General features: G+C 52.2%; 52 protein-coding genes, 1 tRNA gene and 1 pseudogene. 31 read left to right on the forward strand and 23 right to left on the reverse strand.

Going from position 1 to position 57360, the window contains the following annotated elements:
- Both ACQ4M4_RS23615 and ACQ4M4_RS23620 read left to right on the forward strand, forming a co-directional pair.
- Positions 1-113 (forward strand): annotated as a pseudogene (locus ACQ4M4_RS23615) (IS982 family transposase); the annotation flags it as partial.
- A 374-nt stretch (positions 114-487) separates the two neighbouring features.
- Positions 488-913: a hypothetical protein gene (locus ACQ4M4_RS23620; protein ID WP_430686931.1), complete on the forward strand. Its 426-nt coding sequence runs from the start codon at positions 488-490 to the stop codon at positions 911-913.
- Between the two features lie 178 nt (positions 914-1091).
- On the opposite strand, the gene ACQ4M4_RS23625 is transcribed toward ACQ4M4_RS23620, so the two are convergent.
- The gene (locus tag ACQ4M4_RS23625) at positions 1092-1511 is read right to left on the reverse strand and encodes a DUF4359 domain-containing protein (RefSeq protein WP_430686932.1); all 420 of its coding nucleotides are present in this window, start codon (positions 1509-1511) and stop codon (positions 1092-1094) included.
- A 399-nt stretch (positions 1512-1910) separates the two neighbouring features.
- Here ACQ4M4_RS23625 and ACQ4M4_RS23630 point away from each other — a divergent pair.
- Positions 1911-1983, forward strand: a tRNA-His gene (locus ACQ4M4_RS23630).
- Between the two features lie 902 nt (positions 1984-2885).
- Positions 2886-4298 carry a glycosyltransferase gene (locus tag ACQ4M4_RS23635; RefSeq protein ID WP_430686933.1) on the forward strand — a complete coding sequence of 471 codons (1413 nt, stop codon included), beginning with the start codon at positions 2886-2888 and terminating at the stop codon, positions 4296-4298.
- Positions 4299-4485: 187 nt separating this feature from the next.
- Here the strand turns inward: ACQ4M4_RS23635 and ACQ4M4_RS23640 are convergent, their stop codons facing one another.
- On the reverse strand, positions 4486-5301 hold the full coding sequence (locus tag ACQ4M4_RS23640; protein WP_430686934.1) for a TIGR01548 family HAD-type hydrolase: 816 nt from the start codon (positions 5299-5301) through the stop codon (positions 4486-4488).
- A gap of 121 nt (positions 5302-5422) precedes the next feature.
- Here ACQ4M4_RS23640 and ACQ4M4_RS23645 point away from each other — a divergent pair, with 121 nt between their 5' ends.
- Positions 5423-5722, forward strand: a complete 300-nt coding sequence (locus ACQ4M4_RS23645) for a 30S ribosomal protein PSRP-3 (protein WP_430686935.1) — start codon at positions 5423-5425, stop codon at positions 5720-5722.
- A gap of 34 nt (positions 5723-5756) precedes the next feature.
- Entirely contained in the window at positions 5757-5879 is a 123-nt protein-coding gene (locus ACQ4M4_RS23650) for a hypothetical protein (protein ID WP_430686936.1), read from the forward strand.
- Positions 5880-6075: 196 nt separating this feature from the next.
- Here the strand turns inward: ACQ4M4_RS23650 and atpC are convergent, their stop codons facing one another.
- Positions 6076-6486 carry an ATP synthase F1 subunit epsilon gene (gene atpC, locus ACQ4M4_RS23655; protein WP_430686937.1) on the reverse strand — a complete coding sequence of 137 codons (411 nt, stop codon included), beginning with the start codon at positions 6484-6486 and terminating at the stop codon, positions 6076-6078.
- Between the two features lie 97 nt (positions 6487-6583).
- The gene (atpD, locus tag ACQ4M4_RS23660; RefSeq protein ID WP_430686938.1) at positions 6584-8041 is read right to left on the reverse strand and encodes a F0F1 ATP synthase subunit beta; all 1458 of its coding nucleotides are present in this window, start codon (positions 8039-8041) and stop codon (positions 6584-6586) included.
- 556 nt (positions 8042-8597) lie between these two features.
- Here atpD and miaB point away from each other — a divergent pair.
- Positions 8598-9971, forward strand: a complete 1374-nt coding sequence (miaB, locus tag ACQ4M4_RS23665; RefSeq protein ID WP_430686939.1) for a tRNA (N6-isopentenyl adenosine(37)-C2)-methylthiotransferase MiaB — start codon at positions 8598-8600, stop codon at positions 9969-9971.
- Positions 9971-10729: a 5-formyltetrahydrofolate cyclo-ligase gene (locus ACQ4M4_RS23670; protein WP_430686940.1), complete on the forward strand. Its 759-nt coding sequence runs from the start codon at positions 9971-9973 to the stop codon at positions 10727-10729. Before miaB ends, ACQ4M4_RS23670 begins: the two co-directional genes overlap by 1 nt.
- 5 nt (positions 10730-10734) lie before the next feature.
- Here the strand turns inward: ACQ4M4_RS23670 and ACQ4M4_RS23675 are convergent, their stop codons facing one another.
- The gene (locus ACQ4M4_RS23675; protein ID WP_430686941.1) at positions 10735-11046 is read right to left on the reverse strand and encodes a hypothetical protein; all 312 of its coding nucleotides are present in this window, start codon (positions 11044-11046) and stop codon (positions 10735-10737) included.
- A gap of 114 nt (positions 11047-11160) precedes the next feature.
- On the opposite strand from ACQ4M4_RS23675, the gene ACQ4M4_RS23680 reads away from it, so the two are divergent.
- Positions 11161-12285 (forward strand): D-alanine--D-alanine ligase family protein, encoded by a 1125-nt coding sequence (locus tag ACQ4M4_RS23680; protein WP_430686942.1) that lies wholly within the window; start codon positions 11161-11163, stop codon positions 12283-12285.
- Positions 12286-12418: 133 nt separating this feature from the next.
- Positions 12419-13198: a hypothetical protein gene (locus ACQ4M4_RS23685; RefSeq protein ID WP_430686943.1), complete on the forward strand. Its 780-nt coding sequence runs from the start codon at positions 12419-12421 to the stop codon at positions 13196-13198.
- A 154-nt stretch (positions 13199-13352) separates the two neighbouring features.
- Here the strand turns inward: ACQ4M4_RS23685 and ACQ4M4_RS23690 are convergent, their stop codons facing one another.
- Both ACQ4M4_RS23690 and ACQ4M4_RS23695 read right to left on the reverse strand, forming a co-directional pair.
- Positions 13353-13637, reverse strand: a complete 285-nt coding sequence (locus ACQ4M4_RS23690; RefSeq protein ID WP_430686944.1) for a hypothetical protein — start codon at positions 13635-13637, stop codon at positions 13353-13355.
- A gap of 778 nt (positions 13638-14415) precedes the next feature.
- Positions 14416-15015, reverse strand: a complete 600-nt coding sequence (locus ACQ4M4_RS23695; protein WP_430686945.1) for a peroxiredoxin — start codon at positions 15013-15015, stop codon at positions 14416-14418.
- A 557-nt stretch (positions 15016-15572) separates the two neighbouring features.
- On the opposite strand from ACQ4M4_RS23695, the gene ACQ4M4_RS23700 reads away from it, so the two are divergent.
- Entirely contained in the window at positions 15573-17630 is a 2058-nt protein-coding gene (locus tag ACQ4M4_RS23700; RefSeq protein ID WP_430686946.1) for an amylo-alpha-1,6-glucosidase, read from the forward strand.
- A gap of 16 nt (positions 17631-17646) precedes the next feature.
- Here ACQ4M4_RS23700 and ACQ4M4_RS23705 read toward each other — a convergent pair whose 3' ends face one another.
- Positions 17647-20370 carry an ATP-binding response regulator gene (locus tag ACQ4M4_RS23705; RefSeq protein ID WP_430686947.1) on the reverse strand — a complete coding sequence of 908 codons (2724 nt, stop codon included), beginning with the start codon at positions 20368-20370 and terminating at the stop codon, positions 17647-17649.
- A gap of 935 nt (positions 20371-21305) precedes the next feature.
- Here ACQ4M4_RS23705 and ACQ4M4_RS23710 point away from each other — a divergent pair.
- The 6 genes from ACQ4M4_RS23710 (at position 21306) to ACQ4M4_RS23735 (ending at position 26605) form a co-directional block, all read left to right on the forward strand.
- Positions 21306-22211, forward strand: coding sequence for a circadian clock protein KaiA (locus ACQ4M4_RS23710; RefSeq protein ID WP_430686948.1), 906 nt, complete (start codon positions 21306-21308; stop codon positions 22209-22211).
- A gap of 147 nt (positions 22212-22358) precedes the next feature.
- Positions 22359-22673, forward strand: coding sequence for a circadian clock protein KaiB (gene kaiB, locus ACQ4M4_RS23715; RefSeq protein ID WP_430686949.1), 315 nt, complete (start codon positions 22359-22361; stop codon positions 22671-22673).
- Between the two features lie 48 nt (positions 22674-22721).
- The gene (gene kaiC / locus ACQ4M4_RS23720; RefSeq protein ID WP_430686950.1) at positions 22722-24275 is read left to right on the forward strand and encodes a circadian clock protein KaiC; all 1554 of its coding nucleotides are present in this window, start codon (positions 22722-22724) and stop codon (positions 24273-24275) included.
- Positions 24276-24706: 431 nt separating this feature from the next.
- Positions 24707-24934 carry a hypothetical protein gene (locus ACQ4M4_RS23725; protein WP_430686951.1) on the forward strand — a complete coding sequence of 76 codons (228 nt, stop codon included), beginning with the start codon at positions 24707-24709 and terminating at the stop codon, positions 24932-24934.
- A 10-nt stretch (positions 24935-24944) separates the two neighbouring features.
- Positions 24945-25088 carry a hypothetical protein gene (locus ACQ4M4_RS23730; protein WP_430686952.1) on the forward strand — a complete coding sequence of 48 codons (144 nt, stop codon included), beginning with the start codon at positions 24945-24947 and terminating at the stop codon, positions 25086-25088.
- A gap of 347 nt (positions 25089-25435) precedes the next feature.
- Positions 25436-26605 (forward strand): pyridoxal phosphate-dependent aminotransferase, encoded by a 1170-nt coding sequence (locus tag ACQ4M4_RS23735; RefSeq protein ID WP_430686953.1) that lies wholly within the window; start codon positions 25436-25438, stop codon positions 26603-26605.
- A 250-nt stretch (positions 26606-26855) separates the two neighbouring features.
- On the opposite strand, the gene ACQ4M4_RS23740 is transcribed toward ACQ4M4_RS23735, so the two are convergent.
- Positions 26856-27332, reverse strand: coding sequence for a hypothetical protein (locus ACQ4M4_RS23740; RefSeq protein WP_430686954.1), 477 nt, complete (start codon positions 27330-27332; stop codon positions 26856-26858).
- 688 nt (positions 27333-28020) lie between these two features.
- Here ACQ4M4_RS23740 and ACQ4M4_RS23745 point away from each other — a divergent pair.
- The gene (locus ACQ4M4_RS23745; RefSeq protein ID WP_430686955.1) at positions 28021-28539 is read left to right on the forward strand and encodes a 2TM domain-containing protein; all 519 of its coding nucleotides are present in this window, start codon (positions 28021-28023) and stop codon (positions 28537-28539) included.
- Positions 28540-28597: 58 nt separating this feature from the next.
- Complete coding sequence (locus tag ACQ4M4_RS23750) at positions 28598-28951, forward strand: (2Fe-2S) ferredoxin domain-containing protein (RefSeq protein ID WP_430686956.1); 354 nt, start codon at positions 28598-28600, stop codon at positions 28949-28951.
- A 159-nt stretch (positions 28952-29110) separates the two neighbouring features.
- Here ACQ4M4_RS23750 and ACQ4M4_RS23755 read toward each other — a convergent pair whose 3' ends face one another.
- From ACQ4M4_RS23755 to pgl, 7 genes are all read right to left on the reverse strand, one after another.
- Positions 29111-29383, reverse strand: coding sequence for a DUF2470 domain-containing protein (locus tag ACQ4M4_RS23755; RefSeq protein WP_430686957.1), 273 nt, complete (start codon positions 29381-29383; stop codon positions 29111-29113).
- A gap of 257 nt (positions 29384-29640) precedes the next feature.
- On the reverse strand, positions 29641-30582 hold the full coding sequence (locus ACQ4M4_RS23760; RefSeq protein WP_430686958.1) for a histone deacetylase family protein: 942 nt from the start codon (positions 30580-30582) through the stop codon (positions 29641-29643).
- A gap of 102 nt (positions 30583-30684) precedes the next feature.
- A complete protein-coding gene (rsmI, locus tag ACQ4M4_RS23765; RefSeq protein ID WP_430686959.1) occupies positions 30685-31518 on the reverse strand; it encodes a 16S rRNA (cytidine(1402)-2'-O)-methyltransferase in 834 nt (277 codons plus the stop codon).
- Positions 31519-31617: 99 nt separating this feature from the next.
- Complete coding sequence (locus tag ACQ4M4_RS23770; protein WP_430686960.1) at positions 31618-32358, reverse strand: M50 family metallopeptidase; 741 nt, start codon at positions 32356-32358, stop codon at positions 31618-31620.
- 191 nt (positions 32359-32549) lie between these two features.
- A complete protein-coding gene (locus tag ACQ4M4_RS23775) occupies positions 32550-33989 on the reverse strand; it encodes a protein kinase domain-containing protein (RefSeq protein ID WP_430686961.1) in 1440 nt (479 codons plus the stop codon).
- A 213-nt stretch (positions 33990-34202) separates the two neighbouring features.
- Positions 34203-35003 (reverse strand): FHA domain-containing protein, encoded by an 801-nt coding sequence (locus ACQ4M4_RS23780; protein ID WP_430686962.1) that lies wholly within the window; start codon positions 35001-35003, stop codon positions 34203-34205.
- Between the two features lie 189 nt (positions 35004-35192).
- Positions 35193-35915: a 6-phosphogluconolactonase gene (gene pgl / locus ACQ4M4_RS23785; RefSeq protein WP_430686963.1), complete on the reverse strand. Its 723-nt coding sequence runs from the start codon at positions 35913-35915 to the stop codon at positions 35193-35195.
- A gap of 314 nt (positions 35916-36229) precedes the next feature.
- Between pgl and hpsJ-B the strand changes: the two genes are divergently transcribed.
- The 5 genes from hpsJ-B (at position 36230) to ACQ4M4_RS23810 (ending at position 42062) form a co-directional block, all read left to right on the forward strand.
- Positions 36230-37015, forward strand: coding sequence for a hormogonium polysaccharide biosynthesis protein HpsJ (gene hpsJ-B / locus ACQ4M4_RS23790; protein ID WP_430686964.1), 786 nt, complete (start codon positions 36230-36232; stop codon positions 37013-37015).
- A gap of 790 nt (positions 37016-37805) precedes the next feature.
- Complete coding sequence (locus ACQ4M4_RS23795) at positions 37806-38567, forward strand: DUF502 domain-containing protein (RefSeq protein ID WP_430686965.1); 762 nt, start codon at positions 37806-37808, stop codon at positions 38565-38567.
- A 162-nt stretch (positions 38568-38729) separates the two neighbouring features.
- The gene (gene nusB, locus ACQ4M4_RS23800; RefSeq protein ID WP_430686966.1) at positions 38730-39362 is read left to right on the forward strand and encodes a transcription antitermination factor NusB; all 633 of its coding nucleotides are present in this window, start codon (positions 38730-38732) and stop codon (positions 39360-39362) included.
- A 54-nt stretch (positions 39363-39416) separates the two neighbouring features.
- Complete coding sequence (gene ftsY / locus ACQ4M4_RS23805; protein WP_430686967.1) at positions 39417-41231, forward strand: signal recognition particle-docking protein FtsY; 1815 nt, start codon at positions 39417-39419, stop codon at positions 41229-41231.
- 36 nt (positions 41232-41267) lie between these two features.
- Positions 41268-42062 (forward strand): 16S rRNA (uracil(1498)-N(3))-methyltransferase, encoded by a 795-nt coding sequence (locus tag ACQ4M4_RS23810; protein WP_430686968.1) that lies wholly within the window; start codon positions 41268-41270, stop codon positions 42060-42062.
- On the opposite strand, the gene ACQ4M4_RS23815 is transcribed toward ACQ4M4_RS23810, so the two are convergent.
- Positions 42059-42547, reverse strand: coding sequence for a hypothetical protein (locus ACQ4M4_RS23815; protein ID WP_430686969.1), 489 nt, complete (start codon positions 42545-42547; stop codon positions 42059-42061). The two genes, ACQ4M4_RS23810 and ACQ4M4_RS23815, sit on opposite strands and share 4 nt — an antisense overlap.
- A gap of 295 nt (positions 42548-42842) precedes the next feature.
- Positions 42843-43880 carry a S1C family serine protease gene (locus tag ACQ4M4_RS23820; protein ID WP_430686970.1) on the reverse strand — a complete coding sequence of 346 codons (1038 nt, stop codon included), beginning with the start codon at positions 43878-43880 and terminating at the stop codon, positions 42843-42845.
- Between the two features lie 391 nt (positions 43881-44271).
- Between ACQ4M4_RS23820 and ACQ4M4_RS23825 the strand changes: the two genes are divergently transcribed.
- On the forward strand, positions 44272-44616 hold the full coding sequence (locus ACQ4M4_RS23825) for a cupin domain-containing protein (RefSeq protein WP_430686971.1): 345 nt from the start codon (positions 44272-44274) through the stop codon (positions 44614-44616).
- Positions 44617-44923: 307 nt separating this feature from the next.
- Here ACQ4M4_RS23825 and ACQ4M4_RS23830 read toward each other — a convergent pair whose 3' ends face one another.
- The gene (locus ACQ4M4_RS23830; protein ID WP_430686972.1) at positions 44924-47686 is read right to left on the reverse strand and encodes a cation-transporting P-type ATPase; all 2763 of its coding nucleotides are present in this window, start codon (positions 47684-47686) and stop codon (positions 44924-44926) included.
- Positions 47687-48141: 455 nt separating this feature from the next.
- Here ACQ4M4_RS23830 and ACQ4M4_RS23835 point away from each other — a divergent pair, with 455 nt between their 5' ends.
- From ACQ4M4_RS23835 to ACQ4M4_RS23850, 4 genes are all read left to right on the forward strand, one after another.
- A complete protein-coding gene (locus tag ACQ4M4_RS23835; RefSeq protein ID WP_430686973.1) occupies positions 48142-48351 on the forward strand; it encodes a hypothetical protein in 210 nt (69 codons plus the stop codon).
- A gap of 260 nt (positions 48352-48611) precedes the next feature.
- A complete protein-coding gene (locus tag ACQ4M4_RS23840) occupies positions 48612-48854 on the forward strand; it encodes a hypothetical protein (protein ID WP_430686974.1) in 243 nt (80 codons plus the stop codon).
- Positions 48855-49558: 704 nt separating this feature from the next.
- Positions 49559-50758 carry a sodium-dependent bicarbonate transport family permease gene (locus tag ACQ4M4_RS23845; RefSeq protein WP_430686975.1) on the forward strand — a complete coding sequence of 400 codons (1200 nt, stop codon included), beginning with the start codon at positions 49559-49561 and terminating at the stop codon, positions 50756-50758.
- A 97-nt stretch (positions 50759-50855) separates the two neighbouring features.
- Complete coding sequence (locus ACQ4M4_RS23850) at positions 50856-51188, forward strand: P-II family nitrogen regulator (protein WP_430686976.1); 333 nt, start codon at positions 50856-50858, stop codon at positions 51186-51188.
- Positions 51189-51414: 226 nt separating this feature from the next.
- On the opposite strand, the gene ACQ4M4_RS23855 is transcribed toward ACQ4M4_RS23850, so the two are convergent.
- Both ACQ4M4_RS23855 and ACQ4M4_RS23860 read right to left on the reverse strand, forming a co-directional pair.
- Positions 51415-52545, reverse strand: a complete 1131-nt coding sequence (locus tag ACQ4M4_RS23855; protein ID WP_430686977.1) for a TPM domain-containing protein — start codon at positions 52543-52545, stop codon at positions 51415-51417.
- Positions 52546-52946: 401 nt separating this feature from the next.
- Complete coding sequence (locus tag ACQ4M4_RS23860) at positions 52947-53306, reverse strand: hypothetical protein (RefSeq protein ID WP_430686978.1); 360 nt, start codon at positions 53304-53306, stop codon at positions 52947-52949.
- A 350-nt stretch (positions 53307-53656) separates the two neighbouring features.
- Here ACQ4M4_RS23860 and ACQ4M4_RS23865 point away from each other — a divergent pair, with 350 nt between their 5' ends.
- Positions 53657-54211, forward strand: a complete 555-nt coding sequence (locus ACQ4M4_RS23865) for a hypothetical protein (protein ID WP_430686979.1) — start codon at positions 53657-53659, stop codon at positions 54209-54211.
- A gap of 274 nt (positions 54212-54485) precedes the next feature.
- Here the strand turns inward: ACQ4M4_RS23865 and ACQ4M4_RS23870 are convergent, their stop codons facing one another.
- Positions 54486-55910, reverse strand: a complete 1425-nt coding sequence (locus ACQ4M4_RS23870) for an NCS2 family permease (protein WP_430686980.1) — start codon at positions 55908-55910, stop codon at positions 54486-54488.
- Between the two features lie 185 nt (positions 55911-56095).
- Here ACQ4M4_RS23870 and ACQ4M4_RS23875 point away from each other — a divergent pair, with 185 nt between their 5' ends.
- Positions 56096-56659: a hypothetical protein gene (locus ACQ4M4_RS23875; RefSeq protein WP_430686981.1), complete on the forward strand. Its 564-nt coding sequence runs from the start codon at positions 56096-56098 to the stop codon at positions 56657-56659.
- Here the strand turns inward: ACQ4M4_RS23875 and ruvC are convergent.
- Complete coding sequence (gene ruvC / locus ACQ4M4_RS23880; protein WP_430686982.1) at positions 56656-57150, reverse strand: crossover junction endodeoxyribonuclease RuvC; 495 nt, start codon at positions 57148-57150, stop codon at positions 56656-56658. The two genes, ACQ4M4_RS23875 and ruvC, sit on opposite strands and share 4 nt — an antisense overlap.
- Positions 57151-57360 lie beyond the last annotated feature (210 nt).

Genomic DNA, 57360 nt, shown 5'->3' on the forward strand with positions numbered 1-57360 from the left:
ACCGCAGTCCGGTCAATTGCTTCGCCAACATCCTGTGTGGGCTGATTGCCTATTGCCACCAGCCGAAGAAGCCTGCTCTGAGATTAGATTGGGCTTTGTCTCCTGCGGCTTAACCATAACTGAGGTTTCTAAAAGTTTAGGACTTACGCATTTCATTCGAAAACCAGGGGGTTGAATGATGTTTGGAACGGTTAGCGTTCCAAACATCATTCAACTGCGTAAGTCCTGAAGTTATTCACAGTTGGCATTTGGTTCACAAGGATGTTCAAACTATAGTCATGGGAACCGTACTAGCGATCGCCAGTAGCCATCAGCGCCCTGCAAGCGCTGATGGCTACTGGTATATTTTCGAAAACTTCTAACAAATGCTTCCGTAGTTTTACTGGTTGAGAAGACGCTAGATGAAGTGGCACAAAATCCTTCCCGAGGTGGAGTCCAAGATCTAGGATGCAAGTGTAGAGGTTTATCTGTCTCAGAGGAGTGGAGTATGAGACCGCTCAAGGGCTTTCGATTTCAATGGGCGGCTGTTCCGTTTTCACTGGCCATGGCACTAGCGGTTAGTGCTTCTGCATTGGCTCAAATTCAAACCCCGCTTCAGTCTGAAGTTGTGGTTCAAGGAAATTCTGGTGCAACACAATCTAGCTCGTGTGGTTTCATTCCTGCCAGCGCTAGCCAAACTGTGCGGGTCACCGAGTCCTTTACGGCGTTAAGATTTCGGGTGCAGGCAGGCAACTCAACGACACTGCTCATTACTGGCCCTGGTGGTCGCAGTAACTGTGCAATGGCTCACAGCCAGTCAAATGGACGAATTGAGGTATCGGGGCTTTGGGAACCGGGAGTTTACTCGGTGTTTGTGGGCGATCGCAACCAAGGCAGTAGCGCTCCCTTTACCCTATCGGTATTGCAAGAGTAACTCACCAGCTGCAAATCGCTTGAGTCAATCACTGCGAAATAATGTTGGGGCCTGTACAATCCAGCTTGTACAGGCCCCAATCAGTTTGTTGCGAGCGCACACGCACGCACAATTCATAAATCAGGCATGTCATAAACCAAGCATGAATAAGCAGTGGCTTTCGTACAACAAGCTCGTTCTATTGCTGCTGCTCCGCTCTGTAAATCCAAAAACGGTTGAACGCGCCTACCGTTTCTACTCGATACGCAGGCAGCGTTCCTGGTGGCAAAAATGCTTGAACATCACTCGGCAGCAAATCTTGGGGGCGCAAATCAGTTGTGTAAAGGCTAAGGAAGGTAAAATCACGCCGAAGTGTATTTTTGGTAATCAGGCTGCGAATTTGGGGTTGGTTGGTATTAACCAACTCAACACAGGCATTCGACAAATTGTTACCTAGCAAAGTCGGCAAATCGGTACAAACATTGTCTTGTAGATATACGCTTAGCCGCTGCGTAGCGAAGGTTTCGTACTCCGGTTCGTCAGGATTGGTTAGGGTCATTGCAAGCGCAACACCTATCAATGCTGCACTTGCCAATAGCGCCAATCGTTGACCTTTCATGCGATCGCCTCATTGTTCACCAAATCTTCCCGAATCAGCATATCAATAAGCTGCGGCAGATCGGTGCTCGATATTTCTGTAGATCAATGTTTGAAACCAAGAGTTCCTGCTCATACTCCAAAGAAGTCAGGGCTTACGCAAGCCCACTAAATCTGGTGTGTTGGTGTTATGGGTAGGGTGCGAAGCACCCTACCCATAACACCAATGCGTAAGTCCAGGAAGTAAAAAAATTAGGGAGGCGATAGCAGTCCTCAAACGGGAATGCTTGTGGAATGCTGTTGACTCGTGCAAGCAATGGGCAAGCTCCCCGAAATCACTCCCACCTGCTAACACCCAAAAATTAATGAGGTGAAACACTAGAAAAATGAAAATCTACCTGCTACAATGATTAATCGCATGGCGAGCGTAGCCAAGTGGTTAAGGCAGCGGATTGTGGTTCCGCCACTCGGGGGTTCGAGTCCCCTCGTTCGCCCTCTTAAACTGTTTTAGGCTGGATTCCTTTGAACCTGTCTAAGTTCTCAGGCTTTTTTCTGGAACGATTTAGCTCCATAGGTTTACCCTGTGGAGCTAATATTTTTTAGGTTGCAAGATGACTGCGTTCAACAATTTGGAATGCCCAAATGAGCAATAGCCTCAAATGTTGATGCTGAGATGTGTACAGTTTGACAATAGTTTTTTACTGACCGGAAAATCAACAGCTCGCATTTGCATACAGCCTCCAAACTATTAGGGCTGGCCAACTGTTTGCACAGACAGGCAGTGAACCCTATTGAAGCGATCGCCACATAGATACATAGCGAATCACATGAATGGCTGAATGCTCCATAGCCCGTTAGAAGAATCCATACACAATAACTAAAGCGAATCCATGCCATTAAACTAATGCCATTAAATTAAAGGCAATAAGACAGATTTAAACCTTTCATGCAACCGTATCAGCCCGAATTCCTTTCAATCACTGAGTATTCATCGCTGATTAACATTGATTGGTTTTCTGGAGAGCTTGGGTTTAACGTTGTTGTTTTTATTGGCTTCTAATTTGTATTGACTAAAACTCGCCGCATTGCAGCCATGTTTTGCACAATCCATCCTTAGCAATTTGTGTAGGACTTACGCGCTTCATCCGAAAAACCGGAGGGTTGAATGATGTTTGGAACGCTTAGCGTTCCAAACATCATTCAACTGCGTAAGTCCTATTGTGATAAATTCTGTGACTTGCTGCTGTTTTTACCGATAGTTTCTAGCAAGATTGCAAGTGAGTTTTCAATCTGTGCTTTGACCAATTACAAAAAAGATGGCTCAATAGGTAGATGTGTGGTTGCAAAGCTCGAACTACTTTAATCCATTAGGCGTGGCCTTTTATGAGGTGAATTTATGACCAATATGAGATCGCAACCATCACCCTCTAATCCCTCTGAAGTAGCTGCTTCGCAACAACGGTCAAACGTTCCCACTCGGCAGGCGATCGCCATCATTTCTGCAGATGCAGACCCAGCCATTGATACCGGAAAGCAAGAGGCTGGCGAACGCAATATTTACGTTCGGCGAATTGCCGAGGCCCTGTGCAAGCTAGGTTGGCAGGTGGATATTTTCACTCGTAAAAACCACCCCGATCAGCCCAAAATTGTTGAACATTCACCCTACTGCCGCACCATTCGTCTCAAAGCTGGCCCCGAAGCACTCATTCCTCGGGATCAGCGCTTTGAGATCATGCCTGAATTTTTAGAGGAATTCCTCAAAGTTCACAGCAAGGAACATTATCCCCTCGTGCACACCAGCTATTGGACATCGGGCTGGGTGGGGATGCAGCTTAAACAGCATCACAACTTGCAACATGTCCACACCTATCATTCGCTGGGAATTTTGAAGTATCCCATGGCGAACCGAACATCGGCGATCGCCCAAACCCGGATTGATGTGGAACGGCAGATTTTGGAAGCGGCAGATTGCATCGTTGCAACCAGCCCCCAAGAACAAGAAGCCCTGCAAATGATGGGCTCACCCAAGGGAATTTTTGAAGTGATTCCGGGTGGGGCCGATGTAGATGTCTTTCGGGCCATGCCCCAAGTAGATGCCCGCCTAAAGTTGGGATTTGACCTATCGGAGCATTTGGTTCTGTACGTTGGCCGTTTTGACCCTCGCAAGGGACTAAAAACTCTGGTTGAAAGCGTTGCTCGACTCATCCAGCAGCCGGGCGCTGCGCTCACAAAACCGGTGCGCCTGGTCATTGTTGGCGGCGAAGATCCTGCACAAGAAAGCCACGAAGAGCGCCAGTATATTGGCAACTTGGTAGAAGAACTCGGTTTGAGCGATCGCGTTCTCTTTGTAGGCCAAGTTGGGCACGATGTGCTGCCGTTGTACTATACCGCTGCGGATGTGTGCGCTGTACCTAGCCACTTTGAGCCGTTTGGCTTGGTTGCTCTAGAAGCAATGTCGTGTGGCACACCCGTTGTCGCATCGGATGTAGGCGGGCTTAAGTTTACCATCGTGCCAGAGGAGACAGGGCTACTCGTTCCTCCAGATGATGTGGATGCATTGGCAAACGCAATTGAACGCGTACTCACAGACCAGGTATGGGCACAAAAGTTGAAACGCCAAGCATCTGCCCGGGTTCAGCAAAATTTTAGCTGGACTGGTGTTGCAGCACGCCTCAGCGACTTATATCGTCGCTTATTAGCGCAGTCTATTACCCATGAGCTGCTGTGGGATGCCATTGAGCCAAGTTCAGCAAATGGCACGCAAACCTCATCTGTATTGGTTGAGCCAACTCAAGTTCGGGCCGGTTAATACGGTGTCGGGTCTACTGTTGGCCCACAAACCTCGTTCGAGGCCTCCCCGAACCATCCCCAGCCTGGGCGGGGCAAACATCTTTGGTGTGGGCGATGAAGCCCTCCTGGGCTGGAAGGTCGCCAGCGGGCACAAGATTACCACTGAACGACTCATGAAGGATCTGAGGCAAGGCCCCAAGGAATGCTTAAGGCTTGGCTGCTAGCAAGTTGGCGATCGCTTCAGCAGTCAGATGCTCGACATTTTCCAACACGATAGCCGCGCCAGCCTGAAGCAGCGTTTGGCGGTAGTCTTGGGCATACTCCGGCGAACTGTGCACATGCGGGGGCAAGATTCCCACACCTAGCCATGGCCGCTCTTGTGCCGATACAGGGGCGCTGGCCTGCACAGTCTGGGCTTTTTGAATGGTTTGCATATCGGCAACGGTATCGCCTGCGTACAAAATGGGGAGCGTAGCCGGAAGGTTGTATCGTATTTCGATCTGGCGAATGGTTTCAAACAGGCCCGTAGGGTCAGGTTTGCCGGGGGCATCTTCCATCGCAACTAGTATTGGGTTCTCCAACTCCAGCCGTTTTTGCAAAACAAAGGTGGCTGACCCCCGAGTTGCTCCGCTAAAAAAGCCCCAGGGGCATCCTGCCGCTGTCAGCTCATTGAGGTAGGTGGCGCTCGCTAACAAGGGCTCGTCGCAAATGTAGCCGGTCCAATTTTCGCCCCGATACTTGCTCTGAAAAAAGCGCACCAGTTCGTCGTAATCCAACTGCAGTTGCCCTCGCGACAAACCCTGTGCTTCAAAATACCGATAAACCAATTCCTGCGAGGCTTCCCAGTCATTGTTCCATCGGCCCTCTGCCTTGAGCTGGTCAATATCGGCTTGGCTAGGGCGAAAGGCCTGCTGAGTAAACTGTTCCACGGTATCGGCAAGGGCCCGACGGTAGGATTGCCCCACATCCCGGATGACCCCATCAATATCAAAAATCACAATGGCTTTTGGGGTTGCACTCACGCTGTTATGTCCTAAATGCACGTTGTTTCCAGAGAAGTCGTAGCGATTCTATCAAACCCTACGGTAATATGGAGGATTGTAGAGTGATTGGAAACAGCCTGCTGCTGTTCTGGAGGTACATTTGTCAAGGTTCATTCTGAAAGTTCTCTGGCTGGACAAAGATGTGGCGCTTGCGGTTGACCAGGTGGTTGGTAAAGGAACCAGCCCCCTCACCTCCTATTTCTTCTGGCCTCGGAATGATGCCTGGGAGCAAGTGAAGAAGGAGCTGGAGCAAAAAACTTGGATTACCGAAGCGGAGCGGGTGGCGTTGCTAAACCAAGCCACCGAGGTAATCAACTATTGGCAAGAAGAGGGCAAAAACAAATCTATGGCTGAAGCTCAGTCGAAGTTCCCTGAGGTGACTTTTACTGGGAGCGCCTGAGGTTTGCCCCCTACAAGTTTTGTTGCTTTCACTGGTGACCCCGAGAGGGGTCATTTTTATTGCAGATGGATTTGTTGCAGCTGATGTGCTGTGCATGAGGGCTTATGGCGATCGCCAAGTCGTTTCAGCCTTGCATAGCGATAGCCAGTTTGATTAAGACATTTTGGGGGATGGCTTCGCCATCCCCCAAAATGTCCTTGTCTCAACTAAGCTGGCGACAGCTATATTTTTGAAAAACTCGGGCTTAGCAAGAGAGGGCATCCCCAATCAAAAAGCCCAATGCTTTGCTCCCAAGGGAAAAGCATCGGGCTATTGAGCTGACGTTACAGCAAAAGCAATGGTCGGAAAGAAACCTAAGCAGCACCACCAGCAGCCTGAAAACGAGCGCGAGCCCGCTTGTAGGCTTGGTTGGCTGAGAACATCTCTTGGCGATCGCTACCGGATTGTGCCTTGTTCAACCGAGCTTCAGCTTCACGGAAAGCAGTCCGAGCATCTTCTAAGTTAATCGCATCGCCACGTTCAGCAGCGTTGACCAAAATGGTGACTTCGTTATTTTCGACTTCGGCAAATCCACCCAGCAGGGCGATTGCCACCCAGTCTTTTCCAGAACGCACCCGCATGACGCCAGTTTCTAGCGCCGTCAACAGCGGGGCGTGTCCTGTCAAAATGCCAAGCTGACCAGTGGTGCTTGGCAGAATGACCTCTTCAGAATCTGCATCCCAGACCGTTTTGTCGGGTGCAATGACGCGAACGGTTAGAGCCATAGTTTTGATGAAATTCCTGAAATAGGGCCACAGCCAAATCGGGAGGTGCCTGCGGTTGATACCAGCAATCTTCCAGTACCAACCGACAGGACAAAACCTACTTGTTCTCAGCTTTTAGCTTCTCGCCCTTGGCGATCGCTTCATCAATGCCACCGACCATGTAGAAGGCCTGTTCGGGCATATCATCCAGCTCACCGCTCAGGATCATCTTGAAGCCCTTAATGGTGTCATCCAGTTTGACATACTTGCCAGAAGCACCGGTGAACACTTCAGCCACAAAGAAGGGCTGAGATAGGAAGCGCTCAATCTTACGAGCACGAGCCACGGTCAAGCGGTCTTCTTCCGACAGTTCATCCAGACCCAAAATGGCGATAATGTCTTGCAGTTCCTTGTAGCGCTGCAGCGTAGACTGAACCGCACGAGCAGTGTCGTAGTGGTCGTCACCCACAATGCTGGGCTGCAACATCGTCGAGGTAGAACCCAGCGGATCCACCGCAGGATAAATCCCCTTAGAAGCCAAACCACGAGACAACACCGTGGTTCCATCCAAGTGAGCAAAAGTAGTTGCAGGAGCAGGGTCGGTCAAGTCGTCCGCAGGCACATACACAGCCTGAATCGACGTGATCGAACCCTCGGTAGTTGAGGTAATCCGCTCTTGCAGGTCACCCACGTCGGTACCCAGAGTGGGCTGATATCCCACAGCAGAAGGCATACGACCTAGCAGCGCAGATACTTCAGAACCAGCCTGCACAAAGCGGAAGATGTTGTCTACGAACAGCAGCACGTCCTGCTTGTTCACATCACGGAAGTACTCGGCCATGGTCAAACCCGACAGACCTACGCGCATGCGGGCTCCGGGGGGTTCATTCATCTGACCGTACACGAGCGCGATCTTGGACTCGTTCAGGTTATCGGGGTTAATCACGCCCGATTCAATCATTTCGTTGTAGAGGTCGTTTCCTTCACGAGTGCGCTCACCCACGCCCGCAAATACCGACACACCACCATGCTGAGTTGCAATGTTGTTGATCAACTCCATCATAATGACGGTCTTGCCCACGCCAGCACCGCCAAACAGACCAATCTTTCCACCCCGACGGTAGGGAGTGAGCAAGTCAACCACTTTAATTCCGGTTTCAAATACGGAAGGTTTGGTTTCCAACTCGGTCAGTTTAGGGGCTGCACGGTGGATGGGAAGTGTGTCCTCCATGGACACGTCACCCTTCTCGTCCACTGGTTCGCCCAGCACGTTGAAAATACGACCGAGAGTAACTTTACCCACGGGAACGCTGATGGGTGCGCCAGTATCTACGACTTCCATGCCGCGCACCAAGCCGTCTGTAGAACTCATTGCAACAGCACGGATTTGGCTATCGCCAAGCAGCTGTTGTACTTCACATGTAACAGAAACTTCTTGCCCGCTAGCATTAGTTCCTTTAACAGTCAATGCACTATAAATTCTTGGCATTTGACCACCGGGGAACTTCGCGTCGATGACGGGACCGATGACCTGGGTAATATAGCCGACGTTTGTTTTTTCTGCTGTGGTGACCATGCTTACGCCTATCGTCTAATCAGCTTTTTGAGGGGTTAGAGTGACAGTCTTAACATATGTAAAATTGCCACCTTTCAGATTATCACTAAATATCGCCTAAATTTTTGTGTCACCCTGGATCGCCCATAGCACAATGCCTAAGGAAGTTGGAATAGGTATTTATTACAGGGGGGAGTAGGGGATCGGGAGCAGGGGAGGGGCTAGGGGCTAGGGTTTAGGGGCTAGAGGGGAAAGAGGGAAGTTTTCGGTTTAGCTTGTAGTGCTGGGCGGCTTACACCGCGACGCGGTGTGTTTTTCTGGGATGTGTTTGAGAGAGCAAGGTTGCCGAAATATTCTCACGCAACTCTCCAGCTCCCACTCTCCGTAATGCGTACATTCGTCTCACCCGATTCCCTAATCCCTAATCCCGATTCCCTAATCTCGATTCCCTAATTCCGATTCCCAATTTCCCACTCCCTCCCCTAGCCCCTAATCCCTAACTCCTAGCCCCTCTTGCTCAAATACACGATAAACTAGTGTGTTTGAGACCCTGCATTAATTAAGTATCTTCCTAGCTATGAGCCAAGCTTCTCGTCGGTACCACATCACCACGTTCGGTTGCCAAATGAATAAGGCCGACTCTGAGCGTATGGCCGGAATTTTGGAGGAGATGGGCTTTGCCTGGTCGGAATCGCCAGATGATGCAAATGTGATTCTCTACAACACGTGCACCATTCGCGACAATGCTGAGCAAAAGGTGTATTCCTACCTGGGCAAGCAGGCCAAGCGTAAGCAAGACGAGCCCGATTTGACGATTGTGGTAGCGGGTTGCGTGGCGCAGCAAGAAGGTGAGGCGCTGCTGCGGCGCGTGCCGGAAGTAGATTTGGTGATGGGACCACAGCACGCGAACCGTTTGCGGGATCTGCTGGAAGATGTGATGCAGGGCAACCAGATGGTTGCCACCGAACCCATCCATATTATGGAAGACATTACCAAGCCTCGCCGGGATAGTGCGGTGACGGCCTGGGTCAACATTATTTATGGTTGCAACGAGCGCTGCACCTATTGTGTGGTGCCGGGGGTGCGCGGGGTAGAGCAGTCGCGTATGCCGGAGGCCATTCGGGCGGAGATGGAAGAGTTGGGGCGGCAGAGCTTTAAGGAAGTGACGCTGTTGGGGCAGAACATTGATGCCTATGGCCGCGATCTGCCAGGAGCGAAGCCCAATGGTCAGCATTTGCACACGCTGACGGATCTGCTGTATTACGTGCATGATGTGCCCGGAATTGAGCGCATTCGGTTTGCGACGAGTCATCCCCGTTACTTCACGGAGCGGCTGATTCGAGCCTGCTATGAGTTGCCCAAGTTGTGCGAGCATTTCCACATTCCGTTCCAGTCGGGCGACAACGATCTGCTGAAGGCGATGTCCAGAGGCTACACCCGCGAGAAGTATCTGCGCATTATCGACACGATTCGTCGCTATATGCCGGATGCGGCGATTAGTGCGGACGCGATTGTGGGTTTTCCTGGCGAAACGGAGGAGCAATTTCAGAACACGCTGAAGCTGGTGGAGGAAGTAGGCTTTGACCAACTGAATACGGCGGCCTATTCGCCCCGTCCCGGTACCCCTGCGGCGACTTGGGACAACCAATTGTCAGAAGAGGTGAAGAGCGATCGCCTACAACAACTGAATCATTTGGTTGCGACCAAAGCGGCTGAGCGATCGCTGCGATACACCGACCAGATAGAAGAAGTATTGGTGGAAGACCAGAATCCCAAGAATCCAGCTCAGGTGATGGGACGGACGCGCACCAATCGCCTTACCTTCTTTGATGGCGATATTAACGAGCTGAGGGGCAAGTTGGTGAAGGTGAAGGTGACAGAAGTTCGGGCCTTTAGCCTGACGGGCGATCGCATTGATACTCCAACTCCTGAAGTCGCTCTGGCTCACTAATGAGTGATACGGAATGGAGCGGACGCAACGCCAATAAGGATCAGCTTCGTCACGAAATTTGGACCCGCTTGAGCCAGGAGCGGGCGGTGAAGCGCGACCCAGTGGGGCATATTCCCAACTTTGGGCAGAGCGATCGCGCAGCAGGACGACTGGCGGAGCTTGACGTATGGAAACAGGCGCGAGTGGTGAAATGTAACCCCGATGGGTCACAAACTCCTGTCCGTTTGCGGGCGCTGCAAGAAGGCAAAACGCTGTACATGGCGGTGCCTCGCCTGACCAGCAAACGCTGTTTTGTGGAGCTGACGGCCGAGGCATTGCAGGCCAAAGGCGTGGCAATCAAGGATGCAGCCTACATGCGCGGCGCGTTGATTTATGGCAAAAAGGTGAGCTTTGAGGAGATGCAGTCCATCGATTTGGTCGTTGTTGGTTGCGTAGCAGTTGCCGCCAGTGGCGGACGCACCGGCAAGGGTGCAGGGTTTGCCGATCTGGAACTGGCAATGCTGCGGCAGTTTGACTTGATTCGTCCCGATACGCCCATCGTCACTACGGTTCACGATTTGCAGGTGGTGGAAGATGAAGAGCGGTTGCCCATGCAGCCTCACGACTGGCCGCTAGACTGGATCGCCACACCAGAGGCCGTGGTAGAAACCCACACGAAGTTTTCGCGGCCTGCAGGGCTAGATTGGGACACAATTCAGCCCGATCAGTATCAACAGATTCCCATTTTGCGCAAGCTAAAAGAGGAACGAGAGGATTGAGTCAGTTAGCGTTTGTAAAGGCGACAGACTAGCTCTCCTGCGATGTCTTTGGAAAAGGGTACGGTGCGGCCATCGCGGGTGAAGCGGAGGCGATCGCGACAGTCATACACTTCCATGGGGCGATCGCGGCCATCCACACTTACGATCGCGCGGTATTCCCAGTAGTTTTTGGCGCTGCGGCGAATCTCCACCAGGCACACTGAGTGTCCCTGCACCGTGCGACAGTTGGCTGCTTGGGCTGGAGTAGGCAAGAGGAAGAGGGCGATCGCCACCCCAATGCAAACCAGCAATTTTTTGAATGAATGAACCCAACCCATCGTCAAATTATCAATAAAGTGAATGCTCCGGGGCGATCGCGCAAATTCTACTTTCCCGGCTGCATCTTGGGATGATACTCTATCTCGGATACTGTGCGGTGATGGAGAAGACCGATGGCGAAGCTGCGGGTAGGATTGTTGTTTGGCGGATGCTCGGGAGAGCATGAAGTTTCGCTGAAGTCGGCACAGGCGATCGCTCGCGGGCTCAGCAGTGGAGCCAACGCCAGCAAATACGAACTCACCCCGGTCTACATTCAAAAAGATGGCCGTTGGCAAGCCGGAGAGTTTGCTCAACAGGTGCTTGCAGCGGGCATGCCTCCAGCGCAGCTCGGCGGTGAAAACGTTCCAGCGACCCATTCCGAAGCATTGGATTCCCAACCAGCTGATTTGCAGGTGAGCGGTTCCCAAGCCGTTGACCGCTGGCGCTCGACTGCGCAGGTGGCCGATGTGGACGTGTGGTTTCCGGTGCTGCATGGCCCCAACGGTGAAGATGGCACCGTTCAAGGTTTGCTGAAGTTGATGCAGGTTCCCTTTGTGGGTTCTGGCGTGCTGGGCTCTGCCATGGGCATGGACAAAATCGCCATGAAGATGATCTTTTCTCAGGTGGGGTTACCCCAGGTGAAGTACGTTCCTGTGATGCGATCGCAGGTGTGGTCCAATCCCTGTGTCTTTCCCAAACTGTGCGACCAGATTGAGCAAGAGTTGGGTTATCCGTGTTTTGTGAAGCCTGCCAATTTGGGATCTTCGGTAGGCATCTCCAAAGTGCGTACGCGGGCTGAACTGGAAGCCGCCCTTGATAGTGCTGCCAGCTATGATCGCCGCATCATTGTCGAAGCTGCCGCCCAATCACCCCGCGAGGTAGAGTGTGCCGTGCTGGGTACCGATAATCCCAAAGCTTCGGTTATTGGCGAAATCACCTTTAGCAGCGACTTCTACGATTACGAGACCAAATACACCGAAGGGTTGGCGGGCCTAACAATTCCTGCCAAGCTGCCCGAGGCGATCGCCCAGCGCATTCAGGAGATGTCGGTTCAAGCCTTTCAAGCGTTGGATTGTTCTGGGATTGCACGGGTGGACTTCTTCTATGTGGAATCGACGGGGGAAATCCTGATCAACGAAATCAATACAATGCCTGGGTTTACGGCAACCAGTATGTATCCCATGCTGTGGGCGGCGAGCGGCGTACCGTTCGAGGAACTCGTCGATCAGCTCGTGCAAATGGCGCTCGAACAGCGATAATCACGCAACACCCACAACAGACCCATCCAGAGACAACTAAAGCTCTGCAAATTTTTACTCTTTTGTTGCAAATTTCTATGGAAAGATTGGAGCAAAGTTTCTAAAATAGCTGATACATCTGTATGGGCAATCCATGATGGGCAACGGCATAGAGCAAGAGCCACGATCGCCGAACCAAAATTCGCCATCAACCCAACCCTTCGTTGGGCCAGTGCGCTTTGTAGCGAATCTCTGGCGTGAATACCCGTTGGTGTTTTGGAGTGGTATCTTTTCGCTGATGCTGGTTGTTGCAGGCGTGGGCATGAGTGGTCTTGTCAATCCTGACCTCTCACGCGAAATTTCGTTAGAAGAAGCACCGCCAGAGTTTGCCATCGTTAGCCCGATTCAAGAAACCAAGGAAACGAACGCATCGCCTCTCTGGTCTTATGCCTCGGTGGTGCTGAGCTGCATGGGTGGATGCTTGGCCCTGTCGCGCTACTTTCGCAACAGAGAGTCTACAGCTCACCGATTGTCGCGATCGCGCATCTCTACATCACGCATATCTACTACCACCGAAACTCGCACAGGTCTCCGCGCTGTTGAGTCTGCATTGCGTGAAGCAGAAGCGAGGGCGATCGCTCCGGGGCAACCGACTCCTCTTCCCCAAGTCGCTCCAGCTCCGGCACCTGAAACATCCGCAGCGGTCAACGTTCAATCCTCTTTGCAGGCGGACTCTTCGGCAACGTTGCCAGCGGTGGCTTCAGCCAATCCTTCAGCTCAGGAATCAACCCATGCACCAACCTACGCTCTACCAGCAGCAAATCGTCCAGAGTTTGTCGTGCCTGTAAAGCTAGGCGATCGCGAGCGGGCTCCTGGTTTGGCAGAACTGCTAGATATTCGAGAACGGCGCGACAAACGATCGATGAATCAATAAGACCCAAAAACAATCCAATCCCCAAATTCGCGAACCGAACTGGCGCTTCACGAGCGAACCTGTAAATGCGATCGCCGCAAGATCACATTTGCAACTTGCAAACTCGTTCGCTGGCCTTCATTGAGTAGTATGAGTAGCACTCGAATCAATGGCTTCAGCGACCTGTCACGCGAGCAGGAAAGGCCACAACGTTGCCTGAGTTGGAGGTAGACCTGGTGGATAGGGCAGACCAACGCATCGAACGATAGGTGCGTAGATTTTGAATCGCGCTTCTAGAGCCACAAACTAAATCTTGTGTATCTTGCATCAGATCGTTCACACCGGCTTCGGTCACTAAGCCCTCATCCACCAAAGTCGACAGATGCTCAACACATTCACCCGCAATATGTTGCAGAGCGCATAGTTCTTCAAATAACCCAGACTTAGAAGCATGCTTCATTCTGCCAACCTGCTTTGTTGATGTTGCATAGATGGAAATAACACTGTCTTGTAAGAAAGCGGACAAAAATCTAGCGATGAGGGGTAATTTTTGAACAGTCCATTGCAAGCAGTCAGAACGTCAGCTAGAGAGATAAGCAGCTTCAAGTGATTGAATTGCAAACTCAAGGGAATTCAGCAAATGAAGGTTACCTAACTACCATTGACGAACGTATTCAGGGGCGCATTCAGGAACAACCCGTTGCGATCGCGCATTGAGGCAAGGTCAATTCTCAAAAATGGTCGATGGAATCAGATTGTTCTACTAGGTTTTATCCATTTGCAATCCGCTGAACTGTATCGGAACTGAGTACTCCTTAGCCGTACATTAATCCAACCAGCAGCCAAACCCATCGGCATTAAGATATAGAGACAGGGTAGATTCATCCTGAAGAAACACGAAAAGCCAAGACCTATCAGTGGGCTGAATAAACTGACTTGGTTTGATGCTAAGCCCCAAGCGACAAAGCCCTCAGCGATGATACTCAATACTTCTGAGGGCTGGAATTGGATGCAAATACCGACGATCTTTGCAGACCAAGATTTGCAAAATCAAAAAGGTCGAGATTGCAGTTTATCCGAACCAACCAAGAGGCCACTGAGATTTAAGCAACATTTCATTTATCCAGCTTGTTCTTGATAGAAACCTACCAACTCAATCTGAGAATTTCCTGAGACGGCGATAAAAAAACCAGCGTCGATTTGACGCTGGCTCTCTCACGGTTTAGCGATGACTTTGCTTAGACAGCTGCAAAGAATTCTTTGGACTTCACAGGGTCAGGATTCATGGTTGCGTCACCGGGCTTCCAGCCAGCGGGGCACACTTCATCGGGGTGAGACTGCACATACTGAATGGCTTGCAGAACGCGCAGAGTTTCATCGACGCTGCGGCCAAAGGCCAAGTTGTTGATGGTGGAGTGCTGAATCACACCGTCTTTGTCCATGATGAATAGACCACGCAGGGCGATTCCATCGTCGGTCAGCACGTTGTAGGCACTGCTGATCTCTTTCTTGATGTCGGATACGAGGGGATAGTTGAGGTCACCAACGCCGCCGTTCTTGCGATCGGTTTGAATCCAGGCGAGGTGAGAAAATTCGCTGTCTACTGAGACACCCAACACTTCCGTGTTGATGGATTTGAACTCTTCGTAGCGATCGCTGAAAGCAGTGATTTCAGTGGGGCAAACGAAGGTAAAGTCTAGAGGATAGAAGAATAGTACGACGTACTTACCGCGATAGTCCGAGAGTTTGATGGTCTTAAATTCTTGATCCACAACAGCGGTAGCGGTGAAGTCGGGTGCGACTTGGCCAACCCGAAGACACTCAGAATGATGAGTCATGGAATTACGCTCCAAAAGATTTAGTGTCGTTAACTTACAAAGACCAAACAAAGTCGAAGACCAAACAAAGCGCTTCGCTCAGCGGAATGGTTCACTTTGTTCAAGTTCCTTACGAACTGTTACGACTATATCATAGTCATAACGATTTTGAGTAGGGGCGATCGCAAATTCTCTTGAGCTAGCTTGAGCTAAAAGATGCAGCGGTTGTTGTGCCCTTGTTGACGTTGCTGTTTAGACTTGGACATATAGCCGTCGCTAGCGTAGTTGAGACAAGGACATTTTGGGGGATGGCTTCGCCATCCCCCAAAATGTCCTAATCAAACTGGCTATCGCTATACCAGGATATGTCTGGAGCCGGGGGCAGAACACTGGTTAGAGCGCAGGCTGAACCATTTTCAACAGATTGCAACATGACTTATGCAGTTGACTGATGTTTGGAGCACTTAGCGCTCCAAACATCAGTCAACCCCTTAGTTTTTCGGATGACGTGCGTAAGTCCTATGTAAGTCATGGGGCAATTGTTGGGAAGTTTGAAATTGGGAATAGTGGTGCATTGCATGGATGACTTGGATACCCGAGAGTGGTTGTTGACCAATGGATTGGGCGGATTTGCGAGCGGCACAATCTGCGATGCCCACACGCGGACGTATCACGGTTGGTTGGTAGCGGCGATCGCCCCACCGGGCCAGCGAACGCTGCTGCTATCGCGGATTGATGCCCAAATTGCGGTGGATGGCCACTGGTTTGACTTGGCCACCAACTATTGGGGCAGCGGGGCGATCGCCCCAACGGGATATCAGCTACTGCGTTCTTTTCATATTGATCCGGTGCCCACCTGGGTTTGGGGAACGGGCAACTGGCAGTTGACTCGACAGCTCCTCATGCCCCACGGCTTTAGCGCCAGCGACGACCATCAATCTCCCTTTCGCAACCGGGTGTTGGTGCGGTATCGCTATGAAGGCCCGGTGTCGGCGGTGTTATCGCTGCGAGTTCTCATTGGCGATCGCAACTTTCATGCGCAGCAGCATGCCGATCTCGATCTGCATTTTTCCCAATTAGTAGAACCGCACCGAGTTTTGTTTCAGGCGGCGCGACCTGGGTGGCTGGGTACTCCATGGCAGCTCAGTTGGAGCCAGGGACATTACCATCCCAATGGTGTGTGGTATTGGGATTATCACTATCCCGAAGAAACTCAGCGCGGATTGCTTGATCGAGAAGATCTATACAGTCCTGGCTACTTGAGTGTTACCCTACAGCCCGACACTAGCCTCACACTAGAGGCCAGCATTCGCAAGCTCAGCCCGCAGCGGCCATTCGCCCCTCCAAATGAGCAAACGTTTGCGACGGCTCTTACAGCCGAGCGCGATCGCCTGGATGCAATTTTTCATCCCATCTTATCGCCAGCGATCGCCCCAACTCCCGCAAGTCAGCACGATGCCATTTGGCGACAACTGCTGAAAGCCAGCGACCAGTTCATTGCCTATCGCGCCTCGATTGATGGCCCAACGGTCATTGCAGGCTATCACTGGTTTGGCGACTGGGGCCGCGACACGCTCATTTCTTTGCCGGGGCTTGCCCTCACCACAGGCCGCTACGATTTGGCACGTGGCTTGCTCGAAACCTTTAGCCGCCATTGTCAAGATGGGTTGATTCCCAATACGTTTCCTGATGTGGGCGAACGCCCCGCCTACAACAGTATTGATGCAGCCTTGTGGTGGATCGAAACGTTGGGTCTGTATTTGGAAACCACGCAAGATTGGGACTTTTTAGTCAAGCAGTATCCCGTAGTGCGGCAGATCTATATGTCGTTTGTGGCAGGGACGGGCTTTAATGTGCGGGTGGATGCCATGGATGGGCTGCTGACCTGGGATGCGTCGGGCTACGCCCTAACCTGGATGGATGCGGTGGTGAACGGCATACCCATTACGCCTCGCCAGGGCAAACCCGTGGAGATTAATGCCCTGTGGTACTCGGTGCTTTGTTGGGCGCGTGACTGGGCGATGCGGCTACACCAACGAGCCACCCAACAGGCGGCCCCTGGGGCAGATACACCCAATTATGAAAACCATGCTCGCCGTTACGCTCAACAGGCGGAGCAGGTGAGGGTTTCGCTACAGCGATTTTGGAATCCGGCGATGGGGTATTTCTATGATGCGATCGCCCCCAATGATCAGCCAAATCAGCAAATTCGTCCCAATGCGGTAATGGCGCTCTCGCTTCAGCACTGCGGCTTTTCCGTGGAGCAGGCTCAGTCGGTGCTGAATATCGCGCGCGATCGCCTGCTAACTCCCTATGGGCTGCGATCGCTCGATCCAGCCGACCCCGCTTACAAAGGCTGCTATCGGGGCAATCCCCTCAAGCGAGACAGTGCCTACCATCAGGGTACGGTGTGGAGTTGGCTAATTGGCCCGTTTATTCGATCGTGGCGGCGGTTTTACCCAACAGAGCCGTTACCCTGGCAGCCCGATGCATTGTTCCACCACATTCAATCTCAAGCCTGTTTGGGTTCTATCTCCGAAATTTTTGATGGCGATGCCCCCCATGCACCCCAGGGTGCGATCGCCCAAGCCTGGTCCGTTGCAGAGCTATTGCGCCATTGGAAAGATCTGACCTAACTCTTTCAGAGCGTCCCTATCTCAGACCTGCCGCCACTTCCATAACTTCCAGCAACACAGTCATATCTGGACGATCTTCTTCAGTTCCTTCGGCAATTGGCTCCAGACAGGGATACACCGACAGCTCGTTCATTTGAATGGCTGCCTGGGTATTTTCCCAGTTCAACGTTACCAGCGGAAGCGCCGCCAAACACGGATACCCACTCAGAATGCGCATAAAATCCATCGGATTTGGCAGTGTGCCATCCAACAGAATGAGCTGTGGCTTCCACACCCGCGCTAATAAGTTTGCCTGCTCCAAATCATCAACTTCCAGCACCCGACAGGGATAGGGATGCAGCAAGCCTGCCAGGTTATCCAACGGTGGCATGGGAGGAGGAAATTCGGCAGATGAGTTGGCTGCGGCTTCTGAGGCAGATGGCGCAGTAGGCGGCTCGGAAAAAATGGACTCGGAACGCAGGTGCAGAATAGTGAGCTGGGTGCGGTGGGTTAGGGTTTCTCCCAGTTGCACCTGCTGGCCAATACTCTCCAGGGTTTGTTGCAGGATTTCGGGGCGAATGGGCAAACTCAGAAAATTGCTAGCGCCTCGGCTTAGGGCCAATCCTCGCTCAGCTCGGGTTGCGGTTACCACAACGGGAATCGAGCGAGTTTCGGGATTGGCTTTGAGCAGAGTCAACACATCCCACCCAGACAGCATGGGCAACAGGGGGTTGAGGAAAATCGCTAACGGTCTGAGCTGTCGTGCTTTTTCTAGGGCTTCGGTTCCCGAGCGGGCGATCGCAACTCGGTAGCCCAACCCCATCAAGGTATGGGTCATATCATCCAAAAATTGGGGAACCGCCTCCACCAACAGCACCAGCTGTCGGCTAATCGCTCCCATCTTCGGTTTGGCAACCTGAGGTTTTGAGCCGGGTTTTCCCCGTTTAAACAAAGAGGTTTGCGGCAGCAGCAGCGTGAACTGACTTCCCTTGCCCTCGGTAGAGGTAAAGGTGACATCCCCACCATGCAGGCGCGCCAATCGCTGCGTGAGCACTAACCCCAAACCTGTTCCCTCAAACCGTCGTGTCAGCGGATTTTCTAGCTGTTGAAATTTCTGAAAAATGAGATGTTGCTTATTGTTGGGAATGCCAATGCCAGTATCCGCCACGGTAAAGGCAACCCAGTCTTCCCACACCTCAACATTGAGCCGAATCGCTCCACCGTCCAGCGTAAATTTCAATGCATTAGATAACAGATTGGCTAGCATTTGCCGCAGCCGCAGCTCATCGGCCAGAATGTGCTCCAGCCCCGCCTGCACCGTGTATTGAAAGTCTGGCTCGGCACGAACCTCTTCGGGGGGGGCAACTCCACTGGTGGCCGCAGCAATTAGCTGTCGGGCTTGTTCGTAGGCACGATGGCACGCATCTTCAATTTTGACCATGCCAATGTTGAGTTCGAGTTGTCCCGTTTCAATCCGGGTTAGGTCAAGAATATCGTTGACGATGAGCATGAGATGGCGACCACTCTGATAAATCAGGCTGGCATAGCGCGACTGACGCTCATTGAGTGGTCCAACTAGATGGTCTTTGAGCAGGCTTGAAAGACCCAGCACTGCGGTCAGTGGGGATTTAAGCTCGTGGCTAATACAGGCTAAAAATTCGTCTTTCAAACGGTTGAGCTGCACGAGGTCGGCATTTTTGGCTGATAGTTCGCGCGCGACTTGGTGTTGTTCTGTAACATCCTGAGCCAGTACAAGCCACCAATCTGGAACCGAGGATGGTGTGGACAGTAGCGTTTGGGCTAGCGGCAAATGGGTGAATTGCCAGATTCGTTCTTCGCCATTGGGAGTTTGGCAAAGGCAGGTGTATTGATTTGCAGATGGAGCTGATGAATGAGCAGCGGGTTCTGGAAACTCGGCGGGGTCGGGTGTTGTGGAGTCTGCTTCGGCTGTGGGAATGGCAACCAGGTGGCTGAGGGGTTGGAAACCAGACGATTGACCCGAAAACATGGCTGATTCTTGCAGATGTAACCGTTCGGGCTCATTGACCAGAACGGTGTTGAACGGGGCACTTTGGGGCTGAGGGGATGGGTGGGTGTACAAATGGTTGAGATGCGATCGCCAACTGTGATTTTGGCAAATCATTTCTCCGGTGCGGGTTTGCACCATAAGCGGCAGGGGTAACCCTTCCAATAGCTCGGTGAGGGTGGTGTAGGAGGATTGGGGCGTGGACTGGGCAAGCGCCTCTGTAGCCTCGTGGATCTGGGCTTCGGCCAACTGCATGGCCGTGTGGGTGGCGGTGAGATGGCGACACAACCGAACCCAGTTGAGCAGTCCCAAGCACTGGCGATTAGGAGTAAGGACGATCCATAGCTGCTGCCCTGAGTCGCAGGCAATCGACTGCAACTCGGCAAATTCCATCTCGGCTGGAATTGTAGCGGCGGCTTCAATGAGCCCCAAAGACTGGATGGAGCGCGATCGCACCTGGGCCTGGTTGTGGTGTTCTGCCTCCTGTTCCGACGACAGATCCAGGCTGGGCAGCAGCTCAAACATGGCCCGCGATAGGGACACAGTACCGTACTGAGCCTCGTCTGAAGGTCGATGCGATGCCTTTGACCGAGAGCTGCGAGTCTTGGGCTGCTGTTGCACAATCAGGCGATCGCAACCCTGCTGCCGAAATACGCTCAACACCTGCGCCAAGCTAGCCTGACTCGACACACAGGGAACCACATCAATAAAATTATGGAGAGAAGGGGTTTGCATGGGTGTCCATCATGTCATGTATACGCATTTGCTAGCTGCCAGGGCCATACATCGACCAACTACAACGGGTTGAACCGTTTCAGCGGCTTGTTAACTCACCGAGTGTTTACGCATCATTCAACCTAGGCAAACAAACTAGGTAAACAAACTAAGCAAATTGTGCAACCCAAGTTCATGAACGACCATAAGGCTCCACAAATCCAAACCTTGTCAACTCAAAACATGTGCTGAAGGGGGCAATGGGGGGCGATCGCCCAATATCGGTAGAACCAGATCGATGAATGCTTTAACTCAGCTGTAAACGGGGCTGTCCACAGTTCAACGAATTTAAGCCCGTATCACGATTGAAACTCCTTAAGTTGAAATTTCTCGCTCGACAGAAGTTCCTCGACATCGGATGTAACCAAACGGGCTCTTGCTTGTATCTCATCAACCAAACTGGGCAAACTAAGAACACAACCCGCTACATCTGATTCTGCCGAATCATCTGCCGCTCTGCCGCATAATCCCAAATCATTTAATACATTTTCGGTAGAACCCTCTGCCATCCCTGCTGGTCGAGGTGCAGGCTAAGCGACAAAATCCTGTACCCACCTTAGGTGTTGCCACTTTCTGCGATCGCTTTACTTCATGAACCTGGGTTCAGTATGCTGTTGATGAATTCAAACTTCTAAAGAAAACTTGGCGTTTGTTATCCATTAGTTGAGTTTCTTATCTAACGAATGATTAAAATGCTGGCAAATAAACCCAGCATCGGCTGTTGTAGGGTTGGTCATACCCCTGCTAGCCGCTTCGTCATCATGTACGGTTGAAGCGATCGCTCTTCATAACCCGTGGGCGATCGCATCTGTCCACCCTGCCAAATACTCGGTTGGCCTCACCCACTGCGATGAGTTAACGTTTTTTCAGTCCCTTTCTCTCCCAATTTCCATACTTTGCTTTCTGTTTGCAGCCTGCTAACGACTTCCGATCTATCGCAGCAAATGTCCCAATCCCTTGGGGGCAATGATTCTGGTAGTCAAGCGCACGAATCTTACACCTTCAATCAGTTCGACGACCAACAAGAATTTTTGACCTTTGTCCAGCGCGAAAAACGGCAGGTTGATTGTCTCGTGTTCGAAGAGAGCACACTATCCCTCGATACCCTAGAGCAGCTAAAACGTCTCTCCATCCTGCTGCCCGCCGTACTGCTCGAATCGAAAGACAGCCGCGCAGACACATACTCCATCACTGATCCAATTCAGAGCAACGAGCAGGTGATTTATCACAATGCGCTGCTTCATGCCCACGTCAGCGACATTGCCCAACTACCTCAACTCGTCGAACAGGCGATCGCCAAATTTCTAAAGCTCGCCCCTCAACCGCTACATCCCGAAGCCGAGATCAATCCTGCGACTGTTCTCACCGTCCATAGCTCCCTCATGCAGCAACAAAAGCGACTTGCTGACAAGCTAAAAGAACGCTTAGGCTACTTGGGAGTCTATTACAAACGCAACCCAGCCCACTTTTTGCGGCACATGACTCAGCCTGAACGCAAAGAAGTTTTGCAACGCCTGCGAGACGAATACCGCAAAATTATTCTGTCCTACTTCTCCGCCAAATCTGCCGATAGTGAACTACTCAACCAGCGGATTGACACCTTTGCAAACCTCGCCTTCTTCTCCGATGTTCCCGTTTCCCAGGTCGTTGAAATGCATATTGAATTGATGGATGAATTTTCCAAGCAACTCAAGCTCGAAGGCCGAAACGACGATATCTTGCAAGACTATCGATTAACCCTGATTGATGTCCTGGCCCACTTGTGTGAAATGTATCGGCGTTCCATCCCGCGAGAATCTTAGACTATCCTGAACCTAGTTAGTGATTCATCGAGCTGTTGAGCTCGTCAACACATTCCTACCCCAGCAACGTGCCCCATCCCATGCCACTTCTCCTTCATTCAACCGCCTAAACCCTAGGCTCCATCTTGAGGCACACATCATATAACCATGACTCCTGTTAAAAAAACTTACATTCTCAAGCTTTACGTCGCTGGAAACACGCCCAACTCTGTACGCGCCCTCAAAACCCTCAACCAAATCTTGGAGAAGGAATTTCAAGGTGTGTACGCCCTTAAAGTAATCGATGTGCTGAAAAATCCTCAGCTTGCTGAAGAAGACAAAATTTTAGCAACGCCTACCTTAGCAAAAATCCTGCCGCCCCCAGTCCGCAAAATCATTGGCGATCTTTCTGATCGTGAAAAGGTCCTGATCGGTCTAGACCTTATGTATGATGAGTTGCGGGAAGAAGAGGCAGGAATTTAGTAACCTCAGCCTTCTGGGCTGTCTTAAATTTGGTGTTTACAAGAATCTATGAGCGACCTTGGTCAACCTGAACAACTTAACGGAGCATCAACAAAAGGAGTTCAAAAAATTCGAACCCTGATTGAAGGGTTTGATGATATCAGCCATGGGGGACTCCCCGTTGGCCGAACTACTCTTGTTAGCGGCACCTCCGGCACTGGAAAAACCCTGGTTGCTGTGCAATTTCTATACAACGGAATTGTTCACTTCGATGAACCGGGTGTCTTTGTAACGTTTGAAGAGTCTCCTGCCGACATTATCAAAAACGCCCACAGCTTTGGCTGGGATCTGCAAAAGCTCGTTGATGAAGGGAAGCTGTTCATTCTAGATGCCTCGCCTGATCCCGAAGGGCAAGAGGTGATTGGCAGCTTTGATCTCTCTGCATTGATTGAGCGCATTCAATACGCCATTCGCAAATACAAGGCGAAGCGCGTTTCTATCGACTCGATCACGGCGGTGTTTCAGCAGTATGACGCGGTGTCGGTGGTACGGCGCGAAATCTTTCGCTTGGTGGCGCGGCTGAAGCAGGTAGGAGCCACCACCATTATGACAACTGAGCGGGTTGAGGAATACGGCCCGGTTGCTCGGTTTGGGGTGGAAGAGTTTGTGTCAGACAATGTGGTGATTGTGCGCAACGTGCTGGAGGGCGAACGTCGCCGCCGCACTATTGAAATTCTAAAGCTGCGCGGTACCACGCACATGAAAGGGGAGTATCCCTTTACGATTACCAATCAGGGTGTGAATATCTTCCCGTTGGGAGCGATGCGCCTGACTCAACGTTCATCGAATGTGCGGGTGTCGTCGGGGGTGAAAACGCTGGACGAAATGTGTGGTGGTGGCTTTTTCAAAGACTCTATCATCTTGGCAACGGGCGCGACCGGAACGGGCAAAACGCTGTTAGTCAGCAAGTTTTTGCAGGATGGCTGCACAATTGGCGAGCGATCGCTCCTATTTGCCTATGAAGAATCGCGGGCTCAACTGTCACGCAATGCCTACTCCTGGGGGATCGACTTTGAGGAGCTAGAGCAACAAGGCTTGCTCAAAATTATTTGCGCTTATCCCGAATCTGCTGGTTTGGAAGACCATTTGCAAATTATCAAGTCGGAGATTTCCGAATTTAAGCCCAGCCGCATTGCGATCGATTCGCTGTCGGCTCTAGCCCGAGGGGTCAGCAATAATGCCTTTCGCCAGTTTGTGATTGGGGTGACCGGATTCGCCAAGCAAGAAGAAATTACAGGTTTCTTCACGAATACGACCGATCAGTTTATGGGATCAAATTCCATTACCGATTCGCACATTTCTACCATTACCGATACGATTTTGCTGCTGCAATATGTAGAAATTCGGGGTGAAATGTCCCGTGCGATCAACGTCTTTAAAATGCGGGGATCATGGCACGACAAGGGAATTCGCGAATATGTCATTACGGAGACGGGACCTGAGATCAAGGACTCGTTCCGCCAGTTTGAGCGCATTATTAGCGGTTCGCCAACTCGTGTAGCAACGGATGAGAAGGATGAATTGTCTCGGATTATCCGTGGTTTCCAACAAGAGGAAGAATAACCTCTTCGAATTGGTTAATTCGAATTTGTAACTAACCTGAGTTTTATCTAAGCAAAAATGGGCAATTCTGAGGTTTGCGCGACGCGCAAGCCTCAGAAAAGCTCTTAACCAAAACTGAGGTTAACTAGGAGAAGAGCTTTGCTGAGTCCAGCAAGGCTCTTCTTGCGTTGTGGGCTTTATTTTGGGCTTAAGGTTAGGTGCCAGATCTATCGGTCTGGTGGGTGCTCTCAGCGTCGGGTTGGCAAGGCGGGTTTTCCAGCTTGACTGATTGGGGATCAACTGGCCGCGATCGCCTGTGGAGACCATCTTTGATTATGTGATAGAGATCACCTTATCGGTCTGAAAAAATCACGCGAACACATCCTATAGAATCACCTACTTGCCTTGCCAAAAGCCCGATATTAAAGACATCGAGTTCCTGAATTGTCCCCATGGTTGTCCACGCTTCACTTATCCCCGGTGCGATCGCTGAGCTATTTGCTCAAGTCAGCCATGCCAAAGTTATTACTCAAGCCGATCGCTACGGCTTAATGACTGCCCTCTTACACAACACGCTGACCGACGAAGAGCGGCTCTCAGTTGATCGGCTGTTGAGAGCCGTTGGCCGAGGTTCGTTCACATTGGTTGATGATATTTCCCTCATGACATCCCCTTGTTGAGGAACCTACCATGACGACGACCCGCAGCGAAAAGCTCGTCACTGCTGTTTTAATGCTGATTGCCATTGGCTTGGTGGCGACGGTTTCAGGCCAGCTTAGCCCTTCCTATCTCCAGTTTTCGGACCAAGCCCCCACTTTTTGGTTTAAAAAATAGCTCGTGTTGCTCCAGAAGTTCTCCAAAAGTTTTCTAGAAGGTTTCTAGAAGTTCTCCAGAAGGTTTTCAAAGGCTCTCCAGAAGTTTCTGTCCTGCCCTATTGCTGGGCTGGCTGCTCAGCCGATGCGATCGCCCTTAACCCATCAACCCCGAAGGCGATCGCGACTGCAAGATGTAAACATCGCCTGACATTTTCAAACGCTCGCTTGCCGCTAGGGTAGGCTATTCTAAGCTATACGGTGTTTGAGGCTGCCGTGGAATGCACGACAGGCAAAGCCTTGGCGAGAATGACCAATTCCTCAAACCCGTAGCGTTTAAACATTGTTTTGGAAGCGGTTGGGGTAACCATGAAATTGGCAGCGCGAGTTGAGCAAGTGTCTCCGTCGATGACTTTGGCGATTGATGCCAAAGCCAAAGCTATGAAAGCGGATGGCATTGATGTCTGTAGCTTTAGCGCGGGCGAGCCCGATTTTGACACTCCAAAACATATTGTTGAAGCCGCAAAAACAGCGCTAGATCAGGGAAAAACCCGCTATGGCCCTGCCGCTGGAGAGCTGAAATTGCGCGAGGCGATCGCCCAAAAACTTCAGCGCGATAACAGCCTATGCTACGGCCCCGAAAATATTCTCGTGACCAACGGGGGCAAGCAGTCGCTGTTTAACCTGATGCTGGCAACGATTGAGCCTGGTGATGAGGTGATCATTCCCGCGCCCTACTGGGTGAGCTATCCCGAAATGGTGAAGCTGGCAGAAGGAACCCCAATTATTGTGCCGACGACGCTAGAAAGTGGCTTCAAAATCTCGCCTGATCAGCTCCAACAAGCCATCACCCCCAAAACAAAACTCTTTGTATTCAACTCACCTTCGAACCCAACTGGGATGGTGTATACGCCAGATGAAGTGCGGGCGATCGCCAAAGTTGTTGAGGAGACTGGCATTTGGGTTGTCGCCGATGAAATTTATGAAAAAATTCTCTACGACGGAGCCGAGCACCTGAGCATGGGTGCTGTGAGCCCCGAAGCCTACGAGCGCACGATTGTGAGCAGTGGTTTTGCCAAAACCTACGCCATGACAGGTTGGCGGGTTGGTTTTTTGGCGGGGCCAGTGCCCATCATTAAGGCCGCAACCAAAATTCAGGGACACAGTACCTCCAATGTGTGCACGTTTTCACAATATGGAGCGATCGCAGCCTACAGCCACCCGCAAGACTGTGTGCAAGAAATGGTAGAAGCCTTTGCAGAGCGTCGAGCGTTCATCTTGAACTGCTTTGATGCAATGCCGGGAATTACGTGTCCCAAGCCCAATGGAGCGTTTTACATGTTCCCCAGCATTGGGGCAACTGGTCTAACCTCGTTGGAGTTTTGCGATCGCCTGTTAGACGAGCAGCAGGTTGCCGCCGTACCGGGCATTGCCTTTGGTGCAGATGACTGTATTCGCATGTCCTATGCCACCGATATGGACACCATTCAGAGAGGAATGGAGCGCCTCTCGAATTTTTTGCATGCGATCGCCTCCTAACCCCATCAGTGAGCTGGCATCGATCCAGATATAGGATGGTCATGGGAAATAATCGGCCCTCATAAAACAAATTAGCTCCTCTAGTTTTTAGAGGAGCTAATTATTTCAATTCATCTTCAACCCACCCACCTTGAATATTCAAGGAATGTTCAAGCGCCCAACTTGGGCTGGCATCGATGAACCGTTCAGTATCCGTATTGCTTGCTTTGCGATCACGCGCTTTGCAATGAAACGCTGAGACGTAGCGTGCTTAGTCGATATAACCCATTAACAAATCCGCATCGTCGGTGTCGTTATCGGCAATGGGGCGACCACCGGGCAACAGAGGAGCATCCATGAGCTGATGACTGCTAGCAAAGATGGGGCGGCCACCGGGTAGCGTCAACTCTTCTCGCACGGCAATATTGCTGACAAACACGGGACGATTACCAGGAATTGTCGTGGTATCCAAAACTCGAATGTCGCTTGCCATGATGGGGCGACCATTCAGGATCGTTCCGTACACATCGAGGTGGCTGGCCGCAATGGGTCGCAAACCAGCAGAGGTAAAGCTTTCGGCAACTTCAATTGCGCCCGGAGCAACGGGACGGTCTGCTCCACCAGTAATTTGTAATCCAGACTCTTGCGCTTGCTTAACGGTCAGTGCTGTCACTTCAGATTTTCCTTCGCTTTTGGATGCAGTTTCGGTTTTGGCTTGTTCTGCGGTTGAGTCTTTTGTCTCGGTCACCTTTGCCTCCTTGGCTGTACTTCGGGTTCTTCGCCCACTCCTAGTGGTCGTTTCACTGCGTTCCATGAGCAATACCTCACGAGTGGATAGCGGATCTTCCCCACAGCAGCGAGGGTAGGCAAGTGTGACAGCCATCTGACAAATGCCCGATCGCTAGCTCAATAAAGCCGAACGCTGAAACTGAGGAATACTGGATCAATTTGAAATCATTATACGGGTATCCGGTCTAGCTGCGATTCGTGAGATCGCTGGGGAATGATAGGGATTATTTAATAATCTGTTCAATTTTCTAAAACCAAACCTATTCCTTCTCTGCGTATGTAAATGCGTTGCTTAAGCCGCTTAATATCTCTTTAGTTTTTGTTAGAAATAAACACAATAAAATCATGGTTTTTTGTGAGTTTTTTAGGCTAAGCAAATCAGGTTCAATCAAAACTAGGGTAGAGTCCGCTTTAGGCTCATAAGGTCAGTGCGGAGTGCCTGCTCACTCGTTGAAGGGAGTGGGAAGTCAACCCAGGCTGACATGATGTTTGACCTCATAAGGTCAGTGCGGAGTGCCTGCTCACTCGTTGTTGGGGCATGAGCAAGCCTGTTGTTGTGGCGGCGGATATCCGAACCTGATTGCGGTAGCTCTTACTCTGCATTTCTTGAACAATAGAAAAAGCCCATAAGATTCCCCATAATTAAGATGCAAGCGTTTGCTGTTGAGCCGATGCCCAACCTCGATCCGCCATCCTACAGCCAAGAAGATGTGCACGAAATTTTGAAGCTGGCGATCGCTCGTCAAGCCGAGAATGGCACATTAGAGCTGTCGCGATCGCAGCTGTTGGAGATTGCCGATGAGATGGGAATTTCCCATCATGAAATTGCGCTGGCCGAGCAAGAGTGGTCGGTGCAGCAGCGCGATATGTCAAACCGTATGTTGTTTGAGCAACATCGCAAGCAACGGTTTACCAATCGGTTGAGCCGTTATTTGATTGTCAATTTCTTTTTGCTGGTGTTTAGTTTGCTCACCAGCGGCGGTATCGTTCCTGCTGTAACGTTTCTGGCGGTGGGTTGGGGCTTGTTTGTTGCGCTGGATGGTTGGAATACCTTTTTGGTGAAGGGCGATCGCTACGAGCGTGCGTTTGTGAAGTGGCAGCGCCGGCGAATGTTGCAACGCTCGGTAAATCACTTTTTTAATTCCTTTCAGCGATGGATTCGGTAGCACTACTCACTCCCTAAAGCCCATCGTTGGCTAGGATAAGGCTATAGAACCCCGTTTTATGGGCGAGCGAGCTGTGGCTTCCGATTCATCGTCTTATCCGACCGTTAAGCGACGCTGTGTTTCCGTGTGTCAAAACCGTTCGTGTTTGCGCAGTGGCTCAGAAGATGTACTAGCATCGCTGCAACAGCAAGCACCCGACGGAGTATTTGTTCAGGCAAGTTCGTGCTTGGGGCAATGTGGTTCTGGGCCAATGGTGCAGGTGAACCCCGACAACGTGTGGTACTGCCGGGTGCGTGTCAAGGATGTTCCAAAACTGGTCGAGGAACATTTGATAGGCGATCGCCCAGTTCGCAACTTGCTGCATCCCCGCTTTCATCCCCCCAGTCCTGCCTACTACGACCCAACGGCATAAGCCTTGAGCGAGATCGCGGCGGATCAAGGTTTTTGGTTGCTCCATTCGCTGAAAATGAACTGTGTAGAGCTTTCGTTCTCTGCATCAAGTTTTCAAGTTTTGGGTTATTGATCGCAGGGATTGCCCACAATCAATAACCTAACTGCACCAGCCCCACCGTTATTGGCGCGCAGAGCGCACCATGGCGATCAGCGTTTGGTGGGCGTCTTCCGAATCTTGCAAGGTGTGATCAAACGGGATGCGAACGGTCTGGGGCGTGTCGGTTTGCACTTGCAAATCCATGCCTTCGGGGTCAATTTTGAGCATGTGAGCAGCGGTTGCGCTGGCAACATTGCCATACACTTTGGCGTACATGAGTACGGCATCTGCATGGTCTTCGTTCATATGTTTGCAGATGCGATCGCTCACTTCGGGAGTTAGGGTATCAGCCATAATGTTGAATCAACAATGGAATGAATTGAGACTAGCTTAAATCACAGCATAGGATTGCAAAAAGTACACGGTTAAGCGAATGACACTCGCCGCAATAAATGCAATCAACACAAACATGATTACGACATTAATAATATCTTTTAGAGTTTGCATAACTGCCTCTTGAGTAAACAATGAATGAATCGTGGAACATCAAACCGTGGTGCCTGGATAGATGCGATTGCAGTCTCGCGATCGCGTAGAGATTGGGCGATCGCTCAGCAGGAGACTTCCAGCCCGCTTAGACACGTGCCTATGGTCGCTGCAATGGATTGAGCAAGTGCCTCATAGTCATAGCCTCCTTCTAACCCAAACACAATTCGGCGAGTGAGGCGCAGGCAGTACTCGGTGAACACGCCATAGTCCGATGGTTGCAGAGAAATATTGGCGAGTGGATCAGCCCGATTGGCATCGTATCCTGCACTCACCAACAGCAGGTCGGGCTGAAAGGCTTGAAAGAAGGGAATAATTCTATCTCGAAAAATGGGTTCGTAGTCTGCTAGGGTGCTACCTGCTGGCATGGGGAAATTGAGTACGGTGTTGTGCTGACCCTGATCTTGCGCGGCTCCGGTGCCTGGGTACTGGGGCCATTCGTGCAATGAACAAAAGGCAATGTTGGGATTGGTTTCGACAATGGCCTGGGTACCATTGCCATGGTGAACGTCCCAATCCAGAATGGCAACCCGCTGAACTCCCGGTTGTTGCAGCGCATAGTGGGCGGCGATCGCTGCATTCGAGAAAATGCAAAACCCCATTCCCTGCGACGGCAAGGCATGGTGTCCCGGTGGCCGCGCTAATACAAAAGCCGGATTGCCCGAAGCTAAGACCTGGTTCACACCATCCAGCCACGCACTCACCGCCAGCAAGGCTGCATCATACGAACGGGGCGACACCACGGTATCGGGGTCGATGTGGCCGCCGCCGTGGTTGGCCAGCGTGGCGACCGCTTGCACATAGTTTTTGGGATGGATGGCATAAAGCGCGTCGGTGAGCCGGGTTCCTTGCGATGCGATGGGGGTCGGCGATCGCCACTCGATTTGATTGGCCCAGGCGGCTTGCTTGAGGGTGGTGGTGACTGCCGCTAACCGTCCGGCATTTTCGGGATGGAAACGGCCAGTATCGTGCTCAAGGAAGGTATCGGAATAGTAAACCGGAAACATGGGAGATCGGTAGGGCAGAAGGGGCGGATGGTGTGGGGATGGCTTTATCTTATCGCTGTGGAGCGGGGCTTGGTTTCTGGTAGAGGAAATGGGTCTTGTGGCTTATTCTTCTGCGGCAATACCAAGGGCAAGTTGATACAAGTGGCGACGAGGCAGTGAGGTTTGGTGGGCGAGTTGGCGACTGGCCTGCGATCGCGACATGCCGTTTTTGATCAAATGCTCTAGCTCGGCAATCAGAGCCGATTCGGAAAGGGTAGGTGCGGCGATCGCGGCTCCGGCCAGCACCAGGGTAAATTCGCCTTGGGGTTCTCGTTGGGTGTGGTGGGCGATCGCGTCGTTCACCGTGCCGCGCCAAAATTCTTCGTGCAGTTTGGTGAGTTCTCGCGCTAAAACGATCGCGCGATCGCCCCCAACGGTTTCCTGCAAATCGGCCAAGGTTTGCCGCACTCGATGGGGGGCTTCGTACATCACAACCGTGCGGGATTCTTGGGCAATAGCCTCCAGGCGATCGCGCCGTTCTTGTCCCTTGGTGGGCAAAAAGCCTTCAAACACAAAGCGATCGGTAGGAAGCCCCGAAGCACTCAGCGCGGTAATGACAGCGCTGGCCCCCGGAATGGGAATTACCTCAATGCCCACTTCGGCACAGGCACACACCAACTCATAGCCTGGGTCGGAAATCCCCGGCATGCCAGCATCGCTCACCAGCGCAACGGATTTGCCTTGTTCGAGCAAGGTTAACAGTTCAGGCAGGCGGCTGGTGCGATTGTGGTCGTGGTAGCTAATTTGCGGAGTGGAAATTTGAAAATGATGCAGCAGTTTGCCGGTATGGCGGGTATCTTCGGCAGCGATCGCATCGGCTTCTTGCAAAATGCGAATGGCTCGAAACGTCATATCTTCGAGATTACCGATGGGCGTGGCAACAATATACAGCGGCATAACAGCAAACGTTAGACGGCACCAGTAGAAAACAAACGTTTTGAGCAAAAGCGCGAGATAACACCAGCCAACCCAAGTTTTAGCTAAGGCAGTTTTGGTTTAGTCGGTGTAAGCGAGGCGCAGGCTCCAGTAAAGCAACAGAGCAGAAGCGATCGCCATAAATCCACCCCAAAACCAGTAGGGCAACAGCAAATTTTGGGCAATTTGCCCCGAGTCCGAAACCACGAGCTGCCCCCCAATAAAGGCCTGCCCCATGAACAGGTAGTCCAATTGATGATAGGTGCTGATGCACGCTTGCAAGCCCAAAAACTGGATGCCGAAACATTGCAGCCAACGCGAAGCCGAAGTGCCTATCCACAAAATGGCCACGCCCAAGGCCGGAATTGCCACAAACCCAAACAGCGATCGCACCCAAATCAGAGTGGAGATCAACAAAAACAGCCCCAAAAAGATGAGGCTCCACCGAGCCGAACGCCGATGCCGCGACGCCAAAATAAACGCAGCGCCCGCCATGGGCGGTCCCATGGGGCCACCCATGGCTACTAACGCCCGACCAATAGGGCCTAGAAACCGCACACCGCTATGGGTGGCAAATCCTGACCCGTTGGGGAAAATTTGCAGCTGATGGAAATTTCCACCTAACACGAGCGCGGTGATGCCATGGCCCATTTCGTGAAACCAGGTGGCCAAAATGCTAAATGGGTAGAGAATGTAGTCGCCTAGCGGAATTTGCCACAGCAAAATTGTGGCGATCGCAGCAGCCACCAGCCACCTCAACCCAATCTGTTCGGCATCGTTGGGTGGTAATCCCAAGTCATTGTCATCCCACAGTTTGCTCATGAATAGTTCACGCAGTAACGGTTCAAGCAATCACGGTCTACACGATCCAGCTTTACCAACTCTAGCGTCTGCACCCATCCGTTGGCAGGATGTCAAAGGTCATGGCCTATAGGATGAGGTTCGTCATCATCATCGTTATCAACAGATTGCCGGAAGCTTCAGCGGTTTTGCGCTGGAAGAGGAGATGGCTTCTAGACCACGCTGAATTGATGTAAAGCCGTCATGACCTCTTGAGCCGATTGGTAGCGTGCTGCGGGGTGTGGGTCGGTCAAGGTTTCTAGAATGGCTACTAGCTGGGGAGGCAGCCCAAACACACTAGTGGCGCGAAATCGTCGCTGGCCCAACTCTTCGGCATAAAAATAGACAGGGTTTTGCCCCGTCAACAGGTACGTAAGAATTGGTGCGATCGCATATAAATCGGCAGCAGGAGTTGCATCCAAGCTCAAACGTTCAGGTGCTTCATAGCCTGTGAGGGTAGTGGGTGCAGCCCGCTCTAAAATAACGGACTTGACCGCACCAAAATCCACCAAACTAAACGATGCCCCCGGAGGAGCATCAGGTTGATAGATCAGGTTTTTGGGCTGCACATCGCGATGCAAAATCGGTGGTGTAAAGCTATGAATAAACCCCAACAATTGGCAGATTTCGCAGGCCCATGCGATCGCCCGATCTAGCGTGATGGTGCCCAAAGCACGAATATAGCTGGCCAAATCTTGCCCACGGGCTAGCTCCATTACCAAATAGGGCTGACCATTGGCGAAAAAAAAATCTAACAGCTTAGGAATTTGGGGATGGTTGAGCTGGCGTAGTGTTTCGGCCTCGCACTCCAATGCAGCGTGCGCCTCAGAGACCTTAGCCCATGCGGCATTCAGCGTTTTTACAGCAACGGTTTCGCCAGCGCGCCATGCATGGTAAGTCACCCCAATTTCCCCCTCGCCCAAGCACCGCAGCAGTTGATACTCTCCCACCACTTCCAGCGGGTTGAGCGGTTGTCCGCAGTCCACACAAAACAGATCGCCACCTCGGGGATGCTGACAGCGATCGCCCCGTTGACCTCCACTCCCATGTGATGGCACATCCTGCGAGGTCTCGCCAAACAAGACTCGCTCAGCGCTATCTAGCTCATCCAGTGCTGCAATGCGAAGGTGCGGTGGAACCGGAATGATGCCTTTTGCTTGAGGTGAAGCGTTGGCTTCTCCGGCAAAGATTCCCGATATGGCAGGTGTGCCAATACTTTTTTCGTTGATTTCAGTGGAATAGTTGGATGGATCGACTCGTTGCGCAGCAGGGCGATCGCCCGTTGCAGCATCAGCCAAGTCGATCGGCGGCTCTGCCCCAAGTCGAATTTTGATATTTGGCCCGGAACGAGCGAGGCGAATAACAGCCCCATCGGCAAGTGCAACCTGCGTGATTCGTTTGCCATCCAGGTACGTACCATTTGTGCCCAAGTTCACGATTTCCCAATCAGAACCAACACGCCGCAATTCGACATGATGTCGAGAAACCACCGCGCTATACAGAATGACGTGGTTATCGGTTGAACGCCCAATGCGGATCACCGACTCATTCTGAAAGGTCCAGACTTGAACTGGACTCTGTTTAATCGGATGCAGAAGCGATAGGGTAATCACACTGAAGAGTGAAAATTGAATAGTAGAAATGAGACAAAATGCGATCGCATAACGATAAGGCTTTTCCTAATCCTAGGCTGCTTCGCCCAAAACGTAACCACAACTTTCGTCAGGCTATTCGTTTGTTAGGAGAAACAACTTGCAAGGGGAAACAACAGTCTTGAGTCGAGCAACGGTTTTCTGAACTATGCAGTATAGGCTGTGGCAGACCCTTCACGATAGTTGAAACAAAAACGTTACCTTATCGCCTTTGCCCAACGCGATGCGATCGCCCGTTCGAAGGCGATGGCGATTGCCCTTTGGCAGCGGCATATTGTTGATGTAGGTTCCGTTCGAGCTACCCACATCCTCAATATAGAATGCATCGCTTTCCACCCGAATATCAGCATGCACTCGCGACACAATTTCGGAGCTGGGAAAGCCGGACACATCTACATCGGGGGGAATGCGATCGTTGGGCTTGCCAATATGAATTACCGACAGTTGCTGGGGTAACTCAATCAACGAATTGGTCTGCACATGCAAAAGCTTGGCCGATTGGGTTTGCAGTTGAGTCGAGCTAGGAGCTGTTGGCGGCACTTGAGGCCCTGGCAGAGTCACGGCTGGCGGCACAACATTAGGGGCAGCCGTCTGAGGGGCGATCGCTGGGGTTGGCACGCCGCTACTAGCCGTGGGGATCTCTGGCACATCGCTGGTGCTAAAGCCGGGGCCTGGTTCTATCCCAGAAGCCTGAGCCTCAACCACCAGCGGCTCGGGCGCAATCAGCGGCTCGGGCAAGGGCAAATCGGGAATGGCAAATTCGGGAGCACTGGTAGGAGTTGCGGCGGCAGGCTCAGGCACCGGAGAGGCTCCAGCCCGCAAATTGGTGCCACACTGCCCACAAAAACTCGCATCGGATTGAACTTTTGCACCACAGTTTGGGCATGCCATCATGCTTGGTAATGGGGTATAGCATGCTTCGCACTGAACCGCTCCATCGGGGTTTTGGTGGTTGCAATTCGGGCAAACAATCATTGAAAAGTCCTTGACCTACAGTAACTCTACCAACGCCATCGTACGAGAGGAGCTATTGTAAGTGTCTAAATTTAACGTGCTGTCATAATTCTTTCAGCCTTGTACGGTCGGCAGAACGAGAAATGCTGAAGCACCGTTATTTGGGCTCTTTATATCCTAGGCGATGCTTCAGCGAATGTCGGCAGAGGGTTATACCCCTTGTTTCACTCCTGCGGCCTCATCGAGCAGCCACCACAGCTCTCCCTGAGGACGAATCATACGGGCAGGATAGTCCTCATCATTGGCGGTTTCGGAAAAAACATGGGCCAGGGCCGTTTGCTTATTTGCTCCCGCCACTAAGAAGAAGACGCTGCGGGCGTGGTTAATGAAGGGTGCCGTAAAGGTAAGGCGCGGTTGACCATCTTTGTTGCCCACGGTGATGAGGCGATCGCGCACTGCCAGCGCATCGGTATGGGGAAACAAAGATGCCGTGTGGCCATCGTCGCCCATGCCCAACAGCACCACATCCAATGCAGGAAACTCTCCCGGTTGCACCTGAAAGACATCTCGAAGTTCTTGATCATACTGCTGAGCGGCGATCGCCGGATCGGCAGCCTGGGTTGGCATCGGGTGAATGTTCGTCGCAGGCATGGGCACATGGTCAAGCCAGGCGCGGCGGGCCATGCCCTCGTTGCTGTCGGAATGGGTAGGGGGAACGTAGCGTTCATCTCCCCAAAACACATGCACCTGCTCCCAGGGCAATGGCTGCTGAGCGATCGCCTCATACAAGGGCTTGGGGGTGCTGCCACCCGCCAGGGCAATGGTGAATTGACCTCGCTCTGCAATAGCCTGATGAGCCCGCTCTAAAATGAGCGCCAGCGATCGCGCCACAATCGCATTTACATCTGCCAATACTTCTACTTGTCGATTCATTGCACCTTTGCCTTGCTAGCTTGCACATCACATCTGCTCCCTTGCACTTTAGAGGCCAGCTATGGGGCGATCGCCAGAATCTAATCATTTTCTAAGGAACCGTTTGCGCGGGAACCACGACAAGAATGCTGTGACCACGACAAACATCCAGAGCCGTGCAGAGCATCGCCAAGTTCCGGCCAAAGATTCTGGGCAGAACTCCCACCTTAGTGTTTAATTGAGCATTGGGCTGTCAGTGCTAAACCTGAGCGCTAAGTTCCGCTGTTCAGTTTTTACCATTCTCAGCTTAGATACTTCACGACGTGACCCCCCCTATGATTTCCTCAAAACCCACCAGCAACCCAACGGCAGCGTTTCTTGCATCCCGCGTGATGATGGTCGCTGGCATCATCATCTTTTTGGCGGCGTTGCTTGACATGATCATTCTGCCGATTCCGTACCAGTGGGGAGAGCGGGCTTGGCAATTGGCCTTTACCACCCAAATTGTGGATCGGGGATTGGTGCCTTTGGTGGGACTGGGGCTACTGTTTGCTGGATATTGGGTCGAAACCTTTTTGGAGCCTACGCGCAACGAGCGTCCGCGCTACGCCACGATACGGTTTTGGGCGGCAGTGATTGCCAGCATTTTGGGGTTAACGTATCTGTTGTTGTTTCCCTTTCATTTGAATAATGTGCGCGCCAGCAACCAGGCCGTGCAAGAGCGGGTAACCCAAGAGGCCGAGCAAGCCCAAACCCAGCTCGATCAACAGCTCAACGCTGAGGTGGAACGCCAACGGGCTCAAATTGAACAGTTGATTGCTGCACCGGATGATCAGCTCGATGAAGCGATCGCCGCCAATCTCATCACCCAAGAGCAGGCCAATCTAGTCCGCGATTTTCGTGAAAATCCCGATTCTCTAGAGCCGTTTTTGCAGGAGCGGGCTCAGCAAAGCCGTGCTCAAGCCGAAACCCAAATCCAAACTCGACAAGAACAAGCCCGCGAAGAAGCGGCAACCGAATCGTTGAAATCGGGACTGCGAATTGGGTTGACGAGTTTGCTACTGGCAATCGGGTACATCATCATCGGTTGGACGGCCCTGCGCTTGGTTGGCCAGCCCTAGGGGCTGTCACACAGGATTTGCTCAATCAGGGTTTGATCGAATTGAAATCGATCGAACCCTGATAAGTCAAGTCTTTTCAAGGCTTTGCGGCTTCCCAAATCTACTGAGTTAGATTACTCGTTTCGCGAACTCGTTTTGCTAACCAGTTTGATCGAGATGTGAGCCATCAATGTGGGTTCATGCTGCTGCTGAAACGCTGAATTGGCAGAAATGACCCATTCCTGTAGAAGCGCGATGGGTCATCAAGCGCTTTGGAACAACGGTTTAGAACAACAGCTGGTTTAGAACAACAGCTTGGGATGAAGCTTGGCGGGAATGATGGGTGGCGATCGCCCCTTGCCCTTGGCATAGTTTTAGTCTGGGTGCTCGCAGGTTGAAACGTTTCCGCAGCAGGGATGTTGCCACACAACCATGGAACGTGCCAGGTTCAGCTGGCCAGAGTTGCGCCAAGCGCGGAGATCAGGGCAAAATGTTGTCTACGATACGAGTAAGACTGGCTTTTAGGGTGCGGTATTTGTTTGAGCATAAAAAATGCGATCGCAAACGCTATAATTGAAACATTTCTTAACGGTATCGCGGGTCCGCAGTTGGCCGTGCTAAGCGCCAAAAGCAGGTTGATGAATGATCCCGATTCCCGTAAAAGGGAAAAGCAAACTGGTAGATTGGAGATTCAAGCATCCATGTGTTTGGGATTGACCAGCACGGCCTGAAATGTTTTCCAACCTCGTCAAATGGATGAGTCGGTAGCATCGAACCCAATAAAACGGGTGGTTAGGTTTATGAAAAGAGGGTGGTTAGGTTGTCTCTAATTCAACGGCTGAAGCATGACCTGAAAAATGACCTGATTGCAGGTCTATTGGTGGTCATTCCCCTAGCTACTACAATCTGGCTCACATTTACGCTGGCAACGTGGGTTGTCAACTTTTTGACCCGCATTCCCAAGCAAATCAATCCTTTTAACGACCTCAACCCTTTGTTGGGAGATTTGCTCAACCTGCTGATTGGGTTGGCTGTTCCGCTCACGCTCATTTTGATCATGGGCCTGATGGCTCGCAACATTGCCGGACAGTGGTTGCTCAATCTGGGTGAGCGGCTGTTGCAAGCGATTCCCCTGGCGGGTTCGGTATACAAAACTCTAAAGCAACTGCTGGAAACCTTGCTGCGAGATACAAGCGGCAAGTTTCGCCGGGTTGTGCTGGTTGAATATCCTCGCAAGGGCATATGGGCAGTTGCCTTTGTAACAGGCACCTTTGCCGCCGATGCAACGGCTCAGCTTTCGGGCCAGATGTTGAATTTGTTCATTCCAACTACGCCAAACCCAACCACGGGTTGGTATGCGATCGCCCCCGAAAGCGAGGTGATTGCCCTTTCGATGTCGGTTGAAGAGGCGTTTAAGGTGGTGATTTCGGGCGGGATCGTTGGCCCTAGCATTAGCAGCGCTCTTCCTTCAGTCAAGTACGAGGGATTGCTACTAGATTCGTCGTTGGAGCAGCCGCCAGTTGTGGATATTAAGCGGCAAGCCTATTCGCTCATGCAGGAAGAAGACGCCTAAGTTTTGCACAGAGGCTGGCCTGTTGCGGAGAAACCGCGATCGCCGTGTTGAGTGCGATCGCCTTCATCTCGCAGAACCACGGCCAGAACAGACGGACATGTGCTTATCCTAAAGCCCTATCTACACTAAAATAAGGTTTGCTCTATTGCAGGTTACATCGCTATGCAAGCTCGACGAATTGCCCGCGAACTCGCGCTCTTGAGCCTGAGCCAAATTAAAACTGGCTCGGAACGAGTTGATATTCAACAGCTACAGGAAATTTTGCTGGCGGCAATTCGCACGCTAACCACCGAAGCGCAAGATACGCTAGAAACGGCAGCGGCAGAGCTTGACCGGGGGAGCGATCGCCTGCTTAAAAGTGAAACCAACGCCCCCGATTTGCAAAGCGCCAAAACCATGGTGCAAGATGCCATCAACCTGACCCAAGCGGCCATTAACCGCTTGGGCAACGCTCTGGAAATGCCAGAGTTTATTCACCTCGCCAACCAAAAAGAGGTGCGCGAATACGCGATGGGCTTGCTGCAAACGGCGCTTACCCATTACCAATATGTTGATGATTTGCTCTCGCAGCATATGGTTGACTGGCAGTTGCATCGGTTGGCCCGCATCGATCAAGATATTTTGCGAATTGCTCTGACGGAAATCATTTTTGTCAACATTCCCGACAAAGTGGCCATCAATGAAGCCGTAGAACTTGCGAAAAAGTACAGCGGCGAAGACGGGCACCGTTTCATTAACGGAGTGCTGCGTCGAGTGAATGATGCGCGCAATCAGGCTGAAACTCCAGCCCTGTAGGTTCCACGCCTCAAAATTTTTGTACCTTTGAAATAGCCCTTCTACGCAAGCGCGATGTCATTTAACTGGTTTAATCGCTCCCAGGCTGAGCCCACTCGCCAAGATGCAAGCACTCAATCTGCTGCGGATGCGGCTGCCGATGCGAAAGCCGCCGAAGAGGCTCCTGCCTCGGCAGAAGACTACTTGAGCTGGGCCAAAGCAGCCTACCAAAATATTCAAAAGCAGAAGGCGGCTACCCAAACAGAGGAACCCGCCGCTGAGTCAGCCGCTGAGTCAACGGCTGAAACTCCTGCATCGGACGCAGCCGCAGTTGCCGAACCAGCTGAGATTGAGGCGATCGCCCCAGTGGTAGAACCTGCGCCAGTAGAACCTGCGCCAGAGAATCCTGCAGCTGAGCCTTCTGAGCCTGAAGTCGTGCCAGAGGTCACTGCGGCAGAGGAGCCGACTGCTGAGAGTGCGCCCATAGAAGAGGTTGAGCCCGTAGCGGTTGAGCCTGTCGGCGCAACGGCTGAGGAGTCAGCAGTTGAGGATTTGGCAGTTGAAACCGCGACAGAGTCCGTGGCGGAGGCTCCGGCTGTGGAAAGCGATCGCACTGAGGTAGTGCCAGAGCAAGAGATTGTGTCGCCAGAACCGTCGGTTGCGGCAGTTGCCCCTGAGGTAGCTGAGCCCGATCCCACAGAACCAACGGTAGCCCCAGAACCAGCCGCCGAAGTAGAGGCCGCGCCCGAGGCCGCGCCCGCCTTGCCCCTGTGGGCACGAGCCGAAGCCGAACGGCAAGAGCGACTGGATAGACTCAAAGCCGAAGCCGTAGAGGAGCCAGAACCGATCGCAGCCCAGACCACGAATGTCGTGGCCGACGAAGACTTGGATGAGAGTTTTCTCTGGTCAGCGCGAGTGCTGGCAGCACAGGGCCGACGAGCCGATCAGGTTGACCTGGAAGAAATTACCTGGCTGAAGCGTCTCCGGCAGGGCCTCGACAAGACCCGCCGTAATCTGATTAACCAACTGCGGGCGATCGTGGGGCAAGGGCCGCTGAACCAAGAAGCGGTGATGGAGATTGAGTCTCTACTCTTGCAGGCAGATGTGGGAGTAGAAGCGACCGATTTCATCATTGAGTCGCTGCAAGAAAAACTGCGTCAGGAAGCGCTGCCACCCGAAGAGGCGATTGCCTATCTGAAGCAAATTTTGCGCAACATGCTGGATAACCCCGGAGGCAAACCCCATGATCCCACCTTTGCTCCCGAAAAAGATACCCTCAACATTTGGCTCATGACGGGAGTGAATGGCGCGGGCAAAACCACAACCATTGGTAAAATCGCTCATATTGCGACAAAGTCGGGTTATCGCACTTTGATTGGCGCGGCGGATACATTTCGGGCGGCAGCGGTGCAGCAGGTCAAGGTGTGGGGTGAGCGCAGCAGCGTCGAAGTCATTGCTAACCCTGGCAAAAATACTGATCCCGCTGCGGTGGTGTTTGATGCAATTACAGCAGCCCAAGCTCGCAATACCGAACTGTTGCTGATCGACACTGCTGGCCGTTTGCAAAACAAGAAAAACCTGATGGACGAGCTGGCCAAGGTTCGTCGCATTATTGATAAAAAAGCCCCTGGCGCAAAGGTGGAGTCGCTGCTGGTGCTGGATGCCACGTTGGGGCAAAACGGCCTGCGGCAAGCCGAGGTGTTTTCTGAAGCGGCCCAGTTAAGCGGGGTGGTGTTAACCAAACTGGACGGTACCGCCAAGGGAGGAATTGCGCTGGCTGTGGTGCAGCAGCTTGGTTTGCCCATTCGCTTTATTGGCGCGGGAGAAGGGATTGAAGACTTGCGGCCATTCTCTAGCTATGAGTTTATCGAAGCGCTGCTGAGTGGTTAACGATTGAGGGGTCGGCTGAGCCGATGGGAGACGGTGGTGGACTATAAGCACTTGCAACGCGTTGCGATCGCTCCCCATCAGCTAGAGCCGCCCTTGGTGCACCTAACGGCGGCACAGCAACGCTACCTGTTGCGGGTGCTGCGGCTAGGAGTTGGCGATGGCTTTATTGTGATGGATGGCTACCAGTGGTGGCTATCGGAACTGGTGACTGCAACGAGCGCTCGTTTGCTAGAGGTAATCCCAGCGCAAACGGAATTGCCCGTTGAGTTGGTGATGCTGGTGTCCATGCCCAAGGGAAACGGCATGGACGATATTGTGCGCCAATGTACCGAGCTGGGAGTCGCGGCAATTGTTCCTGTAGTGAGCGATCGCACCTTGCTTCAGCCCAGCCCCAAAAAAGTAGAACGATGGCAGCGTATCGCCCAAGAAGCGGCAGAGCAGAGCGAACGACTGATGATCCCCACCATGCATGAGCCGATGGCGTGGAAAGCCGGGTTGGAGCATTGGTCGGTGCCTTCGGTAGCGGGATACATGTGTGTGGCGCGGGGCGATGTGCCCCACCTGCTCACCTGCTTGAACCCCACCTTTTTGAACCAGCAGCAACAAAAAACCCCCTTGCAGACGGTGGCGATCGCCACTGGGCCAGAAGGGGGATGGACTGATTATGAAATTCAAGCTGCCCACAGCACTGGATATCGGTCGGTTTCCCTAGGCCGCCGCATTTTGCGAGCTGTCACAGCTCCCATGGTGGCGGCAGCGCTGGTGGCGGCTTCTTACGAAGCCATCGCAACAGATGCCAATCGGATTGCTCCTTCGGCTTCAGCAGACTAGCCCTGGGGCTTCATTTGCTTTGCCATATCCAAGAACGGATTGAGGCTGGGGCCGGGACGACGACGGCTAGAGCGCGTGTTGCTCGAAATCAAAAACTCAGGAGCAAATGTTTTGACCCCATCTTCAACCGAAGCTTTGACTGTTGGCACCTTGGAAGGCGCAACAACAGGCTTGTCAGCCGCTGCCGCATTGAGTGTGGCATCTTTTTTGCCATTGCTGTCATTTTGCAGATCAACTTTGAGATCGGCAGCAACCGCCTGCACCAACGCCTCTTGAGTCCGCGCTGGAGCATCCACCTTGCTAGCGGCGTTGACAGTCACGCCTGCAGGCTTAGCATCTGCCGACTTGGCAGCCGACGCAGGTGCGGGCTCTGCTTCTAGAAAATATTCTGATTTTTTGCCCAGGCCAGCAACTTTGGCCAGGCCACCAAACAATCCGCCCACGAAGGCGAACAGTCCACCAAGTAACTTTTTGATTAAACCCATTATTGCGATCGCTCCTAAAGCAAAAACTAGCCTTACAGATCGGCAAAACTGCCAGTCATAACCCTCTTCAGCAGGATGCCATATCGCGCATCTCACCGATTGTTAAAACTTGTAAAATTGACCGAATAATTGCGAACCCTAGGCTCCCACATTCGATGCCAACCTTGTCACCTGGTTGCTGTAAAACCAGCCCAATGAAAAGGTGAGATGCTTACACAGATTTGGCGTCTCACCTTTCATTATTCCAGGCTCAGGGCGTTCCTGAAATCGGTTTGTGAGAATGCGAGAAAAAACTTCAAATTTTCGACTCGGTTGGAACGATGTCGAGGGTCAGTAGTTCTGAATTCCGCAGTATCCGCAGTTTAGAGGCGATTCCCACTTGTTGTTCGGTGAGGCAGCGATGGAGGTCGTCAATGCTAGTGATGGGCAAGCTGTCAAACCCAACAATGGTGTCGCCCGGTTGGAGCTGGGCAGCGGCGGCAGGGCTATCGGGCTCTACCGACAGCACGCGAATGCCGCTTTCAATCAGGAGCCCATGCTGGCGGGCAAGCGGCTGCGGAATGGGCAGGGTTTGTCCACCGATGCCAATGTAACCCCGGCGAATGCGTCCATCTTTGATCAGGCTGGCGGCGACAAATTTGGCAGTGTTGATGGCGATCGCAAAACAAATGCCCTGGGCTGGCAAGATGATTGCCGTGTTGACCCCAATGACTTCTCCCCGCGAGTTGATTAATGGCCCACCCGAGTTACCCGGATTCAGGGCTGCATCCGTTTGCAAGATATTGTCAATGAGCCGACCAGAGCGAGATCGCAGCGATCGCCCCAATGCACTCACCACACCTGTTGTTACCGTTGCCTGAAACCCGTAAGGATTGCCAATGGCGATCGCCACCTGCCCTACCCGTACTTGCTCAGAATCACCCAACGTGACGGGAACCAGATCGTTGGCTTGAATGCGAATTACCGCCAGGTCAGTACCGGGATCATCGCCCATCAACTCGGCCCGCAGGGTGCGCCCATCGGTAAGGGACACCTCGACATTGGTTGCACCCTGCACCACATGGCTATTGGTCAAAATGTAGCCATCCGGCGTGAGAACAAAGCCCGAACCGCCCCCACGCCCGCTACGCCCGCGCCGAGGATAGTACACCTCCAAGTTCACCACCGACGGACTGACCCGCTCTGCAGCATGAACAACCGCATGGGAGTAGGCATCGAGCAAGGCCATATCATTTAGTGGTACAGCCGCTTCACTGACCGCAGGCATCTCGTTCGACGAAACCGAATCGTTTGCTCCAAACTCCGAACCTGAAACGAAGTGTAATCGCGTCATGAATCGTGATCCCTGCTGTTGCAAGAAGAATGAGATCCATTGTGGCGATCGCGGCCTCAACTGTGGAGAACCGCCGTAGTCGGAAACCCCTACCAAACGTTCGGCAATTTGGCCTAGGAAGCGGTTGGCGATCGCATCCCACCTATTCTCAATTTGGGGAACGCTCCACCCAATGCTCCGCCATTGGAAAGAGGTTGAGCCGCATTGATTTTCTTAGGATGCGAGTAAGACGAAATGCGGCATTGACACGGAATCGCACTGGCCCAGCAGCGTCACAGCTCTGAATTTAAAGGCCTGTGCTCAAATGCTTGCGCCTGAGTATCGGCGCTTGGGTACGTCCTTAGCATCTATCCCAAAATTCTGTCCTGCCCAACCCCCTGGAGCGAAAACCATGAGTGATACAACCGTTATCAAAGTCACATCCGAAGCGGCCCCTGTGGGTGCGATGGGCCAAAAGCACCTAGCCCTCAGCAAAAAAATGGCGATGCGGCTATGGGAAAATGAGCAGCCCAGCGATGCAAAACCCATGACTCAGCGGCCCTATGAGGCGATCGGCTATGTCATTGACGGACGGGCCGAGCTGCATGTGGAAGGGCAAATGGTAGTGCTGGAACCTGGCAACTCTTGGGTTGTTCCCGAGGGTGCCGCCCACACATACAAAATTTTGGAACCCTTCACAGCAGTTGAAGTGACCTCACCCCCAGCAGTTGTGCATGGGCGTGATCAAATGTCATAACCCAGGTTCATTCTCCATGCCAAATCGTTCAAAATCTTCAACCCTCTGCAAGCAAGGTACAAGTCCTGCTCCGGTTGGGGTCTGAGGGTTTGTCTGAGGTTTGCGCGGCGCGCAAACCTCAGACAAATCCATTTTTGAGTGCGCGTCGCTCACGCAAAAATGAGTACTTCAGCTTATCCAAAAATTAACTGGACTTACGCATTGGTGTTGTGGGTAGGGTGTTTCGCACCTTACCCACAACACCAACACACCAGCTTTAGTGGGCTTGCGTAAGCCCTGCTTAAGTGAAATTTGCTCGATGACGCTGCTATGAACGATCGCCCGTATACTTTGCGTGAGGGGGGTCGATTCGATTAACCCACAGCGCCGTTGGAATCATAGGCAGCATGGGCAATAGGCAAATTAGCCATTGTTGCAACGTAAGGGGCGCAGTAGCAAATAGAGTATTCATGACGTGCCATTGGCTAAATAGAACTTGTAGCGCGGTCGCAGTGGCAATTCCGACTAACAAAAATGGGGCATTTTCAATTTGCAACGTGCTTTCTCTCGCTACAGCCTTCACCTTTCCTCGCAGATATTGCACAAGATTCGCTCCCAATTGGCTAATGCTCATGAGATAGACAATACGGGCAGCAACCAGAGCTTGAATAGCCATGGTGCGAGCCACGGCAACATCCCCAGTGGTGGACTTGGCCCATTCAAACAGTCCAAAAATCAGAATCCAATTAAACACCGATACTCCCAAAATGCGCCGAAAGAGTCTGGGGGTGAGTAGGGGTTCTTTGGGGTTTCGGGGTGGTTGCTGCATTAATCCTTGGGATTTTGGCTCAAAGGCGAGGGGAACCGTCATCATGATGGAGTTAATCATGTTGAGCCATAAAACTTGCAGCGATAAAATCGGCAATTCCCGCGCCAACAATGCGCTGATCAAAATTGTCATGGATTCCCCGCCATTGACTGGTAGAAGAAAAGCGATCGCTTTCCGCAAGTTTTGATAGACTGTGCGCCCTTCTTCTACGGCTGCCTCTATGGAGGCAAAGTTATCATCCGTCAGCAACATCGCAGCAGCCTCACGGGCAACTTCTGTACCGCCTTTGCCCATGGCAATACCAATATCCGCCTGTTTCAGCGCTGGAGCATCATTCACACCATCTCCAGTCATGGCAACCACATTGCCTCTGGCCTGAAGCGCCTTCACCAGTTGCAGCTTTTGCGCTGGGGCAACCCTGGCAAAGACCGATCCCTCCACGGCCGCGTTGCCAATTTCAGCCTCATTCATGTGGGCTAACTGTTGCCCCCCAAAGGCCACAACCCCTGCACTGGTTTGAATGCCCATGCGTTGGGCGATCGCCCGTGCGGTGGCAATGTGATCACCCGTAATCATCTTCACCTGAATTCCAGCGGATCGGCAGGCATGAACTGCGGCGATCGCCTCTGGCCGTGGCGGATCAATCATCCCCTGCAGTCCTAAAAACACCAGATCGGTGGCAACATCCTCATGGTCAATAGCGTGCTGCTGGGCGACAGTTTTTTGGGCAAACGCTAGCACCCGCAACCCATGCCCAGCCATCTCATCCACTTCCTGTTGAATTTGAGCAGCATCCAGGGCGATCGCTCGCCCCTCAGCATCCAACATATGCGTACATCGGCGCAGCAACGCCTCTACCGAGCCTTTCACATAAATGATGGGGGGTTTGGCATCATGCAACGTTGCCATGTACTGATACTCCGACTCAAAGGGAATTGCATCAAGTCGAGGAGCCGCAACCGTCAGCCCAACTTGGCTTAGCCCTGCTTTTTCCCCAACGGCAATCATGGCCCCCTCGGTTGGATCGCCCACCACGACCCAATCAGCCCCAGTTTGCTTGAGCCGCGAATCATTGCACAGAATGCCCGCTGCCAAACACTGGGCCAACGCGGGTGGCAATTCTGACAGGTTGAGCGCAGTCTCTTGGCCATGGGCAGATTGAGAAATGTCGCCCTTGGGGCTATACCCGCCGCCGCTGACTCGATAGTGCTGCCCTCCTGCAAAGATGGCCTGAACCGTCATCTGATTTTCAGTCAGGGTTCCGGTTTTATCAGAACAGATGACCGTAGCGCTGCCCAACGCTTCTACTGCTGGCAATTTGCGAATAATGGCGTGGCGCTTGGCCATGCGGTTCACGCCGATCGCCAAGGTAATGGTGACCACTGCGGGCAAACCTTCGGGAATTGCGCTGACGGCCAGAGCAACTGCTGCCTCAAACATGCTCATCCAGGAACCGCCCCGGGCCAACCCCACCACAAAGGTAAAGGTTGCCAGGGTCAAAATGGCGTAGAGCAACGTACGGCTAAATTTCTCAAACTTGCGGGTTAGGGGCGTGCTGAGATTGATGCTGTTTTCCAGCGATCGCGAAATTTGCCCCACCTCGGTCGCATTGGCCGTTGCAACAACCATGCCCTGCCCCTGCCCAAAGGTGACAAAACTGCCTGCATAGGCCATATTGTGCCGCTCGGCCAGGGGCGTATCGCTGGGGAGAACTCGCACCGATTTTTCCACTGGAATGGATTCTCCAGTCAGGGCAGATTCATCCACCTGCAAGTTGCGAACCCGCAGCAACCGCAGATCTGCCGGAACTCTATCGCCCGATGTCAGCAAGACCAAGTCTCCCGGCACCAGATCTTGCGAGGGAACCTGCAACGGTTGCCCCTCTCGCAAAACGGTGGTTTCGGTGGTGACGGCTTGAGCCAAAGAGGCGATCGCCCCTTCTGCCTTAGCTTCTTGCACATAGCCAATCACCGCATTAATCAGAGTCACACCCCAAATCACCCACGCATTGGTCCATGCCCCCAAAACCGCCTTCACAAACCCAGCCAACAACAAAATATAGAGAAGGGGCTGATGAAATTGCAGAAAGAATCGCAGCCATGCAGGCTTTCCAGGCTTAAACTGCAACTCGTTCCGGCCATATTGCTCGTACCGACGAGCAACTTCTTCAGGGGTTAAACCGTTTTCTGCACTGCTGTCCAAGCGTTTGACGAGATCCTGCTCAGCAAGTGCATGGTAAGAGAATGACTGCGATTGAATCATCTCATCCTCCAACGGATTGGAGCTCAACTTGAATCTCAACCGTAACCACTGCCACTTTGCATGGTTGCGCCGCGCCGAGACTCAGCCACAAGTCAAGATCGGCCTTTGCACCTGCATGAAGCAATTACATACATGGCACAGAGTCAAGGTTTCAGTTGAACCGCTTCTAAAAGAGATACTACGATATCCACCCAGGTTAACGACCTGCTATTAACAATTCGCTTTAGTTGAAATTAGTTGAAATTGGTTGTGGGAATTGGCTTCGTCGTAGCCATCAGTTGCCGTTGATCGCAATCATTTCCAAGCAGTTATCAATGTTATGAACTTACGCACGTCATCCGAAAAACCATCATTCAACTGCGTAATTCCTAAATGTCTCCGAACAAGTTGCAATACGCTAGCTTGCATCCAGTCGCCAAAGCTTGCATGAACCAGTCTTCTCTAGATTTAGAGCAATGGTGAGCATCCCCCCAACCGTTCGAAACTGCTCTCTAAATGGCGAAGAGCTGCCGTTTTCATCAGCTTCATCAGCTTCATCAGCGATAAATGACGCTTCATTAGGAAATGGCGTGGTGCAGAACACGCTTGCAAGAGCGAAAGCTTTTTGTAAAAAACTTCTTTTTTGGCGCTACGGCTATTATCCAGCATCAAATTATAAGTTTTGACTATTAAGAAGTTCAGCAAGTTTAAGGCGATCCGCCTAGAAGAAAGGCTGTTTGTTAGCCAAGCATTACATAAACTTAAGAATATGGTATTCAGTCAAAACATAGATCAAATTCTATGCTTTAGCAAAAGCGATCTAAAGACACAACCGCTGGTTTGAAGCGGTTGCCCCCAATCAAACCACTAAATTTTCGACAGGTATTCCGTGCAATACGGGCAAGCAAACGGTAAACAACATACACACTGGTACGGAGTGAAGATTATGAATAAGTTTGAATCGAGGCAGCCACAGCCAAAGTTAGATACAGACGAGGGATGGGTTGTGCAGGTATATGGCAGTAACCGCCGCTTGCTCTGTGTTTTGGAACCTTCTCACGGTTGGATGTTCTTGATCGGTTGTGCGGTTGGTTTACTGGTTTCGGTCATTTGGGTGAATGCCGCTCGCTATAGTCTCCCCTTAGAGCCGACCCCACCAACAGAGTTACCTGCATTGAAAGTGGACTGACACAACCCATCGTCTACACCCGTTGTGGATGGGTCGATGGAATTGTTCAGCGAGACGAGACCAATGCTCCCTAGCTGAACAGAATTAAGTGGCGATCGCAGACCTGAGTGACCTACAACTCTGTTAGCTGGCTCTGTACCCAAATTCCTCCACAGAATTTTTGTCCAGGATCTGCGATCGCAATTCACATGAACCGTAATTCACACCAATTTTGATTCAGAACTTTTTGAGAGTTGCTGCGGCACAACTCTCAAAACAAGACCCCGTTTGCATATGCAACCCGTACTCATTGTTGTGTGCGTCAGCCTTCCTGAGGGACGTGGACTCCCGCCATCGCGGCACGCCAGTTCATTTAATACATAGACACGACCCTATGCAGGACTCGCCAACAAAAAGAAAACCTGATGATTCGCATTTAATATTACGTCTCAAATCGCATGCTGGAGCCTTCAAAAAAATGCCCATCTTGGAATAGACTAAATTACATGAAGATTCGGGTTTTGATAGAGAGTAATCTATAAAAGATGGTGCAATACAGCTATTACTGTGTAGCCCCTTGGGGAGAGCAGCCATCGACGATAACACTCTCGGCAGGTTCTTGCGTAACACCTGTGCTGTACGGGTGAAACGCCTCACCCGTACTCTTTAAAGCTCACTTAATCACAATAATCGTTCCTCGTGAGAGGCGGCGGAAGGAGGTATTAGTGGATTTCTTGGCAGAGTTCTTAACAAAATTTGGGGCACAGTTGCAGTCCCCAACGCTTGGCTTTCTGATTGGCGGTATCGTCATTGCTGCTCTTGGCAGCCAGCTAACAATCCCAGATGCAATTTATAAGTTCATTGTCTTCATGCTGCTCATCAAGGTCGGCCTAACCGGCGGCATGGCAATTCGCAATGCAAGTTTGGCGGATATGTTGCTGCCTGCACTGTTCGCCGTTATCACGGGGATTGTGATCGTGCTCATCGGGCGCTACACGTTTGCCAAACTGCCCGGCATCAAGGTCACAGATGCCGTTGCGACTGCGGGCTTGTTTGGTGCTGTGAGTGGTTCTACCATGGTCGCTGGCATCACCATGCTAGAAGGACAGGGCATGGAGTATGAGGCTTGGGCCGGTGCACTCTATCCCTTTATGGATATTCCAGCGTTGGTAACGGCGATCGTAATAGCCAGCATTTATACCAGTAAGCAGCACGACAAAGCTGCAAGCAAGCAGGAGTATTTCGGTAAGCAGGAGTATGGCAGTCCCGCAGGCGCATCCCTCAGTCCCGCAGGTGCATCTATCCCCGCAGGCACATCTTTTAGTAATACCGGCGAGTATGCCAGTCCCGTAGGTTCGTCGTCCGGTGCCGCAGGCGATTATCCCAGTACCGCAAGCGAGTATCGCAGAAGCCAGGGTCAAAAGGTCAGAATATGGCCAATCGTGCAGGAAAGTCTCCAGGGTTCTGCCCTATCGGCACTGCTGCTTGGTCTCGCTCTGGGCATCCTAACCCGACCGGAAAGTGTTTATGAGAGCTTCTACGATCCTCTCTTCCGCGGTCTGCTTTCGATTCTGATGCTGATCATGGGTATGGAGGCATGGGCCAGACTTAACGAATTGCGCAAAGTGGCTCAGTGGTACGCTCTATATGCCTTTGTGGCACCCTTTGTGCATGGGTTTATCGCCTTTGGTCTTGGGATGATTGCCCACTACGCAACAGGATTCACTCCCGGCGGCGTCGCGCTCTTGGCGGTCATTGCGGCCTCTAGTTCAGACATCTCAGGCCCGCCCACGTTGCGCGCCGGTATCCCGTCGGCCAATCCCTCCGCCTACATCGGTGCATCGACAGCTATCGGCACACCAGTTGCGATCGCATTGTGCATCCCGCTCTTCGTCGGTCTTGCCCAAACCCTGATGGGCGGCTAATCCAAGATGGATCGTGGTCTGTCGGCGCTCCCTTGACCTGGCAGACCAAGTGGATCAATATACAAAATCAGCATGCCTAGGTAAGGAGGTAGTCAATATGGCCAAGCCAGCCAAAAAGCTTGTCATCGTTACGGAAAAGATTCTGCTGAAAAAGATTGCTACTATCATCGATGAATCCGGAGCCACTGGTTTTACGGTGGTGGAAACTGGCGGTAAAGGCAGTCGCAACGTGCGCTCGTCGGGACAACCCAACGTTTCCGACACCACGGCGAATATCAAGTTCGAGATACTGACCGAAAATCGGGATATGGCTGAGGATATTGCGGATAAGGTCGCAATCAACTTCTTCAACGATTACGCAGGAATTGCTTATATCTGTGATGCGGAAGTTCTGTACGCACACACCTTCTGCGGGCCAGACGGCTGTTGAAGTGAAATGACATAGATCCAAAAAGCCGGGACGATGTCCCGGCTTTTTAAGTACCTTCATCTCTTGCCCTCTTTTTGCCGACGCTGCGCGTCGGCAAAAGTTTTTTTAAAAGTAAAGGTTCAAACTGGTCATTGCCGCCCTCAGTAGCAAACAAGGTAGCAAACAAGTCGGACTGAGCGGCGGCATTGCGATCGCAATTCCAACCTGGCAGAGATAGGTTGCCCGCTTACCAACTGCCCGAAGCGCCGCCGCCCGACGAGCGACCACCTCCACCCGAAGATCCACCACTAGAGGAGCGAGTTCGGCGGGGAATCGACCGATAATGTGTCCGTTGGTAGGAGCAGTGGCGACAGTTCTCATCCACTCGTTCTTCTCCCTCGTAGGTGTAGGTAGGATGGCGCGTCGTCGTCCGTTTCACATGGAGCGCACGTACCTGACAACTCGGACACTGCCGATATCCCGAAAAGAGGCTGGCATAGCGATGCACCTTGTGATGGCCACAGCTAGGGCATTGCCATACGTCGTAGTCCACCGAGCTGAGCGACTCTTCTTTGCGCTGGCCCTCATTCAAAAATTGGTCATCGGATTGCTCATCCAGCCGAAGCATTGGCGTTTGGCAATGGGGGCAAGTTTGGTGACGATGCCGCCATAGGGAGCGGCCAATCAATCCGCCGCCAGCCAGCAGCGACAGCAAGCTGCCCAGCAGCACAACCTGCCCAGTCACGGGCATATCGTCTCGAACAGATTGCACCACATCGACTAGCCCCAGCCCATCGGCACTGGCGGATGGGACCGCTGTGGGATGAAAACGGGCCACAATGCCCTCCACCCCAGCCCTGGTTCCCTGGCTCATTCGGCCATCGCGAAAATGGGGCAAGATCCGATCGTCAATAATGGCCTGAGCCACAGCATTGTCACTTGAAGCATATCCGCTGCCCAGTTCAATACGAACCCGTCGATCGCCCGGAGCCACAAGCAGCAAGATGCCGTCATTGCGGGTGCGATCGCCAATGCCCCAGCGGTTAAACAAATTTGTGGCAAACGATTCAATGGTGCGATCGCCTGTGCCATAATCTTGCACCGAGTTCACCGTCACCACCACGGTTTGAATGCCGGTATCTTGCCGGAATTGGCCCAGCGTCGCCCGAATGTTGGCCGCATCCCTGGCTTCAACTATCTGAGCATAGTCATTCAAATAGGGATCTAAAAATGGGGGATAGCTCGCTTGAGCCTGGGCCTGCCCAACTGCACCCCACAACAGCAACCCCAGCACCGTTGCTACAAACGTCCACCAAAACCGAGAGCGACGCAACCACGCCACAAAGCCGGGGCAAATCAGGTGAACATCTTGCATCATCAAATCTCCTGTCAAAAGAGTACCGGGCGGGACTTTACGCACTTTGCACAGACCGCTCACTCATGCACTGGCAGAACTGCTGTGGGGTAGCCAACCAGCCTATTCAATACGATGGGGCTGAAACTAACGGTGCGGATGTTGGCCTCTGGATATCTGCTAGGATGCCCAAACTCAGAGATTGTCCCTTCTCATGACTTCACGGCTGGCACAGCTCAATTCTGAAATGTCGCCCAGAATCGTTGATTCCTGGATGTAATGTTTTGAGAACCTTGCTCTTGCAAACGATTGAAAGCTGATTGAGCCTGATATCCGGCTGCTGAGTCAGGATTTTCTAGACCATGAAAAAACATCCCGCCAGCATTCCTGGCAGGATGTCATCTCGTTGCGATGAAGCAGAATCGCTAGGGGGTAGGTACGGCGCGCTTCTCGGCTTCGCGTTCGGGGTCGTATCCCTTGGCTAGCTCATCCACATTCAGCTTTTCGCCGATGGTTTCCGGCACGTTCTCCTCCTCATCCCTGACTGATGAGGCTTTGCTTTGCCATTGGCGGCGCTCTTCCTTGGCGGCACGGTAGGCATCATCATTGTCAAACTCGTGCGACACTTTGGGGGCACCGAGGCGAGCTTCGGCATTGGTATCTTTGGCGGCAAGTGCTGCGGGCTGGGTGAGGTTGAGCAGCATGACAACACCCACAACCAAGAGGATCAATCGTTTGGCGATCGCCAGCAATGGGTTAAACGAGCGAAGCGCAGGATTTCTCATATCTACCTTTTTGGGAAAATGGATTTGATAGATACAAAGTGTAGAGCGGATCTCATCACTTCCACGTCCTTCACAAGACAGAAAAGTATCGCATGATGCATAGTCCCTTCAGTTGAGCCTTCAGGGACTAGCCAAGTTGCCGATTTTTTTGGCTTAATAGATATAGTACAAATTAACTATTTTTCTGCAGCACCAATGGGTGCCATTTCGGCACGTTGGCGATCGCACCTTCATAAGTTGCCTTGGATATTTACAGATTGTGTTGACAAATTGTTTTGAGAATTCCCCATCCCCACTCACTTCCACTGCATGCCATGAATACCCGAGCAGCTACAATAACCCCTCACACCATGACGAGCGAAACGGCCCAAATTCTTGCAGCGCTAACCCAACAGCAGCAAACGTTAGAAATGATTCAAAAGCAGCTTCACCAGCCGCCGTTGGGCTTTAGCGATGCCGTCGGAATTGTATATGTCTTTTGCAATCGACAGCATGGCTCCCTGTGGTATCGGCTGGATGCAAATGGCGACCCGATCGCCATTTGCCATACCGCACTGACGGGCTACCTCACCAGCCTGGAATTTCCTCGGGTTGAGCGGCGGAACAAAGAGGTGATTAAGCTTCAGGCCACCATCAAAGCCGATACGACTTACGTGCTAGAGGCTGGATACGAAAGTCAATTTGCCAAGGGGCTTTTGAGTGCGATCGCCCACTTAACCCCCGAAGAGCTGAAGCAGCCCATCACCGTTGTGCCCCAGGCCGGAGAAGATGACAAGGTGTTGTTCTGTCGGGTCTTTCATGATGGTGAGTTTGTGCGCGCTCACTACGATGACACCACCGATTGGCGCCGGGTTGCCGCCACAGCCCTCAGTTCGGTCAAGGTCGCCATTGGAAGCGATCGCTGATAACAAGGCATTTCTAACGCTCATTCAGGACTGACGCAGTTGAATAATTTTTGGAGCGCTAAGTGCTCCAAAAATTATTCAACCCCCTGGCTTTTCGGATGAAGGGCATAAGCCTTAACGCGATTCCGGCAGGAGGTCTGTTGAACGAGGCAGACCATTCTGCGAAAAAAAAGGACGTTGCATCTCTAGCAACGTCCTTTTTGGTTTTTTGATGCTGAGCGAACCCATAGAACCTATGAGCTGCATACAGTTCACCCTGGCTTGTTTATCCGGTTTATCCCACTTGAGAGGTTATAAACAGGTAGCGGGCTAAAAAGATGGCCGCCAACACCCAGGTTGCGATCGGAACGTCGCTCGCTCGGCCCTGAAACGCTTTGACAATGGGGTAGGTAATAATGCCAGCGGACAAACCCGCTGCAATCGAATATCCCAACGGAATCAAGAAAATGGTCAAAAAGGCGGGAATGGCCTCTGCCATATCATTCCAGTTGACCTTGAGGACGCTTTTCATCATAAAAACGCCCACAATGACCAGAGCCGGTGCGGTTGCAAAGGCTGGGATGGCTTGAAATACGGGAGCAAACAGCAACGCAAGAACAAACAATGCAGCCACCACCAATGCTGTAAATCCAGTACGGCCCCCTTCGCCAATACCTGCTGCTGATTCAATGTAGGTGGTCGTAGTCGAGGTTCCTACGATCGCCCCTGCCGTTGTGGCGATCGCATCCGAAAATAGCGCCTCGTTAGCCCGAGGCAGTTCTCCCTTGGTGTTGATGTAGCCGCCCTGGTTTCCTACCGCCGACAGCGTCCCGATCGTATCGAAGATGTCAACAAACAAAAACACCAGCACAATCACCGCAAAATCTAGCCAGTTAGCAATACTCGCTAACCCTAAAAAGGCTTGGCCAAACAATGTGGAAGGAAACACAGGCACGGCCACAATTCCCTGAGGAGGGCTAGCAACGCCAAACGCCCAGCCCAAAATTGCTGTGCCTAAAATGCCCCACAGCAGCGCCCCTTTGACCCGGCGCACCAGCAGCAGCGAGGTTAGAAAAATGCCAAAAATTGCCAGCAACGACTGAGGTTGGGCAAAGGAGCCAATGCCTGTTTTGGTAGCCTCGTTAGCAACAATGATGCCAGCTCCTCCCGTTTCAACTGCACCGCTCAACCCGATGTAAGCCAAAAAGAGGCCAATGCCAACCGTCGTGGCAAATTTGATGCTGTCGGGCACTGCAGTAATGAGATGGCGGCGCACATCTGTAACCGTGAGCAGGATGAAGATGATGCCCTCCACCAAAACAGCCGCCAGCGCCACGCGCCAATCAACTCCTAGTCCCAGCACCACGGAATAGGCAAAGTAAGCATTCATGCCCATGCCGGGAGCCATGGCAAAGGGATACTTGGCGAGCACTGCCATCAGCGCTGTGCCAATGGCAGCCGCGACAGCCGTGGCTGTGACCAATTGGGGAAACAGATCCCCAGCTTCGTTTACAAAAATTGCATCTGACAAAATCAGTGGGTTGACCACCAAAATGTAGGCCATGGTCATGAAGGTGGTGATGCCTGCAATCACCTCGCCCCGGTAGGTCACCCGGTAAAAATCGAAATCAAAATAGCGAGCGATCGCTCCCCAAACTCCCGTTTGTGGAGCCCCACCCGGCTGGTTGGATTCCGGTTGATTTAGGGTCGTTTCTTCCATAAATCTTTTATGTTTGATGGCTTCGAAGCTATTGTGGTGAATTGCGGGATATGAGTTTGTATCCCGATAAACCTTAATGCCCTTTAGGTTACAAAAACCAGGTGTTGGAAAAACTTTATGCTCCAAGATGACCTAACCGCAGGGGGCAATCGCGCTGAACATTCACCTCTCACTTATCACGTCTCATGACTGTAGACCCTATCCCCGACTCCGGCGAGCTGCTGTCAATCAATGTCATGCGCGATCGCCCCTTTTCCCTAAGCGATGCCATTGGCAAAGCCGCCGGAGATTTTATGAAGGGAGAATCGCCCATTCCCCGCCTTCGATGTGCCATCACGCTCATTTTTCAGTTTATTGATCAGCATTTGCCCGATTCCCCCGGGGCCTTGCAAGCCACCCTCAAAACCTGGGTGCAAAATCACGATACCCAAATCAGCCGCCATTTAGAAACACCGCTGAACGGACTGCATGAGGTGGTGAGCCAAATTCTCAACAACCGCGAGGTACTCTACGAATTCGTGCGACAGGTCGATGTGGCCTGGGGCCAAATGTACGACGAGCGGCCTTATTTTCAACAACCGGGCCAGCCACCCCATCCCAATGATGAGTACACCCATGAGTCGGTTCATGCCGAGCTAACAATATTTCTGGCTCGTTTCACCAGTGAAGCCGATAGTGAGGCCGATAGCGAAGCCGATAGCCAACCGAACAACGAAGCCGACAGCCAACCGGACGGGGAAACCCGCTAAATCTCCTGGAAGGAGGCCGCGATCGCCAACGCCAATGCATCGGCAGCATCGTCGGGTTTAGGAATGCGATCAAGCTGGAGTTCGCGGGCTACGGCCTCTTGCACCTGCAATTTGTCGGCATTGCCATAGCCCGTTAGGGCTTGCTTAACCTGGGCTGGCGTAAACTCCACATAAGCCACCTTGTGCTGCGCCAGCACGAGCATAATCACCCCCCGGGCCTGCGCCACCAAAATGGTGTTGCCCATGCGGTAAAAGAAAAACTTTTCGATCGCCACCAAATCCGGCTTCACCTGATCTAACAAGGCGTGCAGATCGTCATAAATGATGGACAGGCGATCGCCCACTTCCGTATTCGCTGGCGTTTGAATCACACCATAATCCAGCGCGTGGCAAAACGCATCGCCCTCCATCATCGATTTTGACTCGGTGCGAACGGCCCCAAACCCCAGCGTCGCTAAGCCCGGATCAATTCCTAAAATACACCTAGCCATACCCAGCCCAACACCACAAAGGTTCCACAAACGGATTGAATCGCGAAATTTTGCAACACCACCAGAGCCTTCAAGAGAATGCCCGTTTCAGCCGCTACCGTTCAGTCTCCTGATTCCAGGGTATGCAATCAAAAAATTCCCAGACACCAAATAGATGCCTGGGAACATGCCTCAAACCGAAGGAATCGCTGAGTTCAACAACCGGATTGA

This window comes from Leptolyngbya sp. AN02str (genome assembly GCF_050565595.1).
Taxonomy (GTDB): Bacteria; Cyanobacteriota; Cyanobacteriia; order Elainellales; family Elainellaceae; genus Kaiparowitsia.

Bases quoted from the DNA above. Each gene is read 5' to 3' on its own strand.
- ACQ4M4_RS23725 (WP_430686951.1), top strand. From the start codon at position 24,707: ATGGTTGTCCACGCTTCACTTATCCCCGGTGCGATCGCTGAGCTATTT.
- ACQ4M4_RS23850 (WP_430686976.1), top strand. From the start codon at position 50,856: ATGGCCAAGCCAGCCAAAAAGCTTGTCATCGTTACGGAAAAGATTCTG.
- atpC (WP_430686937.1), bottom strand. From the start codon at position 6,486: ATGGCTCTAACCGTTCGCGTCATTGCACCCGACAAAACGGTCTGGGAT.
- ACQ4M4_RS23870 (WP_430686980.1), bottom strand. From the start codon at position 55,910: ATGGAAGAAACGACCCTAAATCAACCGGAATCCAACCAGCCGGGTGGG.
- ACQ4M4_RS23865 (WP_430686979.1), top strand. From the start codon at position 53,657: ATGACGAGCGAAACGGCCCAAATTCTTGCAGCGCTAACCCAACAGCAG.
- miaB (WP_430686939.1), top strand. From the start codon at position 8,598: ATGAGCCAAGCTTCTCGTCGGTACCACATCACCACGTTCGGTTGCCAA.
- ACQ4M4_RS23695 (WP_430686945.1), bottom strand. From the start codon at position 15,015: ATGACTCATCATTCTGAGTGTCTTCGGGTTGGCCAAGTCGCACCCGAC.
- hpsJ-B (WP_430686964.1), top strand. From the start codon at position 36,230: ATGATTTCCTCAAAACCCACCAGCAACCCAACGGCAGCGTTTCTTGCA.
- ACQ4M4_RS23815 (WP_430686969.1), bottom strand. From the start codon at position 42,547: ATGGGTTTAATCAAAAAGTTACTTGGTGGACTGTTCGCCTTCGTGGGC.
- ACQ4M4_RS23675 (WP_430686941.1), bottom strand. From the start codon at position 11,046: ATGGGTTGGGTTCATTCATTCAAAAAATTGCTGGTTTGCATTGGGGTG.
- ftsY (WP_430686967.1), top strand. From the start codon at position 39,417: ATGTCATTTAACTGGTTTAATCGCTCCCAGGCTGAGCCCACTCGCCAA.
- ACQ4M4_RS23735 (WP_430686953.1), top strand. From the start codon at position 25,436: ATGAAATTGGCAGCGCGAGTTGAGCAAGTGTCTCCGTCGATGACTTTG.
- ACQ4M4_RS23780 (WP_430686962.1), bottom strand. From the start codon at position 35,003: ATGATTGTTTGCCCGAATTGCAACCACCAAAACCCCGATGGAGCGGTT.
- ACQ4M4_RS23855 (WP_430686977.1), bottom strand. From the start codon at position 52,545: ATGATGCAAGATGTTCACCTGATTTGCCCCGGCTTTGTGGCGTGGTTG.
- ACQ4M4_RS23620 (WP_430686931.1), top strand. From the start codon at position 488: ATGAGACCGCTCAAGGGCTTTCGATTTCAATGGGCGGCTGTTCCGTTT.
- ACQ4M4_RS23820 (WP_430686970.1), bottom strand. From the start codon at position 43,880: ATGACGCGATTACACTTCGTTTCAGGTTCGGAGTTTGGAGCAAACGAT.
- ruvC (WP_430686982.1), bottom strand. From the start codon at position 57,150: ATGGCTAGGTGTATTTTAGGAATTGATCCGGGCTTAGCGACGCTGGGG.
- ACQ4M4_RS23705 (WP_430686947.1), bottom strand. From the start codon at position 20,370: ATGCAAACCCCTTCTCTCCATAATTTTATTGATGTGGTTCCCTGTGTG.
- rsmI (WP_430686959.1), bottom strand. From the start codon at position 31,518: ATGCCGCTGTATATTGTTGCCACGCCCATCGGTAATCTCGAAGATATG.
- ACQ4M4_RS23760 (WP_430686958.1), bottom strand. From the start codon at position 30,582: ATGTTTCCGGTTTACTATTCCGATACCTTCCTTGAGCACGATACTGGC.
- ACQ4M4_RS23860 (WP_430686978.1), bottom strand. From the start codon at position 53,306: ATGAGAAATCCTGCGCTTCGCTCGTTTAACCCATTGCTGGCGATCGCC.
- ACQ4M4_RS23730 (WP_430686952.1), top strand. From the start codon at position 24,945: ATGACGACGACCCGCAGCGAAAAGCTCGTCACTGCTGTTTTAATGCTG.
- ACQ4M4_RS23840 (WP_430686974.1), top strand. From the start codon at position 48,612: ATGAATAAGTTTGAATCGAGGCAGCCACAGCCAAAGTTAGATACAGAC.
- ACQ4M4_RS23830 (WP_430686972.1), bottom strand. From the start codon at position 47,686: ATGATTCAATCGCAGTCATTCTCTTACCATGCACTTGCTGAGCAGGAT.
- ACQ4M4_RS23635 (WP_430686933.1), top strand. From the start codon at position 2,886: ATGACCAATATGAGATCGCAACCATCACCCTCTAATCCCTCTGAAGTA.
- ACQ4M4_RS23770 (WP_430686960.1), bottom strand. From the start codon at position 32,358: ATGAGCAAACTGTGGGATGACAATGACTTGGGATTACCACCCAACGAT.
- ACQ4M4_RS23875 (WP_430686981.1), top strand. From the start codon at position 56,096: ATGACTGTAGACCCTATCCCCGACTCCGGCGAGCTGCTGTCAATCAAT.
- ACQ4M4_RS23825 (WP_430686971.1), top strand. From the start codon at position 44,272: ATGAGTGATACAACCGTTATCAAAGTCACATCCGAAGCGGCCCCTGTG.
- ACQ4M4_RS23680 (WP_430686942.1), top strand. From the start codon at position 11,161: ATGGCGAAGCTGCGGGTAGGATTGTTGTTTGGCGGATGCTCGGGAGAG.
- ACQ4M4_RS23750 (WP_430686956.1), top strand. From the start codon at position 28,598: ATGGGCGAGCGAGCTGTGGCTTCCGATTCATCGTCTTATCCGACCGTT.
- ACQ4M4_RS23690 (WP_430686944.1), bottom strand. From the start codon at position 13,637: ATGAAGCATGCTTCTAAGTCTGGGTTATTTGAAGAACTATGCGCTCTG.
- ACQ4M4_RS23755 (WP_430686957.1), bottom strand. From the start codon at position 29,383: ATGGCTGATACCCTAACTCCCGAAGTGAGCGATCGCATCTGCAAACAT.
- ACQ4M4_RS23625 (WP_430686932.1), bottom strand. From the start codon at position 1,511: ATGAAAGGTCAACGATTGGCGCTATTGGCAAGTGCAGCATTGATAGGT.
- ACQ4M4_RS23835 (WP_430686973.1), top strand. From the start codon at position 48,142: ATGGTGAGCATCCCCCCAACCGTTCGAAACTGCTCTCTAAATGGCGAA.
- ACQ4M4_RS23685 (WP_430686943.1), top strand. From the start codon at position 12,419: ATGATGGGCAACGGCATAGAGCAAGAGCCACGATCGCCGAACCAAAAT.
- atpD (WP_430686938.1), bottom strand. From the start codon at position 8,041: ATGGTCACCACAGCAGAAAAAACAAACGTCGGCTATATTACCCAGGTC.
- kaiC (WP_430686950.1), top strand. From the start codon at position 22,722: ATGAGCGACCTTGGTCAACCTGAACAACTTAACGGAGCATCAACAAAA.
- kaiB (WP_430686949.1), top strand. From the start codon at position 22,359: ATGACTCCTGTTAAAAAAACTTACATTCTCAAGCTTTACGTCGCTGGA.
- pgl (WP_430686963.1), bottom strand. From the start codon at position 35,915: ATGAATCGACAAGTAGAAGTATTGGCAGATGTAAATGCGATTGTGGCG.
- nusB (WP_430686966.1), top strand. From the start codon at position 38,730: ATGCAAGCTCGACGAATTGCCCGCGAACTCGCGCTCTTGAGCCTGAGC.
- ACQ4M4_RS23700 (WP_430686946.1), top strand. From the start codon at position 15,573: ATGGATGACTTGGATACCCGAGAGTGGTTGTTGACCAATGGATTGGGC.
- ACQ4M4_RS23745 (WP_430686955.1), top strand. From the start codon at position 28,021: ATGCAAGCGTTTGCTGTTGAGCCGATGCCCAACCTCGATCCGCCATCC.
- ACQ4M4_RS23670 (WP_430686940.1), top strand. From the start codon at position 9,971: ATGAGTGATACGGAATGGAGCGGACGCAACGCCAATAAGGATCAGCTT.